Annotated in this window: 55 protein-coding genes and 1 pseudogene (2 of these 56 only partly in view); 22 read left to right on the forward strand and 34 right to left on the reverse strand. The window is 74.8% G+C overall.

The genetic code is table 11. From position 1 onward, the window contains the following. Positions 1 to 267 carry the 5' end (the start) of a hypothetical protein gene (locus tag AB0O19_RS02880; protein WP_363617284.1) on the reverse strand. Its footprint begins 399 nt before the window's first position, so the window shows 267 of its 666 coding nt (coding positions 1-267); the start codon lies at positions 265 to 267; its stop codon lies off the left edge, out of view. Between the two features lie 71 nt (positions 268 to 338). Next, positions 339 to 986: a class I SAM-dependent methyltransferase gene (locus AB0O19_RS02885; protein WP_363587464.1), complete on the reverse strand. Its 648-nt coding sequence runs from the start codon at positions 984 to 986 to the stop codon at positions 339 to 341. Positions 987 to 1270: 284 nt separating this feature from the next. Here AB0O19_RS02885 and AB0O19_RS02890 point away from each other — a divergent pair, with 284 nt between their 5' ends. Continuing rightward, entirely contained in the window at positions 1271 to 3610 is a 2340-nt protein-coding gene (locus AB0O19_RS02890; protein WP_363617285.1) for a glycosyl hydrolase family 18 protein, read from the forward strand. Between the two features lie 75 nt (positions 3611 to 3685). On the opposite strand, the gene AB0O19_RS02895 is transcribed toward AB0O19_RS02890, so the two are convergent. The 6 genes from AB0O19_RS02895 to AB0O19_RS02920 form a co-directional block, all read right to left on the reverse strand. Further along, entirely contained in the window at positions 3686 to 4456 is a 771-nt protein-coding gene (locus tag AB0O19_RS02895) for a DUF4239 domain-containing protein (RefSeq protein ID WP_063350621.1), read from the reverse strand. A gap of 120 nt (positions 4457 to 4576) precedes the next feature. Next, positions 4577 to 5644, reverse strand: coding sequence for a hypothetical protein (locus tag AB0O19_RS02900; protein WP_363617287.1), 1068 nt, complete (start codon positions 5642 to 5644; stop codon positions 4577 to 4579). Positions 5645 to 5849: 205 nt separating this feature from the next. Beyond that, positions 5850 to 7259, reverse strand: a complete 1410-nt coding sequence (locus AB0O19_RS02905) for a family 2B encapsulin nanocompartment shell protein (RefSeq protein WP_363617289.1) — start codon at positions 7257 to 7259, stop codon at positions 5850 to 5852. A 587-nt stretch (positions 7260 to 7846) separates the two neighbouring features. Beyond that, a complete protein-coding gene (locus AB0O19_RS02910) occupies positions 7847 to 8359 on the reverse strand; it encodes a hypothetical protein (RefSeq protein ID WP_363617291.1) in 513 nt (170 codons plus the stop codon). 220 nt (positions 8360 to 8579) lie between these two features. Further along, the gene (locus AB0O19_RS02915) at positions 8580 to 10034 is read right to left on the reverse strand and encodes a PLP-dependent aminotransferase family protein (RefSeq protein WP_363617293.1); all 1455 of its coding nucleotides are present in this window, start codon (positions 10032 to 10034) and stop codon (positions 8580 to 8582) included. Between the two features lie 54 nt (positions 10035 to 10088). Beyond that, the gene (locus AB0O19_RS02920) at positions 10089 to 10610 is read right to left on the reverse strand and encodes a universal stress protein (RefSeq protein WP_363617295.1); all 522 of its coding nucleotides are present in this window, start codon (positions 10608 to 10610) and stop codon (positions 10089 to 10091) included. Positions 10611 to 11084: 474 nt separating this feature from the next. Here AB0O19_RS02920 and AB0O19_RS02925 point away from each other — a divergent pair, with 474 nt between their 5' ends. Beyond that, positions 11085 to 11480 (forward strand): transglycosylase family protein, encoded by a 396-nt coding sequence (locus tag AB0O19_RS02925; protein WP_363617297.1) that lies wholly within the window; start codon positions 11085 to 11087, stop codon positions 11478 to 11480. A 140-nt stretch (positions 11481 to 11620) separates the two neighbouring features. Here AB0O19_RS02925 and AB0O19_RS02930 read toward each other — a convergent pair whose 3' ends face one another. Together AB0O19_RS02930 and AB0O19_RS02935 are read right to left on the reverse strand one after the other, a co-directional pair. After that, positions 11621 to 12571, reverse strand: a complete 951-nt coding sequence (locus AB0O19_RS02930; protein WP_363617299.1) for a hypothetical protein — start codon at positions 12569 to 12571, stop codon at positions 11621 to 11623. 99 nt (positions 12572 to 12670) lie between these two features. Beyond that, positions 12671 to 13261 (reverse strand): pyridoxamine 5'-phosphate oxidase family protein, encoded by a 591-nt coding sequence (locus tag AB0O19_RS02935; RefSeq protein WP_363617301.1) that lies wholly within the window; start codon positions 13259 to 13261, stop codon positions 12671 to 12673. Between the two features lie 187 nt (positions 13262 to 13448). On the opposite strand from AB0O19_RS02935, the gene AB0O19_RS02940 reads away from it, so the two are divergent. The 4 genes and pseudogenes from AB0O19_RS02940 to AB0O19_RS02955 all read left to right on the forward strand — a co-directional run bounded on the left by AB0O19_RS02940 (position 13449) and on the right by AB0O19_RS02955 (position 16772). Beyond that, on the forward strand, positions 13449 to 14408 hold the full coding sequence (locus tag AB0O19_RS02940; RefSeq protein WP_363617303.1) for a helix-turn-helix domain-containing protein: 960 nt from the start codon (positions 13449 to 13451) through the stop codon (positions 14406 to 14408). A gap of 32 nt (positions 14409 to 14440) precedes the next feature. Continuing rightward, a complete protein-coding gene (locus AB0O19_RS02945; RefSeq protein ID WP_363617305.1) occupies positions 14441 to 14872 on the forward strand; it encodes a VOC family protein in 432 nt (143 codons plus the stop codon). A 106-nt stretch (positions 14873 to 14978) separates the two neighbouring features. After that, a pseudogene (ligD, locus tag AB0O19_RS02950) lies at positions 14979 to 15857 on the forward strand (non-homologous end-joining DNA ligase); the annotation flags it as partial. Between the two features lie 60 nt (positions 15858 to 15917). Beyond that, positions 15918 to 16772: a DNA ligase gene (locus tag AB0O19_RS02955; RefSeq protein ID WP_363617609.1), complete on the forward strand. Its 855-nt coding sequence runs from the start codon at positions 15918 to 15920 to the stop codon at positions 16770 to 16772. A gap of 56 nt (positions 16773 to 16828) precedes the next feature. Here the strand turns inward: AB0O19_RS02955 and AB0O19_RS02960 are convergent, their stop codons facing one another. The 10 genes from AB0O19_RS02960 to AB0O19_RS03005 form a co-directional block, all read right to left on the reverse strand. Continuing rightward, entirely contained in the window at positions 16829 to 17413 is a 585-nt protein-coding gene (locus AB0O19_RS02960) for a type 1 glutamine amidotransferase domain-containing protein (protein ID WP_363587443.1), read from the reverse strand. A 3-nt stretch (positions 17414 to 17416) separates the two neighbouring features. Continuing rightward, entirely contained in the window at positions 17417 to 17722 is a 306-nt protein-coding gene (locus tag AB0O19_RS02965) for a PRC-barrel domain containing protein (protein ID WP_363617307.1), read from the reverse strand. Next, complete coding sequence (locus AB0O19_RS02970; RefSeq protein WP_363617309.1) at positions 17722 to 18159, reverse strand: hypothetical protein; 438 nt, start codon at positions 18157 to 18159, stop codon at positions 17722 to 17724. Before AB0O19_RS02970 ends, AB0O19_RS02965 begins: the two co-directional genes overlap by 1 nt. Before the next feature lie 66 nt (positions 18160 to 18225). Continuing rightward, positions 18226 to 18693 carry a hypothetical protein gene (locus AB0O19_RS02975; protein WP_363587437.1) on the reverse strand — a complete coding sequence of 156 codons (468 nt, stop codon included), beginning with the start codon at positions 18691 to 18693 and terminating at the stop codon, positions 18226 to 18228. Positions 18694 to 18833: 140 nt separating this feature from the next. Continuing rightward, the gene (locus AB0O19_RS02980; protein WP_363617311.1) at positions 18834 to 19433 is read right to left on the reverse strand and encodes a GNAT family protein; all 600 of its coding nucleotides are present in this window, start codon (positions 19431 to 19433) and stop codon (positions 18834 to 18836) included. Between the two features lie 167 nt (positions 19434 to 19600). Continuing rightward, positions 19601 to 20284 (reverse strand): TNT domain-containing protein, encoded by a 684-nt coding sequence (locus AB0O19_RS02985; RefSeq protein WP_363617313.1) that lies wholly within the window; start codon positions 20282 to 20284, stop codon positions 19601 to 19603. A 243-nt stretch (positions 20285 to 20527) separates the two neighbouring features. Continuing rightward, positions 20528 to 21850, reverse strand: coding sequence for a geranylgeranyl reductase family protein (locus tag AB0O19_RS02990; RefSeq protein ID WP_363586441.1), 1323 nt, complete (start codon positions 21848 to 21850; stop codon positions 20528 to 20530). Between the two features lie 406 nt (positions 21851 to 22256). Beyond that, positions 22257 to 23357, reverse strand: a complete 1101-nt coding sequence (locus AB0O19_RS02995; RefSeq protein ID WP_363617315.1) for an ionic transporter y4hA — start codon at positions 23355 to 23357, stop codon at positions 22257 to 22259. A gap of 91 nt (positions 23358 to 23448) precedes the next feature. Further along, on the reverse strand, positions 23449 to 25035 hold the full coding sequence (locus AB0O19_RS03000; protein WP_363617317.1) for a serine/threonine-protein kinase: 1587 nt from the start codon (positions 25033 to 25035) through the stop codon (positions 23449 to 23451). Next, positions 25032 to 25793, reverse strand: coding sequence for a serine/threonine protein kinase (locus AB0O19_RS03005; RefSeq protein ID WP_363617319.1), 762 nt, complete (start codon positions 25791 to 25793; stop codon positions 25032 to 25034). The genes AB0O19_RS03000 and AB0O19_RS03005 overlap by 4 nt, the downstream gene beginning before the upstream one ends. A gap of 282 nt (positions 25794 to 26075) precedes the next feature. Between AB0O19_RS03005 and AB0O19_RS03010 the strand changes: the two genes are divergently transcribed. Then, positions 26076 to 26483, forward strand: coding sequence for a hypothetical protein (locus AB0O19_RS03010; RefSeq protein ID WP_363617320.1), 408 nt, complete (start codon positions 26076 to 26078; stop codon positions 26481 to 26483). Positions 26484 to 26758: 275 nt separating this feature from the next. Beyond that, on the forward strand, positions 26759 to 27541 hold the full coding sequence (locus tag AB0O19_RS03015; RefSeq protein WP_363586446.1) for a glucosamine-6-phosphate deaminase: 783 nt from the start codon (positions 26759 to 26761) through the stop codon (positions 27539 to 27541). A 77-nt stretch (positions 27542 to 27618) separates the two neighbouring features. Here the strand turns inward: AB0O19_RS03015 and AB0O19_RS03020 are convergent, their stop codons facing one another. The 3 genes from AB0O19_RS03020 to AB0O19_RS03030 all read right to left on the reverse strand — a co-directional run bounded on the left by AB0O19_RS03020 (position 27619) and on the right by AB0O19_RS03030 (position 31300). Beyond that, complete coding sequence (locus AB0O19_RS03020) at positions 27619 to 28749, reverse strand: aminotransferase class I/II-fold pyridoxal phosphate-dependent enzyme (RefSeq protein ID WP_363617322.1); 1131 nt, start codon at positions 28747 to 28749, stop codon at positions 27619 to 27621. Between the two features lie 7 nt (positions 28750 to 28756). Then, positions 28757 to 29491, reverse strand: a complete 735-nt coding sequence (locus AB0O19_RS03025; protein ID WP_363617324.1) for a PAS domain-containing protein — start codon at positions 29489 to 29491, stop codon at positions 28757 to 28759. 159 nt (positions 29492 to 29650) lie between these two features. Next, positions 29651 to 31300, reverse strand: a complete 1650-nt coding sequence (locus AB0O19_RS03030) for a YncE family protein (RefSeq protein ID WP_363617326.1) — start codon at positions 31298 to 31300, stop codon at positions 29651 to 29653. 325 nt (positions 31301 to 31625) lie between these two features. Here AB0O19_RS03030 and AB0O19_RS03035 point away from each other — a divergent pair, with 325 nt between their 5' ends. The 5 genes from AB0O19_RS03035 (at position 31626) to AB0O19_RS03055 (ending at position 36287) form a co-directional block, all read left to right on the forward strand. Then, positions 31626 to 32069 (forward strand): Rrf2 family transcriptional regulator, encoded by a 444-nt coding sequence (locus AB0O19_RS03035; protein ID WP_363617328.1) that lies wholly within the window; start codon positions 31626 to 31628, stop codon positions 32067 to 32069. A 74-nt stretch (positions 32070 to 32143) separates the two neighbouring features. Beyond that, positions 32144 to 33322 (forward strand): globin domain-containing protein, encoded by a 1179-nt coding sequence (locus AB0O19_RS03040; RefSeq protein ID WP_363617330.1) that lies wholly within the window; start codon positions 32144 to 32146, stop codon positions 33320 to 33322. A 105-nt stretch (positions 33323 to 33427) separates the two neighbouring features. Further along, a complete protein-coding gene (locus tag AB0O19_RS03045; RefSeq protein WP_363617332.1) occupies positions 33428 to 34189 on the forward strand; it encodes a (Fe-S)-binding protein in 762 nt (253 codons plus the stop codon). Further along, complete coding sequence (locus AB0O19_RS03050) at positions 34186 to 35631, forward strand: lactate utilization protein B (protein ID WP_363617334.1); 1446 nt, start codon at positions 34186 to 34188, stop codon at positions 35629 to 35631. Before AB0O19_RS03045 ends, AB0O19_RS03050 begins: the two co-directional genes overlap by 4 nt. Continuing rightward, positions 35628 to 36287: an LUD domain-containing protein gene (locus AB0O19_RS03055; protein WP_363617336.1), complete on the forward strand. Its 660-nt coding sequence runs from the start codon at positions 35628 to 35630 to the stop codon at positions 36285 to 36287. Before AB0O19_RS03050 ends, AB0O19_RS03055 begins: the two co-directional genes overlap by 4 nt. A gap of 25 nt (positions 36288 to 36312) precedes the next feature. On the opposite strand, the gene AB0O19_RS03060 is transcribed toward AB0O19_RS03055, so the two are convergent. The 3 genes from AB0O19_RS03060 to AB0O19_RS03070 all read right to left on the reverse strand — a co-directional run bounded on the left by AB0O19_RS03060 (position 36313) and on the right by AB0O19_RS03070 (position 39253). Then, positions 36313 to 37170: a hypothetical protein gene (locus tag AB0O19_RS03060; protein WP_363617338.1), complete on the reverse strand. Its 858-nt coding sequence runs from the start codon at positions 37168 to 37170 to the stop codon at positions 36313 to 36315. Positions 37171 to 37304: 134 nt separating this feature from the next. Then, on the reverse strand, positions 37305 to 38132 hold the full coding sequence (gene ddaH / locus AB0O19_RS03065; RefSeq protein WP_363617340.1) for a dimethylargininase: 828 nt from the start codon (positions 38130 to 38132) through the stop codon (positions 37305 to 37307). 227 nt (positions 38133 to 38359) lie between these two features. Continuing rightward, complete coding sequence (locus AB0O19_RS03070) at positions 38360 to 39253, reverse strand: MBL fold metallo-hydrolase (RefSeq protein WP_363617342.1); 894 nt, start codon at positions 39251 to 39253, stop codon at positions 38360 to 38362. A 220-nt stretch (positions 39254 to 39473) separates the two neighbouring features. On the opposite strand from AB0O19_RS03070, the gene AB0O19_RS03075 reads away from it, so the two are divergent. Beyond that, positions 39474 to 40256, forward strand: a complete 783-nt coding sequence (locus tag AB0O19_RS03075) for an SGNH/GDSL hydrolase family protein (protein ID WP_363586458.1) — start codon at positions 39474 to 39476, stop codon at positions 40254 to 40256. Between the two features lie 7 nt (positions 40257 to 40263). Here AB0O19_RS03075 and AB0O19_RS03080 read toward each other — a convergent pair whose 3' ends face one another. Beyond that, positions 40264 to 40713 carry a DUF2809 domain-containing protein gene (locus tag AB0O19_RS03080; RefSeq protein ID WP_363617344.1) on the reverse strand — a complete coding sequence of 150 codons (450 nt, stop codon included), beginning with the start codon at positions 40711 to 40713 and terminating at the stop codon, positions 40264 to 40266. 133 nt (positions 40714 to 40846) lie between these two features. On the opposite strand from AB0O19_RS03080, the gene AB0O19_RS03085 reads away from it, so the two are divergent. Next, complete coding sequence (locus AB0O19_RS03085; RefSeq protein WP_363617346.1) at positions 40847 to 41281, forward strand: ribonuclease domain-containing protein; 435 nt, start codon at positions 40847 to 40849, stop codon at positions 41279 to 41281. Between the two features lie 42 nt (positions 41282 to 41323). Here the strand turns inward: AB0O19_RS03085 and AB0O19_RS03090 are convergent, their stop codons facing one another. Both AB0O19_RS03090 and AB0O19_RS03095 read right to left on the reverse strand, forming a co-directional pair. Next, entirely contained in the window at positions 41324 to 41575 is a 252-nt protein-coding gene (locus AB0O19_RS03090) for a hypothetical protein (RefSeq protein ID WP_363617348.1), read from the reverse strand. Positions 41576 to 41646: 71 nt separating this feature from the next. Beyond that, entirely contained in the window at positions 41647 to 42138 is a 492-nt protein-coding gene (locus AB0O19_RS03095; RefSeq protein ID WP_363617350.1) for a DUF5994 family protein, read from the reverse strand. Positions 42139 to 42747: 609 nt separating this feature from the next. Here AB0O19_RS03095 and AB0O19_RS03100 point away from each other — a divergent pair. Then, entirely contained in the window at positions 42748 to 44595 is a 1848-nt protein-coding gene (locus tag AB0O19_RS03100) for an APC family permease (protein ID WP_363617611.1), read from the forward strand. Positions 44596 to 44624: 29 nt separating this feature from the next. Here the strand turns inward: AB0O19_RS03100 and AB0O19_RS03105 are convergent, their stop codons facing one another. Beyond that, on the reverse strand, positions 44625 to 45203 hold the full coding sequence (locus tag AB0O19_RS03105; RefSeq protein ID WP_363617352.1) for a DUF5994 family protein: 579 nt from the start codon (positions 45201 to 45203) through the stop codon (positions 44625 to 44627). Positions 45204 to 45674: 471 nt separating this feature from the next. Here AB0O19_RS03105 and AB0O19_RS03110 point away from each other — a divergent pair, with 471 nt between their 5' ends. Continuing rightward, entirely contained in the window at positions 45675 to 46682 is a 1008-nt protein-coding gene (locus AB0O19_RS03110) for a LysR family transcriptional regulator (protein ID WP_363617354.1), read from the forward strand. A 69-nt stretch (positions 46683 to 46751) separates the two neighbouring features. Then, positions 46752 to 47423, forward strand: coding sequence for a DUF3592 domain-containing protein (locus AB0O19_RS03115; protein ID WP_363617356.1), 672 nt, complete (start codon positions 46752 to 46754; stop codon positions 47421 to 47423). Here the strand turns inward: AB0O19_RS03115 and AB0O19_RS03120 are convergent. Further along, positions 47417 to 47629, reverse strand: a complete 213-nt coding sequence (locus tag AB0O19_RS03120; RefSeq protein WP_363617358.1) for a hypothetical protein — start codon at positions 47627 to 47629, stop codon at positions 47417 to 47419. The genes AB0O19_RS03115 and AB0O19_RS03120 overlap by 7 nt on opposite strands. Further along, a complete protein-coding gene (locus AB0O19_RS03125) occupies positions 47569 to 48075 on the reverse strand; it encodes a hypothetical protein (RefSeq protein WP_363617360.1) in 507 nt (168 codons plus the stop codon). The genes AB0O19_RS03120 and AB0O19_RS03125 overlap by 61 nt, the downstream gene beginning before the upstream one ends. Positions 48076 to 48255: 180 nt before the next feature. Between AB0O19_RS03125 and AB0O19_RS03130 the strand changes: the two genes are divergently transcribed. Continuing rightward, the gene (locus tag AB0O19_RS03130) at positions 48256 to 49320 is read left to right on the forward strand and encodes a substrate-binding domain-containing protein (protein ID WP_363617362.1); all 1065 of its coding nucleotides are present in this window, start codon (positions 48256 to 48258) and stop codon (positions 49318 to 49320) included. A 77-nt stretch (positions 49321 to 49397) separates the two neighbouring features. On the opposite strand, the gene AB0O19_RS03135 is transcribed toward AB0O19_RS03130, so the two are convergent. Both AB0O19_RS03135 and AB0O19_RS03140 read right to left on the reverse strand, forming a co-directional pair. Then, positions 49398 to 50192 carry a TIM barrel protein gene (locus AB0O19_RS03135; protein ID WP_363617364.1) on the reverse strand — a complete coding sequence of 265 codons (795 nt, stop codon included), beginning with the start codon at positions 50190 to 50192 and terminating at the stop codon, positions 49398 to 49400. 9 nt (positions 50193 to 50201) lie between these two features. Then, entirely contained in the window at positions 50202 to 52208 is a 2007-nt protein-coding gene (locus tag AB0O19_RS03140) for a DUF2264 domain-containing protein (protein ID WP_363617366.1), read from the reverse strand. Positions 52209 to 52417: 209 nt separating this feature from the next. Here AB0O19_RS03140 and AB0O19_RS03145 point away from each other — a divergent pair, with 209 nt between their 5' ends. The 3 genes from AB0O19_RS03145 to AB0O19_RS03155 form a co-directional block, all read left to right on the forward strand. After that, positions 52418 to 53755 carry a sugar ABC transporter substrate-binding protein gene (locus AB0O19_RS03145; protein WP_363617368.1) on the forward strand — a complete coding sequence of 446 codons (1338 nt, stop codon included), beginning with the start codon at positions 52418 to 52420 and terminating at the stop codon, positions 53753 to 53755. 83 nt (positions 53756 to 53838) lie between these two features. Further along, positions 53839 to 54702 (forward strand): sugar ABC transporter permease, encoded by an 864-nt coding sequence (locus AB0O19_RS03150; RefSeq protein ID WP_363586496.1) that lies wholly within the window; start codon positions 53839 to 53841, stop codon positions 54700 to 54702. Further along, positions 54699 to 54892, forward strand: partial view of a carbohydrate ABC transporter permease gene (locus AB0O19_RS03155; protein ID WP_363586471.1) — the 5' end (the start) only. Its footprint extends 709 nt past the window's final position; 194 of the gene's 903 nt are visible here — the first part of the coding sequence; its start codon is at positions 54699 to 54701; its stop codon lies off the right edge, out of view. Before AB0O19_RS03150 ends, AB0O19_RS03155 begins: the two co-directional genes overlap by 4 nt.

Genomic DNA, 54892 nt, shown 5'->3' on the forward strand with positions numbered 1-54892 from the left:
GGCGCGGGACCAGCCGCGCTCGGTGAGGGACTTGCCGTCGTGGCCGCCGTTCTCGTCCAGTCCCGGGTGGCCGCCGTCCGGCTTCTCGCCGTGCCGGATGATCATCACCAGGGCCTCGCCGCCCGCGTCGCTCGCCCTGGCCGCGCCGGCCTCCTCGCCCGCCTTCTTGCCGGCCTTGCCGGAGGAGGCCGAGCAGCCCGCCAGCAGCACCGGAGCGGCGATCGCCAGGCCGGCGAGCAGGGTGCGCCGGGCCGGCCGCGCCGCCACTCGGTGCTCCATCTCTCGGCCCCCCGTCACCTGGTCCCCCGCCACTCGGTGCCCCGTCACTCGGTCCCCCGTCACTCGGCACCCCGCTCCAGGCGCACCAGCGCGTCGACCGCGACGCCGTCGCCCTCGCCCTTGTGCCCGGGCTCCGGGCCGACCGTCCGGTGCACCCGTTCGGCCCGGACGGTGCGCAGGCCGCGGTCCGCGAGGTCGGCGAGGACGTCCTCCGGGGTGAACAGCACGGCCGGGTCCTGCGGGCCGCCGACGCCCTCGGTGAGGTTGCTCAGGTCGTGCCCGACCACCAGCAGGGTGCCGCCGGGAGCGAGCGCGGCGGCGGCGCGGCGCAGCGCGGCCCGCCGGTCCCGGGCGGGGACCTGGAGGTAGGCGACCAGGATCAGGTCGTAGCCGGCGGCGGGGGCCTCGAAGGTGCGGGCGTCGCCGTGCCGCCAGGTGAGCCGGTCGGCGACCTCGTCGGGCAGGTCGGCGGTGAGCCGCTCGGCACGTTCCAGGGCGACGGCGGAGTAGTCCAGCCCGGTGACCTCCCAGCCCCGGCCGGCCAGCCAGATGGCGTTGCGGCCTTCGCCGGCGGCCAGGTCGAGGGCGTGGCCGGGGACGTGGGCCGGGGTGAGGCCGGTCAGTTCGCGGACCACCCAGCGGTTGGGCTCGGCGCCCCACACCAGCTCGGTCGCGGCGTAGCGGTCGTCCCAGTCCTGGCTGTCCATCGCGAGTCCTCCGTTCGGCGGGCCTGCTCCGCAGCGGTCAACCTACCGGGCCCGGGCGGCGGCGGCCCGGAACGGTCCAGCGGGCGGACACCCTTGACGGCGAATATTGGTCCAGTCCAATCTGTGATGTCGTGACGCGAGCGGGTCAGCCGGCCCGCCGCGCCCGCCGTCCGTACGTCGGCACGCTCCACCTGCCCGCGCGCCCCCACAGCGCCCGGGCGGCTCCCCCGGCCCACCCCGGGCCACGCACCGCCGGAACCCCCACACATCCGGAGGACAACCGCATGCACGACCGCGTCACGCCCGCACGGCCCGCCCAGGCCGCCGGGCACCGGACCGCCCCGCGCAGACGGGCCATGGCCCTGGCCCTCGCCGCCACGCTCAGCACCAGCGGCGCCGCCCTCGCCCTGACCCTCAGCCCCGCCTCGGCCGCCCCGGTGAACCTGCTGGCCAACGGCGACTTCGAGGCCGGCACCCTGACCGGCTGGACCTGCGCCAACGGCTCCGTCGTCACCACCCCGGTGCACGGCGGGAGTTACGCGCTCAGCGGCGCGGCCTCGGCCTCCGACACCGCGCAGTGCCAGCAGACCGTCACCGTCCAGCCGAACACCACGTACACCCTGTCCGGCTTCGTCCAGGGCAGCTACGTCTACCTCGGCGCCACCGGGACGGGCGTCAACTCCCCGGTCTGGACACCCGGCGGCACCGGCTGGAACCAGCTGAGCACCACCTTCACCACCGGCGCCACCACCACCTCGGTGACGGTCTTCACCCACGGCTGGTACGGCACCGGCGCCTACTACGCCGACGACCTCAGCCTGACCGGCCCGGCCGGGCCCACCTCCACCGGCAGCCCGACGGCCACCAGCAGCCCGACCGCGAGCGGCAGCCCGACGGCCTCCACCAGCCCGACCGCGTCCAGCAGTCCGACCGCGTCCGGCAGCCCCACCGCGAGCGGCAGCCCCACCGCGTCCGGCAGCCCGACCGCGACGGCCACCGCCAGCGGCCCGGCCGGGGACGGCAAGGTCACCACGCCCACCGGCGTCGCCGTCACCAAGGTCACCGCGGGCGCCGTGGTGCTCACCTGGCAGCCCTCCACCCTGACCACCGGCGACGGCCCGATCGCCTACAAGGTGTGGTCCAACGGCCAGCTGGTCGCCACCTCGATGGGCACCTCCGTCGCCGTCAGCTCGCTGCTGCCCGGCAAGGCGTACACCTTCAGCGTCCAGGGCTACTCCGGCTCCCACGCCTCCGCCCAGTCCGCCGCGGTGAGCACCACGACGGCCGCCGCCCCCGCGCAACAGCCCGTCCGCTCGGCCTACTTCGACCAGTGGGGCGTCTACGAGAACGCGTACTACCCGAAGAACGTCGACACCAGCGGCGCCGCTGGCAAGCTGGACGTCATCCACTACGCGTTCGCCAACATCGACCCCACCAAGCTCACCTGCTTCCAGGCGGTGAAGGCCTCCGACTCGACCAACGAGAACAACCCCAACGCCGGTGACGGCGCGGGCGACGCCTACGCCGACTACCAGTCCGACTACAACTCCGGCACCAGCGTGGACGGCAGCAGCGACACCTGGGAGCAGCCGCTCAAGGGCAACTTCAACCAGCTGCGCCAGCTCAAGGCCAAGTACCCGAACCTGCGGTTCACCATCTCGATCGGCGGCTGGACGTACTCCAAGTACTTCTCCGACGCCGCCGCCACCGACGCCTCCCGGAAGACCTTCGTCTCCTCCTGCGTCGACATGTTCCTCAAGGGGAACCTGCCGACCGGCGTCGCGGGCGACGCCTCCGGCGGCGCGGCCACGGCGGCCGGCATCTTCGACGGCGTCGACCTCGACTGGGAGTACCCGGGCTCGGCCGGCGGCCACACCGGCAACCACTACTCCCCCGCCGACAAGCAGAACTTCACCCTCCTGCTCAAGGAGTTCCGCACCCAGCTGGACGCGCTCGGCTCCGCCCAGGGCAAGCGCTACCTGCTGTCCGCCGCCCTGCCCAGCGGCCAGGACAAGATCGCCCAGCTGGAGACCGACAAGATCGGCAACTACCTCGACTACGCCGACGTCATGTCCTACGACATGCACGGCGCCTGGGACGCCAAGGGCCCGACCAACCACCAGGACCCGCTGCACGACAGCCCGGCCGACCCGACCACGCCGATCACCCCCGGCACCCGCAAGTACAACGTCGACACCATGCTCGCCGCGTACACCACCGGCCTGCCCGAGTACGGCATCCCCGGCGGCTTCCCGGCCAACAAGCTGGTGCTCGGCATCCCGTTCTACTGGCGCGGCTGGACGGGCGTCCCGGCCGGCTCCAACTACGGCCTGTACCAGAGCGCGACCGGCCCGACGGCCGCCAAGCCGCTGAGCCAGGAGGCCGGACTGGCCGCCTGGAAGGAGCTCAACCCGACCGCCGCCACCACCCACTGGGACCCGGTCACCGAGAGCAGCTGGGTCTACGACGGCACCAACTTCTGGACCGGCGACACCCCGCAGGCCATCCAGGCGCGCGGGGCCTACACCAAGAGCAAGGGCCTCGGCGGCCTGTTCGCCTTCTCCCTGGAGAACGACGACGCCTCCGGCACGCTGCTCAACTCCATGGACGGCAGCCTGCGCTGACGTCCGGCACGCCGGTGGGCCCGCGCGGATCTCCGCGCGGGCCCACCCGCTTCGGCGAGGTTCGGCGGGCCCTGCTCAGCCCTTGAGCCCGAGGGAGGGGAACAGGTCGACGAACGGCTGGGTGGTCACCGAGACGCTCCGGCCGAACGGATCGTCGAAGTCCCAGATCATGAACAGCAGGAACGCGATCAGCGCGCTGAAGCAGCCCGCCAGGATCAACTCCCTCGGCGTGCGCCGGATCTGCAGCGCGAACAGCATGCCGACGGTCACCACGGCACCGGTGATCAGGCCGAACCAGACGACCCCGGGCATGGTCGGCCCGGCGTTCTGCCCGCGCGAGTTGCGGGCGTCGTCGGCCTGGCTGATCCGGTCCATGATCGGCTGGTAGGACTGCGACTCCAGCTCGGAGGCCGGCGGCCGGGTGGCGACGTCCACCCGCAGCTTGTCCAGCAGTTCGGTGCCCTTGTCGGAGATCTCGCCGTTCTTGCGCATGTAGTCCCACTCGACCTTCACCACGTACGAGACGTAGGCGTCCACGTCGGCCCGGACCTGGTCGCGGAACTCGGCCGGGTAGACCACCGCCCGGTCGCTCACCTCCTGCAACGACTGCGCCTCCCGGAACAGGTCGTCCTGGGCGGCGCCGCGCGCCTCCCAGACACCCGCGAGGGCGAGGCCGAGGACGATCGCGTAGACCACGCCGATCATCATCGTGATGTAGTCGATGACGTCCGGGGTCTCGTCGACGTTCTTCTCGGTGCCCACCCGGCGGTGCCGCAGCACCACCACCGCCACCACGACGGCACAGGCCGCCGCCATCGCGATGGCCAACGCCAACCATTCGGACATGGGAACTCCCTTCTCTGGCTCGGCTTGTGACGGAACAAAGGATCGGGGCCGGCCCCGGGCCGGGCAGGTCGGGCTCCAGGGCCGGACCGGGGGCCGGGGCGGGCCGCCTCGGTGGGGCGGTCAGGACCGCCCGGAACGGCCGCGGCCGCGTCCACGGCCCGGGCGCAGGGCCGCCGCCGCCAGGATGGCGGGCACCGTGACCAGCAGCATGGTGGTCGTCGCCGGGGCGTTGTGGTGGTGCTGCGGCGGGGCCGGCGGCTGCGCCGCCCGCACGTGGTACACGGGCTGCGCCGCCGGGGTCGGCCACAGCGGGCTCGAGCGCACCGGGCTCGGCGCGTCCGGGCTGGGGGCCACCGGGTCCGGTGGGGGCGCCGGTGCTACCGGGACCGGCGCCGGGGGTGCGGGCGGGTTCGGCGCGGGCGGCGGAGGGGGCGCAGGTGCCGTCGGCGGCGGGGTGGGCCCAGGTGTCCTGCTGGGAGCCGGCGTTGTCGGCGCGGGGGTCGGCGACTGCGTGGGGACGGGTGCCGGAGTCGGACTGGGCTTCGACGTCGGCGAAGGCGTCGGCGTGGCACTCGGTGTCGGGGTCGCCGTCGGGCTGGGCGTGTGGGTGGGGCTCGGCGTCGGCGTCGGCGTCGGCGTGGGGCTCGGGCAGGGGTGCGGGTGGTGATGGTGGTGGTGCCACCAGTCCCCGTGCCACCAGTCCCCGTGCCACCAGTCCCCGTCGTGGCCCCCGTACCCCCCGTACCCGCCGTGCTCGTCGTCCGGGCGGCCGGGCTGCCGACGGACCCCCGTGGTGTCCGAGGGCCGTGGTGAGGCCGGTCCGGGCACGGCCTTCGGCGTGCGGCACGGGTGGTGCCGGTGCGGGAGCCCGGGCCCCGGGTGCCGCGCGTCGGCCGTCGGGGCGACGGTGACGCCGACCTGGACGTCCACGTCGACCCCGACGTTCACGTCCCCGCCCGGCCCGACCTGCACCGACACGTCCGTCGCGGTGCAGACGCAGGAGTCGACGATCGTGCCGTGCTGCTGCTCCCCGCCGTGGTGTTCGGTGCCGGACGCCGAGGCGCCGCCGACCAGGGCGCACATCGCGACCACGCCGACCGCGGCGCCGATCAGCCTGGTCCGCCGACCGGAGGCCGCACCCCCACCGCCGTCCAGCGATATCCGTCGGGACTGCCGGCGCTGCGGCATGGGCTCCACTCACCTCTCGGGTCGCCGGGGACGGGATCAGAACAGGACGATCCGCCCGGCCCGCAGGAGGACGCGGGCAGGCGTGATCAGACGTGATGAGGCACGATCAGGCGGACGGCCCGCCTTCCGGGGGCGGGCCGTCCGTCATCAGGTCAAACGATCTTCGGGCCGACCGGTTACGGCCCGGCCCCGTTGTCGGCCGTCCTCAGTGGCGGCGGTGCGCGATCTCGACGTTCTCCAGGACGCCGACCGCGTCCGGCACCAGGATCGCGGCCGAGTAGTAGGCGCTGACCAGGTAGGAGATGATCGCCTTCTCGTCGATGCCCATGAAGCGGACGGACAGCGACGGCTGGTACTCGTCCGGGATGCCGTTCTGGTGCAGGCCGATGACGCCCTGGTTGTCCTCACCGGTACGGATCACCAGGATGGAGCTGGTGTTCTCCTTGGTGATCGGGATCTTGTTGCACGGCAGGATCGGCACCCCGCGCCAGGCCGGCACCTGCTGCCCGCCGAGGTCGACGTGGTGGGGGTACAGGCCGCGGGCGTTGAACTCGCGGCCGATCGCGGCGATCGTCCGCGGGTGGGCGAGCAGGTAGTCGGGGTCGCGGCGGCGGTTGAGCAGCTCGTCCAGGTCGTCCGGAGTGGGCGGGCCGGAGTGGGTCTGGATCCGCTGGTCGAAGTCGGCGTTGTTGAGCAGGCCGAACTCCGGGTTGTTGACCAGCTCGTGCTCCTGGCGCTCGCGCAGCGCCTCGATGGTCAGCCGGAGCTGGTGCTCGATCTGGTTCATCGGCTCGTTGTACAGGTCGGCGACGCGGGTGTGGACCTTGAGGATGGTCTGCGCAACGCTCAGCTCGTACTCGCGGGGCTTGAGCTCGTAGTCCACGAAGGCGCCGGGCAGCTCGAACTCACCGTGGTGGCCGGCCGACATGGCGATCTCGGCCTCGCCGCGCTCGTTCTGGGCCTGCTGCGGCAGGGCCAGGAACCCGAGCAGGTGCTCCTGGAGGCTCGGCGAGTTGTCCCGGATGGCGGCGAAGTCGCGGCGGGTCAGCGTGAGCGCGACGCCGGCGGTGGCGGTCGTGGCGGTGAACTCCCAGACGGCGTCCGGGTTCAGCAGGGCGTCGTCGCCGAAGCGGTCGCCGTCGCCGGCCACGCCGACCACGGTGTCGTCGCCGTACTTGCCGGTGCCGATCTTGTTGACCTTGCCGTGCGCGATCAGGAAGATCCGGTCGGCGGCCCCGCCCTGGGTGGTGAGCACCTCACCGGGGCCGAAGTCGCGCTGCTCGCAGCGGTCGGCGAGGGCGGTCAGCACCTCCTCGTCCTCGAAGCCGCGCAGCAGGGCGAGCTCACCCAGCTCGGCGGGGATCACCCGGACCTGGGAGCCGGTCTTGATGAACTCGACCACACCGTTGCCGACGGTGTAGGTGAGCCGTCGGTTGACACGGTAGGCACCGCCGGCGGCCTGTACCCAGGGAAGCACCTTGAGCAGCCAGCGGGAGGTGATCTCCTGCATCTGCGGTGCGGACTTGGTCGTGGTGGCGAGGTTGCGGGCAGCGGCCGTCGTGAGGCTGGACTGCTGCGGGACCTGCGCTGTCTCCGGGCTCGTGTCCACGGGCATCGGCAGGGGTCTCCATTCATCTGGTCGGATCACGCGGTCGGGGTCGGACGGCGACGGGGTCGCCCCGATCCACCCCGACTGATGCCATGACGGCTCATCAGACACGCGTATCGATGGGGGTGTTGGCGATTCATCGCGATCACGGCCACCGTCTCCCGGCGGCCCATCGGGAACCCTAGATCACCAGCGCCCGACCGGGCCCGCGCGGAGGCCGACTACCCCCCGATAGGGTGAATCTGAAGCAGTCCCATTCCGCTCGGGCCCCGGGTCGCGAGAACATCCGTTCCCCGCCGCGGATCCCGCGCGACCGACCCCCGCGCACGGACAGCGGCAGCGGACAGGCGGCGTACCTCCCGTACGACATCGGCGGGAGCGGGTCGTCAACGGGGGGCCGGCACAACGGGGCCGACGCAACGGGGCCGGTCAGCTGCGCCCCGACCATGGGAGCCGGCCCGCCACCGGGATCCGGGCACGCGAACGGCCCGTCAGGTGCCGGGACGGGGGCGGCCGGCACCTGACGGGGGATCGGGGATGCGCAGTGGGGGTGCGACGGGGAAGCGGCGAGGGAGCGCCGGTCGGGCGATGCGTCAGGCGCAGGCGATCTGGCTGCCGGGGATGCCGACGATGCCGGAGTTCTTGGCCTCGCCCCCCTTGTACTCGTAGTACAGGTAGGAGTAGAAGTCGATCCTGGTCGCCGCGCCGCAGGTCGAGTCCGGCGCCACGGTGTAGGTGACCGTGAAGCTGCTCGTGGCACCGGGGGCGAGCGGCACGTTGTACCGGGCGATCCCGCCGTGGACGTTGTCGCTGCAGCCGTTGGTCTGGGTGCCGCAGGCCGTGGCGGTGAACTTGAGGCCGCTCTCCAGACTGGTCTGGTAGGTCGGCTGAACGCTCTGGTACACGAACTGGATCGGCGTGTCGTACGGGTTGCTGAGCGTCAGGGTCAGGGTGAACTCGCCGCCCCGGACGGTCGTTTGCCGGTCGGAGACGGCCGTGAACGGCAGCGGGGTGTCGGCCTGGGCGGGTGTGGCGGAGAGGAGCAGACCGACGGCGAGGGCCGGGCACGCGGCGAGGGCGACACGGCTCAAATGTGTTCTGCGCATGACCAAGGAGCGTAGGGCGCGGTACCGGTTCCGTTGCCCCGCTCCGCCCCGGTCCGTACCGACGCACGAGTCGGGGGCGGACACCGTGGACCACCCCGGCCGCGTTCCGCCCCCACTCCCCCGCCCGGGGCCCTATGCTTCGCCCGCCGCCCCGGACGTCCACCCGGAGCCGGTCGCCCGGCAGGCCGATGCCGGTCCGGCCGCCCCGGGCCCGGCTGGTTCAGGCGGGCGGCGGCAGGATGTCGCAGAGCGCGGCGAGCGCCGCCGGGTAGGCGTGGTCGGGCGGCGCGGCGTAGCCCACGACCAGGCCGTCCATGGCCGGCATGGCCTCCGGGCCGATCCCCGGGTGCCGGTAGTCGGCGAGCCCGTCCAGGCCCAGGCCCCGGCGGGCGGCGGCCTGGAGCACCGCGTGCTCGGTGCCGGGCTCCAGCCGCAGGACGGCGTGCAGGCCGGCCGCGACGCCGGAGACCCCGATGTGCGGGGCGCTCGCCGCCAGCGCGGCCACCAACTGGTCGCGGCGCTCCCGGTAGCGGCGGCGCATCCGCCGCACGTGCCGGTCGTAGCCGCCGGAGTCGATCAGCTCGGCGAGGGTCAGCTGGTCCAACGCGCTGGCCCAGCCCTCGCGTTCGCCCTTGGCGGCGAGCACCCGGTCGACCAGGTGGTCCGGCAGCACCATCCAGCCGAGCCGCAGCGCCGGTGACAGGCTCTTGCTGACCGAGCCGAGGTAGACCACCCGCTCGGGGTCGAGCCCCTGGACGGCGCCGACCGGCTGGCGGTCGTAGCGGAACTCGCCGTCGTAGTCGTCCTCCAGCAGCAGGCCGCCGCGCCCGCGCGCCCAGTCGACCACGGCGGCGCGGCGGCCGGCGTGCAGCGGTCCGCCGGTCGGGAACTGGTGGGCGGGGGTGAGCAGGGCCGTCCGGACGTCCTGACGGTGCGCCAACCCGCCGATCCTGGCGCCGTGTTCGTCGACCGGAAGGGGCACGGTGGCGACCCCGGCGGCGGCCAGCAGCCCGCGGTGGAACCCCAGCCCGTACGCCTCGACGGCCAGCGGCCCGGTCGACTCGGGCGGCAGGGCGGGTGCCCCGCCGGCGAACAGCAGCCGCAGCGCGTGGGCGAAGCCCGAGCAGACCACGATCCGGTCCGGGTCGGTGCGCACCCCGCGGACGCGGGCCAGGTAGTCGGCGAGGACGGTGCGCAGTTCGCGCCGACCCTGCGGATCGCCGGGCCCGAAGGCCTCGTTGGGCGCCGCGGTCAGGGCCCGGCGGGCGGCGGCCAGCCAGGAGGTGCGCGGGAAGGACGCGGCGTCCGGCCGGCCCTGACGCAGGTCGTGGACGGGCCCCGGCCGCGCGGAGGGTCGGGGGGACGGGCTCGGCGGGACGGGCTCGGCCCGCTCGGCGACGGCGGTGCCGGAACCCTGACGCGCGGTCAGCCAGCCCTCCGCGACGAGTTCGGCGTACGCCTCGGCGGCGGTGTTGCGGGCCAGCCCGAGGTCGGCGGCGAGCGCGCGGTACGGCGGCAGTCGGGTGCCGGGGGCGAGCCGGCCGCTGCGGATCGCCTCGCGCAGGGCCGCCATCAGCGCGGCACGGCGGCCCCCGACGGCGGGGAGGTCGAGGTGCAGGTCGCTGCCGGTCGGGTGGGCGGGCCCGGTGGGGTGCGCGCCCGGCGTTTCCGTCATGGTCACGCACCCTACCCGCCGCCGCCCGGCCCCCTACCGGGCGGCCCGGCCGCGCTACGGCACCACGGTGACCGGCCAGCGGCCCGCCTTCACCAGGCGGACGGCGACCGAGCCGATCACCCGGTGCCCGGCCTGCTCGGAGGCGCCGACCACGACGGCGTCGGCGCGCAGTTCGTCCGCGAGCTTGGCCAGCCCCGTATAGGGGTCGCCGCGCATGGTGAGGAAGCGCCATTCCACCCGCCACACCTCCTTCACGTGGTGCTCGGCCTCGCGCAGTGCGGTCAGCAGCTCGTCGGCGATCTCCTGGGTGGTCTCCTCCACCACGGCCCCGGCCAGCGCGGTGGCCGAGCCCAGGATCGGCTGGACGTACGCGACCGCGAGGGTGGCACCCTGGCGGCGGGCCAGCCCGGCGGCGTAGGCGGTGGCGCGCCAGGAGGAGTCGGAGCCGTCCAGCCCCGCCAGGATCACCTTGGGCCCGTCCGTCCCCAGTTCGAAGCCCGCGGGGGCCGCTGCCGCCCCGGGCTCCCCGGCGCCGCCGACGGCCTCCACGTCCTCTGCATCGCTCTCGTTGCTCATGGCCCCGAGGCTATGCCCGCCACCGTGCGTGAGCGGAGGGGGCCCTCCCGGTGAGGGTTGTGGTGCGGGCCACCCGGGGCGCCGGGCGGGGCGGCGATTTCGACACCGGGGGCTGGTGGTACGTCACGCGCTGTCGACGATGTGGGCGGGCTCACACGGCTTTCGGCGTGACGCAGGCCACTTCGACGGGTGGTTTGATCTTGCAAATGGTGGCAAATCGGGCCAAATCATGTCATTTCCTTGATCCTTACGCCCGGTAACGGCCCCCTGACGTGCCTAAACCTCCAAATCCTTGAAACCGCCTCAAGCGCCCCCGTACCTTCGAATCCGTTGCACCAAGCACTCCGCTCCGGCCGGCTTCACCGCCCCGGAACCGGAACGGTGCCGGACCACGCGAGTGACGTGTCCCCCGAAACCAACGGCCTTCCGAGGGCCTGGTTCCGCGCGCTCGCAGCCTCCTCCGAAAGGAACCGCATGACCTTCCGTAACGAGACTGCCGCTGCCACCACCACCGCCACCCCGAAGCGCCGCAACCGCGTCCGGATGGCTCTGATGGCCGGGGCGATCACCGCCCTGCCGGTCGCCGGCCTCGTCACGGCCACCAGCGCCTCCGCCGCGCCGGCCACCGTCTGGGACAAGGTCGCCTCCTGCGAGGCCACCGGCAACTGGGCCGTCAACTCCGGCAACGGCTTCTTCGGCGGCCTGCAGTTCACCTCCAGCACCTGGGCCGCCTTCGGCGGCACCGCGTACGCCCCGCAGGCCCACCAGGCCACCAAGGAGCAGCAGATCGCCATCGGCGAGAAGGTCCTCGCCGCCCAGGGCCCCGGCGCCTGGCCGATCTGCTCCGTCAAGGCCGGCCTGGGCAAGTAGTCCCCACCCCCCGGCCCGCCTGTCCCGGGCCCCCGACGCCGCCGCACCCTCCCCGGGTGCGGCGGCGTCGTCGCGTTCCCGCCCCCTGCGGCCGACCGCGCGCGCCGGCCTGCGGGCCGCGCCCACGGGCGGCGGTCGGGCTACCGGACCGGGGCCCGTTCCGGGCCGCCGCCGGGCGGGCCGGCCGCCACCGTCACCGTCACCGTCACCGAGAAGTCGGTGTGCCAGTCGGGCGAGGGGCAGTCCTCCTGACCGGACACGTCCAGCGTCCCGCCGGACAGCACCTGGCCGGCGGTCGTCCCCGGATCGATCACCACGGCCGGGTCGATGAAGATCGCGTCCTGGTAGCGCGGCCCGACCCCGTAGTGGCAGGTCAGGGTCCGCGGCCCGGCGGCCGTACAGTCGTACGGCGTCGGGCCGGTCAGCGTGGTGTGCTCCGGCACGGTGATCCGCACGTCGATCGGGTGGGTCGAGTACGACGGACCCGCGTTGTACACCCACAGCGGCAGGTCGATGGTGGCCCCGGGTGCGCCGGTGAGGTCGCCCGGCTGCGGCACCGGGTGCCCGGCCTGCCAGGCGGAGGAGGCGCCGACCATGAAGTGGGCCCGGGTGTCGGCGGTGGTGAGGCTGTACGGCGTGGTGTGGCCTGACTGGTCCGGGTCGCCCGGGTAGAAGGCCTGCACGTCACCGCCGATGGTGGTGAACGGCGGGGTGATCGGCGCGACGTACAGCGACAGCCGCTCCACGGACGTGGCCCCCGGCGCCAGGCCGGCCGGGACGGAATAGGAGCTGCCCGTCCCGAAGTACGTCAGCTCCACCGGCGGGTCGGCCGACTTCACCACGGCGGGCGGGGGCAGGTGGACGACCACCAGGGTCGGATCGGTGGTCGCCGCCGGGCCCTGGTTGGTGACGCGCACCTCCAGGGTCCCGCTCTCGCCCGGGACCACCGGGCCCCGGGGCGGGCAGAGCTCGACGGACAGCCGCGCGGTCGCCGACCGCTCCGCGCGCGGGGCGGTGACGGCCTGGGCCGGCCAGGCCACGAGTACTAGGGAGAGCGCGGCCAGGGCGGCGGCACGCAGGGTTCGTATCATGACCATCACGCTCCCCCCGTCCGACACCCAGGGCAACCGGATGGCTGCCGTCCGTAGCGCGGCCGGCGGCGCCGTTCCGCTCCGGCACGAGACGGCCCGCTACGGCGTGCCCGGCCGGGGCGGGAGCGGCAGCGGGAGAGCGGGGAGGCCGTCGATGCTGGTGCCGACGTACTGCTTGCCCTCGCAGTAGGTGCTGAACTCCTCCTCGTCCTTGCGGCCGAAGAACTGCGCGTGCAGCTCGCGGTCGGCGCGGTAGTCCATCAGCGGGACGGCGAACCCGCAGGAGTCGCTGACCCGTTCGGCCCGCACCAGCACGATCGCACGCAGCCCTGAGCCGTCGACGGCCGGGTCGAAGCGGCCCAACAGCCCGGCGAAGCGCGGGTCGTCACGGAACACCGGCTCGCCCCGGCCGTGCACCCGCACCACGGTCGGCGGGCCGTCGAAGGCGCACCACATCAGCGTGATCCGGCCGTTCTCCCGCAGGTGGGCGATCGTCTCGGCGGTGGATCCGCCGAAGTCCAGGTAGGCGAGGGTGAGTTCGTCGATCACCACGAGCGTGCCGGAGCGGCCCTTGGGCGAGACGTTGACGTGCCCGTCGGTGGAGAGGGGCGCGGTCGCGACGAAGTAGAGGGGCTGCCGTTCGATGAACTCCCGCAGCCTGCCGTCGATGCTCTCGTACTGCTTTCCCATGCCCGCCAGTGTGCGCCCATCTCGCCTGGCAAGAAAGGATGATCCACTGGGCGAGACGGCCGCCTCGCCGGGGGCGCCACCGGGACGCCCGCAGGGCGACCGAACTCGGCGGCCCCGGTGCGCATTTGTCCAAGACGCCCGCCCCCGCCGCGCGGCACGCGCGCCACCGGCCGCCGATACTGGGAACGTGACGACGGAAACCCCCGAGACGTCCGCAGCCGGCGCAACCGGGCCCGCGGCCGCAGCCGACGAGGCCGCGGACACGGCCGCCGACACCGCCGCCGGCCTGGTCGACGAAGCCGTCCGCGCCCGGCCCGCGCCCGCGCTGCGCCCGTACGTGGCCTGGTACTCCGGGTACCGCCAGCGCGGCATCCCGCCCGCCCTGCACCGCGGCCTGCCGTCCCCGTACCTGACGTTCATCCTCACCCTGGACGAGCCGCTGGTGATCGCCGGGCACCCCGACCCGGCGCAGCCGCCCGGCAGTTACCCGACGCTGCTCGGCGGCCTGCACACCGGCCCGGCGCTGATCACCCACGACGGCCGGCAGTCCGGCGTGCAGATCGCCGTGCACCCGCTGGCCGCCCGGGCGCTGTTCGGGCTGCCCGCCGGCGAGCTGGCCGGGATCGACCTCCCGGCGGAAGAGGTGCTGGGGCGGCTCGGCCCGCGCCTCCAGGAGCAGTTGCAGTCCGCGCGCACCTGGTCCGAGCGCTTCGCCGTGCTGGACGGGACGCTGCTGCGGGCCGCCCGCCCGTCCGGGCAGGTGCCGCCGGAGGTCGGCTGGGCATGGCGGGCGCTGCGGCGCAGCAACGGCGCCCTGCCGGTGGCGGCGCTGGCCCGGGAGACCGGCTGGAGCACCCGGCACCTCCAGGAGCGGTTCCGCCGGGAGACCGGTCTGACGCCGAAGGCCGCCGCCCGGGTGATCCGCTTCGACCGGGCCCGCCATCTGCTGGCCGCCTCGCCGCCGCCCCGGCTCGGCGACCTGGCCGTCCGCTGCGGGTACTTCGACCAGGCGCACCTGGCCCGGGAGTTCCGCGCCCTGGCCGGGGCCGCGCCGAGCGCGTGGCTGGCGGCGGAGGGGCCGGAGGAGGCGAAGTTCCGAAACGTCCAAGGCGGGGCGGGTGCGGCGGCCGCAGAGTGGGAGGCGTAAGCAACCCGAGCCCCCCCCCCGAGGAGACAGCCATGGACGGCACCGCCCCCGCCCCGCAGGTCTGGCCCAGCCTGCGCGCCACCGACGCCCGGGCCCTGATCCGCTTCCTGGTCGACGCCTTCGGCTTCCAGGAGGTCGTCGCCTACGGTGAGGGCGGGTTCGTCGCCCACGCCGAACTGGCCTGGCCGGAGGGCGGCGGCGTGATGCTCGGCTCGGACCGGGAGACGCCCGAGGGCGTTGCGCCCTGCCCGGGCCGGCCTGGCGGTTTCACCGCGTACGTGGTCACCGCGGACCCGGACGGCGTGCACGACCGCGCCGTCGCCGCCGGGGCCCGGATCACCACCGCGCTCACCGAGACGGACTACGGTTCGCGCGACTTCGCCGCCGCCGACCCGGAGGGCAACCAGTGGTACTTCGGCACCTACCGGGGTGCGCCGCGGCCCGCCGCCCCCGCGCGGGGCTGAGCGGGCCCGTCTCCGACGCCGGTGGACCGGCTGCGCCCCCGCCGCCGCCCGGGCAGACTGGCTGCGGGGGCCACGCACAGGCCCACCCAGGCTCCGGGGAGCACCCATGCCGCAGCTCACGGTGGACGGGCGCACCCTCGCGCTCTCCCACCTCGACAAGGTGTACTACCCGCGCACCGGCACCCTCAAGGGCGAGGTGCTGCGCTACTACGCCGCCGTGCACGGCGCCCTGCTCCCCCACCTGCGCGACCGCCCGGTCTCCTTCCTGCGCTGCCCGGACGGCGTGGAGGCCGAGGTGTTCATCGCCAAGAACCCGCCGGCCGGCACCCCGCGCTGGGTGCGCACCGTCGAGGTGCCGAGCAGCGGCGGCGACCTGCGCCAGGTGGTCCTCGACGACGGCGCCGCGCTGCTCTGGGCCGCCAACCTGGGCTGTCTGGAACTGCACGTCCCGCAGTGGCACGCGGCCGCGCCCGGGCTCGCCGACCGCCTCGTCCTGGACCTCGACCCCGGTGCGGGCGCGTCCGTCCTCACCTGCCGCACCGTCGCCGTCCTGCTGCGCGAGCGGCTCGCGGCGGACGGCCTGGCGGCGTGGGTGAAGACCTCCGGCTCCAAGGGCCTGCACCTGCTGGTCCCGATCGAGCCCACCCCCAGCACCCGGGTCTCGGCGTACGCGAAGGCGCTCGCCGCCGCCTTGGAGGGCGACCGCCCGGAGCTGGTGGTGCACACCATGGCGAAGGCCCGGCGGGCCGGCCGGGTGCTGGTCGACTGGTCGCAGAACAGCGCCAGGAAGACCACCGCCGCGCCGTACACCCTCCGGGCCCGGCCGCTGCCGACCGTCTCCACCCCGCTGACCTGGGCCGAGCTGGAGCGCGCCGGCACGGCGGACGACCTGGTGTTCACCCTCGCCGAGGTGCCGGATCGCCTCGCCGCCCACGGCGACCTGTTCGCGCCGCTGCTGGACCCGGAGCGGGCCCGGCCGCTCCCCGCCGGCCCGGCGACCCGGCAGGAGCAGCCCCGCCAGGTGCTCCACCCGCCCGTCGAGGTGATGCGCCCCACCACCGTCACCGCCGTCCCGCCCGCCGACGGCCTGGGCGGCGCGGGCGTGCAGTACGAGCTGAAGCTGGACGGCTTCCGCTGCGTCGCCTTCGCCCGCGGCGCCCGCCCGCCCGTCCTGCAGTCCCGCACCGGCCGCGACCTCGCCCCCGAGTTCCCGCCGATCGCCGCCGCCGTCGCCCGGCTGCCCGAAGGGCTGGTGCTGGACGCCGAACTCGTCGCCTGGCGGGCCGGCCGGTTCGCCTTCGGGGAACTGCTGCGCACCCGCCGGGCCCGGGCCGCCGCCCCGGACGTCGTCCTCGGCCTGATCGCCTTCGACCTGCTCGCCCTACCGGGCCGCGACCTGCGCCGGCTGCCGCTCACCGACCGTCGCCGACTGCTGCTCGCCGCGCTGGCCGACGTCCCTCCGCCGATCCAGCCGGTACTGGCCACCACCGACCGCACGGAGGCGCTGGACTGGATGGCCCGCCTCGCCGACACCGGCGTCGAGGGCCTGGTCTGCAAGGCCGCCGGCTCCCCCTACCACCCGCGCGGCGCCGGCCGCGCCTGGGTCAAGTACCGCCGCAGCGACACCCTCGACGCCACCGTCCGCGCCTTCACCGGTCCGACCTCCCGTCCGCACGCCCTCGTCCTCGAACTCGACGACGGCCGGGTGCTCCTCAGCGCTCCCCGGCTCACCCCGGTCCAGGCCCGCGAGGTCGCCGAGGCCGTCGGTCCCCTCGCCGGCCCGCCCGTCACCGACCCCGAGCACGGCCCGGTCCACCCCCTCACCGGACCGCTGCGCGCCGAACTGACCCTCACCGGCCGCCCACCCGTCGCCGCCTTCGTCCGGCTGCGCGGCGACTGACCCCCTGCGCGGCTCGCGCCGGGCACGCCGGGAACTCCCCGGGGCGGGAAGCGGGTTCACCCCTTCCGCCGCTTCGCCGCGTGGACGAACTCGGTGACCAGGGTGTCGTTGAAGACCGGCAGGTCGGCGGGTCGGCGGCTGGTGACGAGGGGGCCGGGGCCGGCGCGGCAGACGTGAACCTCCTCATCCACCCAGTGGGCTCCGGCGTTGCGCAGGTCGGTGCGCAGGCTCGGCCAGGAGGTGAGGGTGCGGCCGCGGACGGCGTCGGCCTCGATCAGGGTCCAGGCGGCGTGGCAGATCGCGGCGACCGGGCGGCCGGAGGCGCAGTAGGCGCGGACGAAGACCACCGCGGCCTCGTCCAGCCGTAGCGCGTCGGGGCTCGCGACGCCGCCGGGCAGGACCAGGCCGTCGAAGGCGGACGGCCGCGCCCCGGCGACGAGGAGGTCGACGGCGAAGGTGTCGCCCGGGGCTCGGTGCCGGACGGCCTGGACGCGGCCGGGCCCGGTGGACAGCAACCGCGGGGTGCCGCCGGACTCGGCCACCGCCTGCCACGGCGAGGTCAGCTCGACCTGCTCCGCCCCGTACGGCGCGACCAGGAAGGCGATCGTCCGGCCGGTGAGCGTGGTGGACGGCCAGCCCATGGCTCAGCGCCGGTGCGGGTCGCAGGCGGAACCCAGGTGGACGGCGGCGGACGGGGCGGGGCTGAGCCGGGCGCGCGGGCAGTCCAGGTGGACGGTCAGCTCCAGGTGGTCGATCCGCGACACCAGACCGACCGGAACGGACAGCCGGGTGCCCGCCACCCAGGGCCCGGCGTCGATCAACAGGTGGTCCCCGGTGTCCTGTTCGACCCGGCCGAGCGGGCCGTCGGTGGCCTGCACCTCGTACCCGGTCAGGTTCAGGTCGGCAGCGTGGTGGGGGCCCGGACGGTACTCCCACAGGTCGGTGGTCATCAGGCCTCCGGTTGGTCCCAGGGGCGGCGTTCGCGGCGCTCGTCCCGGTCGGGGGGTGCGGCACGGCGTTCGCCCCGGTCCCGGCCCGCAGCCTGGTCCCGGCCCTCACCCCGGCCCGCGGCCCGGCGGCGCAGCAGCGCCGAGGTGGCGACCGCCGCCGCCACCGAGGCCGCCCACACCAGCCCGAGGGCGGTCAGCACCGCGGTGGTCGGGGTCCGCACGCCGATGCTGAGGCAGATCGCGGACATCACCAGGGCGGTCAGCACCACCCCGGCGGACAGGCGGCGCCCGACGCCGCGCAGCACGCGCCGGGCCCGGCTCGGCGGCTTGGCGCCCATCGTGCTCAACTTCCGGTCGAGGCGCGTGTCCTGGCGCAGATCGGACTCGATCTCCTCAAGGAGCCGTCGCTCCCATCCGCTCAACGCGGGTCCGTCCATCTCGGTCACCTCCGACACTTCCGGTGACGTGCTCGCACCCGGGCGGTTGCCCGGTACGGGCAGGCGCTAACCGCTCAGGGGGCCGCCGGTTGCGGCGTGTGGTGCGGCGCCGGCGGCGGCGCCCACGGGGCCGAAGGCCCGGGGCCGGGCCAGCAGGCTGTCGTCCAGGACGCGCAGCAGGGCGTCGGCGTCGCGGTGGACCTCGACCGCGCCCGCCGCCCGCAGCTCGGGGCCGGCGTCCGCACCGGCCGCCAGGGCGACGCACGGCACCCCGGCCCGCCGCGCCGCCAGCACCTCGCGCACGCTGCCGGCCACCGCCACGGCGTGCGGCGGTGTGCCGCCGACCAGTTCCAGCGCGGCCCGCACCGGGTCACGCCCGGGGGCGGTCACGGTCAGGGCCGGTGCCCCTCCCGGCCCGGGCCCGGTCAGCACGACCGTCCAGCCCCGGGCGGCGCACTCGCGCAGCAGTTCGGCGGAACCGGGCGGCGCAGGGCGCCAATCGGTACCGAAGAGAGCCGCCGAGATCACCGTCATGGCCGACCGTTTCCCTTCCCGGGCCACGCACCGTACGCGCTCTTCCAGGTTAGGCCGCTCCCCCGCCGTGCGCGCAGCCTGCGGCCCACCGGTTTCCCGGCACCGGGAGGACCCGCGCGGCGGCCGGTCGGCGAACCCGGCTACCCGGCGTCCGGGTCGGTGGCGAGGCGGGCGTGGAGGTGTTCGTCGACGTAGTCGCCGTCGCCGTAGCGGTAGGAGGCCCGGGTGGTGCCCTCGTGGCGGAAGCCGCCGCGGTCGGCGACGCGGCAGGAGGCCTCGTTGCCGACCGCGTGCCAGAGCTCGATGCGGCGGGCGTCGGCGGTGGCGACGGCCCAGCGGGTGACGGCGGTGACGGCGCGGGTGGCGAGGCCCCGGCCGCGGACGGTGGGGAGCAGCCAGTAGCCGACCGTGGCGATGCCGTCCGGCTGGTCGGTCCAGCCCAGGAAGGCGTTGCCGTGGAGGGTCCCGTCGAGGGCGTCGGTGATCGCGAAGGCGGCCGCGCGTCCCTCGGCCCAGCCGGTGTCACAGCGGTCGAGGTAGGCCTCGGCGCCGGCCGGGTCGGCGATGCGCAGCGGGTTCCAGCGGGCGATCTCCGGGTCGGCCGCGGCCGCCACCAGGGCGGGGACGGTGCCGCCGGGCACGTCGAGGGCCCTGCCCCAGGGGCGCAGCGCGATGTCGCCCAGGTCGAGGGTGGCGGGCCGCAGGACGCGCCGCTCGGCGGAGGTCTCGGTGGTGCTCATCCGGCCTTCCTATCCCGCCCGCTCCGGTGCCCGCCAGCGAATTTTCCCGGCCGGCAATCCGCCCCCGCCCGGCCGGCGGGGGCGTGCGGACCGGCGGTGACGCCCGGGACGTCCGGTGAGCGGGGCGGCGCACGGCGGGCCCGCCGTGCGCCGCCCGGACGGCCGGGTCAGACGATCCGGGACAGGTACCCGTTGTCGACCAGCCAGAGCACGTTCAGCTTGGCCGGGCCGCCGGGCACCAGGCTCGCGTCGAGCTGGTACTGCAGGCCCCAGCCGGGCTGGCCGAACCACGGGGCGATCGGGCCGGCGTGCACCTTGAAGGGCTTGACCACCTTGTAGTCGTGGTAGTTGCAGCCCGCCGGCGGGGTGCCGTCGAGGCTCTGCGGCGGGATGGAGCGGGTGGAGTAGGGCAGTCCCTCGGGGGCGAGGAAGGCGCCGTACTCGCTGCCGTAGCGGTCGATGTTCTGGTTCGGGTAGAGCGTGAGATCGAACTCGACCGGGGTGCCGTCGGGCAGGGTGACGTAGCCGTCGGACGGCGGGTAGATCCAGCCGCCGGCGCCGTTGTTGCCGGCCGGGTCGTAGTAGGTGGTGAGGAACTGCTGCTCGCTCAGGGAGCCGGTGCGCTGGTACCCGACGAGTTCCCTGCCGACCCGGCCGGTGGTGGGCAGGCCGGCGGGGCCGAGCCGCTTGTCACCCTGGTAGAAGTCGGCGGAGCACTCGTCGGAGGGCGTGGCGGCCCTGGCGGAGGTGCCCGCGGTGGCGGTGTCGGCCGCGGCGGCCGGGATGCTCGGGGCGATCAGGGCGGCGGCCGCGGCGAGTGGCGCGACGAGCAGGCGAAGGCGAAGGCGCACGGTGTCTCCGTCGTGAGGGGGGTCGCACGGAGGGGGCGTCCTGCTCACCCTCCGTGTCCGTTTCGGCACCAGGCAAGCGGATCAGCTGATCATCCGTCAACACGACTTGGCCGAAGGCGCACCGAATTCCCCGGTTCCGGCCAACCCCCGGACGCCGGACCGGTTCACCCGAAAGAATGAACGGTTCGGCACCGGCCGGACACTCCGGACGGCCGGCCCCGTCAGCGCCCCGTCAGCGCCCCGTCAGCGCCCCGGCGCGACCCGCCCGACCAGGTGGAGCAGCCGGTCGAGGGCGTCCTTGGAATTGGGCTCGGTGAGGTTGACCATGAGCCGGAACGCCACCTTCAGCAGCGCCGGGTGGCCGAGCCCGGCGGCGCCGGCCGCGCCGAGCAGCCTGGGCCGGCCGAGCAGGTCGGCGGCGAGGCGGCCGAGCGCGAAGTAGCCGGCGTAGGCGGAGCGCAGCGCCTGCGGGTAGGCGCGCAGGGCCAGTTCGCGGCCGCGGTCGGTGCGCCGGGCGAGGGCCTGGACGATGGTCTCGGCGGCGTAGCGGCCGGATTCCATCGCGTAGGCGATGCCTTCGCCGGTACCGGGGCTGACCGTTCCGCCGGCGTCACCGATGAGCAACAGGCCGTCGGCGTAGTGGGGTTGGCGGTTGAGGCCCATCGGGAGGGCGGAGCCGCGGACGGGCTCGGTGACGGCGTCGGGGGTGTAGCCGTACGCGGGCGGCAGGTTGTCGCACCAGCGGCGGAGCAGGTCGCGCCAGTCGAGGTCGACGTGGGCGGTGTCGAGGACCCCGAGGCCGACGTTGGCGGTGCCGTCGCCCATGCCGAACACCCAGGCGTAGCCGGGCAGCAGGCGGCGGGCGGGGTCGCCCGGGTCGCGCAGGTCGAGCCAGGCCTCCAGGTAGCGGTCCTGGTGGCGGGGGGTGGTGAAGTAGGTGCGGTAGGCGACGCCCATGGCGCGGTCGGTGCGGCGGTAGCGCTTCATCGCGACGGAGAGGCGGGTGGAGTTGCCGTCGGCGGCGACCACGACCGGCGCCTGGTAGCTGACGGGCCGGCGCTCGTCGCCGAGCTTCGCGGTGACGCCGGTGATCCGGCCGCTCCGCTCGTCCACCAACGGGCCCGCCACGTTGGCCCGTTCGATCAGCCGGGCGCCGGCCGAGGCGGCCCGGCGGGCGAGCAGTTCGTCGAAGTCGGCGCGCCGGCGGACGAGCCCGTGGCCGGGGTAGGCGGACAGCTCGGGCCAGTCGAACTCCAGCGCGCGCCGGCCCGAGATCAGCCGCAGGCCCTGGTTGTGCAGCCAGCCGGCCTGCTCGGAGACGTCGATGCCGAGGTCGGTCAACTGCTTGACGGCGCGCGGGGTGAGGCCGTCGCCGCAGACCTTCTCGCGCGGGAACGCGGACTTCTCCAGCAGCAGGACGTCCAGGCCGGTGCGGGCGAGGTGGTAGGCGGCGGTGGAGCCGGCCGGGCCTGCGCCGACCACGATGACGTCGGCGTTCTCCTCGGTCCGGGCGGGCCGGGGGGCCCGGCCGCCGTCTGCGGGCACCTGCTGCTCTGGGCCGGGCATCACGCACTCCCACGGGGTCGGATCGACTGCGGGCCCGACGGGGCCGCAGGGCTGCCCGGACGGACTCGGACAGGGCCATTCGGACAGGTTGTTCGGACGGGGCCGTTCGGACGGGGCCATTCGGACGCGGCCGGACTCGGCGGTCCGAGACGGACGATAGAGAACCACGGCACCCGCCCGCCGCCCCGACACGCGGGCCCGCCCCGATGACCGGTCAATACCGGCCACGGGGGCGGCTGCGCGGCCACCCGCCGGGTCGGGGCCCGCCGTTGACCACCGCGCCGGAGACGGGGCCCGGCCCGTCGGCGGGCCGCCGTCCGGCACGCCCCCCCGGGAGACCACGGAGCCCCTGCCTCCGACGGCGGTGTCGGACGGCAGGGGCTCCGTGGAACTGCCACCGGCGGCGTCAGGGGTTGAGCGCCAGCACCACGTAGGCGGCCAGCACGGCGAGGTGCACGGCGCCCTGGAGCGGGGTGGCCCGGCGCGGGATGACCGTCAGGGTGCCGAGCACGACGGTCAGGGTCAGCAGCACCATGTGCGCCGGGCCGAGGCCGAGGACGAGCGGGCCGGAGAGCCAGGAGGAGGCGATCGCGACGGCCGGGATGGTCAGGCCGATGCTGGCGAGCGCCGAGCCGAGGGCCAGGTTGAGGCTGGTCTGCAACCGGTTGCGCAGGGCCGCGCGCAGCGCCGCGATGGTCTCCGGCAGCAGGACGAGCAGGGCGATCACGACGCCGACGACGGAGTGCGGCAGTCCGGCGTCGTCCACGGCGGACTCGATGGTCGGCGAGACGCCCTTGGCGAGGCCGACCACGGAGACCAGGGCCACGCCGAGCAGCAGCAGGCTGATCCAGGCGGCCCTGGCGGTCGGCGGCGCGGCGTGGTCCTCCTCGTCGAGCACCCGGCCCTCGGGGGTGACCGGCAGGAAGTAGTCCCGGTGCCGGAAGGTCAGGGTGGTCACGAACAGCCCGTACAGCACGATCGAGGCGGTGGCCGCGAAGACCAACTGGGTGGTGGAGAACTGCGGGCCCGGGGAACTGGTGGTGAAGGTCGGCAGCACCAGGCTGAGGGTCGCCAGGGTGCCGATGCAGGCGAGCGCGGCGCCGGTGCCCTCGGCGTTGAAGACGGCGGTCCGGTACTTGATCGCGGCGACCAGGATGGACAGGCCGAGGATGCCGTTGCAGGTGATCATCACGGCGGCGAACACGGTGTCCCGGGCCAGGGTGGCGGACTTGGAGCCGCCGTCGGCCATCAGCGTCACGATCAGCGCGACCTCGATCACGGTGACCGCCACCGCGAGCACGAGCGATCCGAAGGGTTCCCCGACCCGGTGCGCGATCACCTCGGCGTGGTGCACGGCGGCGAGCACGGCGCCGGCCAGGAAGCAGGCGACGACGCCCACCACCCAACCGGGCAGGTCCCGGTGCCAGGTCAGGACGAGGACGACGAACGACACCACCGGAACGACGACGGTCCATTGCGCGGCGGCCACGCGGAGCTTCGTGATCATGCCGCCGAGCATCCCAGACCGGGGGACGCCCACCCGGTTGCCCGCGCCGGGATACGTAGGGATGTGGTACAACTCATCCCGTTTTGCCCGCTCACCCGCCGTAGTCGGCGAGGTACCGGAGCACCTTGTCGACGTGCGGGCGGACCCGTTCCGGGACGCCTCCGGCGGTCGCCACGGTCTTGTCGCTGGTCCGGTAGGCGGCGGTCACCAGGGCCGGCAGGTCGCGGGTGAGGCCCCGGTGCTTGAGCTGCTGGTCCAGCCAGCAGACGTAGTTGCCCATCGCGGCGATCGCGTCGCCCGGATCCAGGTAGGACTTGGGGCCGTCGTGGGCCGCGGCCTTCGCCCAGGCGTCGAAGACGGCGGGCGTCCACATGGCGATGCCGTACTCGCCGGTCTCGGGGCGGGCCGCGTTCGGGTCGAAGCCGCTCTCGGCCTTGAGCATCGCGGCCAGCAGCGCCGGGGTGATCTCGGGCTCGGGGCAGCGCCGGGCGGCGACCTCGATCATGCCGCGGTAGGCCACCGGGACGTCGGAGCCGGCCGGGATCGCGCCGGGCGGCGGGGGCGCGGCCGGGTGGGTGGCCGACCCCACGGCGGGTACTGCCGCGCCGTGCTCCGCGGCCTCCGGCTCGGGGGCCCCGGTCAGGGCGAGGACGGTGACGGCGCAGGCCAGCAGGCCGGTGGCGGCCCGCAGGGCGCCGCCGCGGCGGCAGGCCGGACGCGCGCCGGCCCGGGCGACCAGCGCGGCGAGGTCGGCGCGGGCCCGCTCCTCCCGCCCGGGGGCCAGGCAGGCGGTGACCACGGCCCGCCAGGGCCCGGGCAGCGCCTCGTCCAGCCGCAGCGGCGCCGCGCCGCGCGCGTACGCCTGGGCGGCCAGCGAGCGGGCCCGGGCGGTGGCGCCGAGGAACGGGTGCAGGCCGCCGGTGAGCACCTGGTGGGCGATCACCCCGAAGGCCCAGATGTCGGCGCTGGGGCGCACCGCGACGCCGCGCGCGCCGGTGCGCTCGGACCACCACTCGGGCGGGACGTGGTCGGGCGAGCCGAGCGGCGGCGTGTAGGCGTGGGTGCCCTCCAGTTCGGCGGTGAGGCCGAAGTCCGCGATCTTGGCGGTGCCGTCGGGCATCAGCAGGATGTTGGCCGGTTTGAGATCCCCGTGCACCCAGCCGCCCCGGTGCATGTGGGTGAGCCCGGCGCAGACCTCGGTGAGGACGCGTCCGGCGCCGGGCACCGGGGTGCCGGGGCGGGCGGCGGCGAGGACGTCCTGGAGGCTGCGGGCGGCGCGTTCCATCACCAGGGCGACGGCGCCGTCCAGGCCGGGGTGGGCCGGGTCGTCGACGACCGTCACGGCGAGGGTGCGGATCAGGTGGGGGTGGTCCGCGCGGCGGCTGAAGCGCATCTCGCTGCGGGCGACCTCCGTCATGGTCCGTCGCTGGCCGGGGCTGAGCCGGGCGGGGCTGAGCAGTTTGACGGCGGCCGGGGTGCCGTCGGGGCCTTCGGCCGCGTACACGCTGCCCCAGGCGCCGGCCCCGAGGTAGGCGCCGGTGCGGTAGCCCGCGAGCCGGTAGCCGGCCGGTACCTCGGACTGCTGGTCCGGCGGGGGCTGGTCCTTCTCCTGCACCCGCTGCTCGGACGCCGGCTCGTCGGACGCCGGCTCGTCGGGCGGCTGGCCGGCGGGCCTCACGGTCGGGCGGCCGGGCGCCGGGGCGGGAGCAGGGCCAGGTGCTCCTCCCGGACGAGATCGAACTTCAGTGCCAGGGCCGCGAGTTCCTCGCGCTTGCCGCCGCCGGGGCCGTCCTCGTAGGGCTCGCGCAGCCGCAGCTTCGTCCACACCAGGTAGTCGATGTGGTAGTTGACCGCCGAGCGGGTCAGCCCGTGGCAGGAGGGCAGGGCGCGCAGCCGGGCCAGCACCTCCGTCACACCGGGGACGACGGCGGCGGAGGGCGAGCGCAGCCGGGGCTCGCAGAGCGCGAGCAGCACCAGGAAGTACTTGGCGGTCGGGTCGAGGGCGAACGGGCTGACGGTGAGTTCGCCGCCGACGCCGCCGGGCCGGCCCTCCAGGTAGGCGTGCTGCGGGGCGAAGACCTTGAACGAGGCGGGTTCGCCGAGCGCGGGCAGCAGCACCCTGGAGAACTCGAACGGCACGGGCGCGCCGAGCCGGCCGGGCGCCACCTTGACGTGCTCGCCCGCGCCCTCCAGGTTTTCCACCACGTAGGTGGCGGAGGTGCTGAAGTTGGACAGCCGCCAGTAGTCCTCGGCGGCGGTGACCTCCCCCGCGCGCCGGGAGACGCCCTGGTCGGGCAGGGGGATGGGGGCCGGACGGCCGGGCTCGCCGCGCCCGAACGCCGCGGCCTCGCCGGGGCCCATCCGCAGCAGGCCGGGCGGTTCGCCGGGTGCCATCACGGGCTCCCGGTCGGGCAGTTGCACGATGACCGTGTCCACGCCGACACCTCCGTGGTTCGGGTCGATGCTAACGGCCCGATTCGCCCCGACGGCAGTTCGCCACTCGGACGAGTGAAGGGACACCGCCAACCCGGCCCGGGCGTCGCCGAGTTGCCCCCGGGCCTCTCACCTGCCGGTCCGTCGACCGTTCGACGGGCGGTTGCAGCACGTAGTTGAATGGTCACCTTGAGTGTGACGCAACACACACACGGCATGTCCACGTTCTGTGCAAGACTCATCTCAAGGAGTGAGATCCCCTTAATTTCCAAGGAGGTTCATATCATGCGCGCTCGGATCGCAGCTGTGACGATGATGGTGGCAGGGATAGCAGGCCTGGCGGCCGGACCGGCCACCGCGGCCCCGGCGACGACCGAGAACGAAGCGGTGGCCTGCGCCTCCGTGCTCAACAAGCCCTGCATCTCGCACCAGCACGACGGTGAGGGCTTCTTCGGCGTCGCCCAGGTCTCCGCCGACCCGCGCCAGTTGACGATGGTTCAGGTCGAGGTGCGGACCCAGAAGGCCTGGGGCAGCCCGTGGGAGACGATCGCCTCCGCGACCACCGTGCGCCTGGGCTCCGCGAAGGCGGTCACCCCGCGCGTCGTCACCACCGACCTGCGGATCATCTGCGCCACCGCCGGCCCGGCGCTGGAGGCGACCCAGCAGGTCACCACCTGCACCAACCCGTTCTGACGGACCCCGCCGCTCCACCAGCACCGGGGCCCTCGATCGACCCGATCCACCCCACCCGCCGGGGCGCCCGCGCCCCGGCTCCAGGGCCGGCCGCCAGCGCACCCGGCGGCCGGCCCGTCGGCATGCGGCGCCCTCGCAGGCCGGCTCCCGGCGGTCCGGGGCCGGCGGAGCGGCTCCGACCAGGGCCCGAGTGGACCTGGGGCACCCGTTCACGGCAAACTGGTCTAGACCTCAAGGGTCTAGACCAAGCACCCGGCTCAGAACGGTGGACCAGTATGGAAATCGTGATCGTCCCTGACGCCTCAGCGGCCGGCGAACTCATCGCCGCGGCGATCACCGATCTGCTGACCGGCAAGCCCGAGGCCCTGCTCGGCGTGGCGACCGGCTCGACGCCGCTGCCGATCTACCAGGCCCTCGCCGAGCGGGTCCGCGACGGCCGGCTCGACGCCTCCCGGGCGCGCATCTGCCAGCTCGACGAGTACGTCGGCCTGCCCGCCGGCCACCCCGAGTCCTACCGTTCGGTGGTGCTGCGCGAGGTCGTCGAGCCGCTGGGCCTGACCGAGGACTCCTTCCTCGGCCCGGACGGCAACGCGACGGACATCGCCGCGGCGGCCACCGCCTACGACCGCGCGCTGGCCGCGGCCGGCGGCGTGGACCTCCAGCTGCTCGGCATCGGCACCGACGGCCACATCGGCTTCAACGAGCCCTGCTCCTCGCTGGCCTCCCGGACCCGGATCAAGACGCTCACCCGGCAGACCCGGGAGGACAACGCCCGGTTCTTCGACAGCCTCGACGAGGTCCCGCACCACGTCATCACCCAGGGCATCGGGACCATCCTGGAGGCGCGCCACCTCGTCCTGCTCGCCACCGGCGAGGCCAAGGCCGAGGCCGTCGCCCTCTCCGTCGAGGGCCCGCTGTCCGCCGCCGTCCCCGCCTCGGCGCTGCAGCTCCACCCGCACGCCACCGTGGTGGTCGACGAGGCCGCCGCCTCCGGCCTCAAGCTCGCCGACTACTTCCGCGACACCTACGCCGCCAAGCCGGCCTGGCAGAAGCTCTGAGGTCGGCGGGCCCGTGCGGGAGGCAGTCGCCTCCCGCACGGGCCCGACCCACGTTCCTTCCCGGCAGCGCCCGGCGGTCAGCGCGTGCGGAGCCAGTCGCCGAAGGCCGCCAGGGCAGGGCCCGGATCGCGGCGCCCCAGGCCGATCCGGAAGCGGTCGGCGGGAGCGGGCGTCAGGTCGGAGTGGAACATGCTCGCGGGCAGCAGCAGGACGCCCGCCTGCTCGACCAGCGCGGTGCAGAAGTCCTCGACCCCGTCCGCCCCGAGGTAGCGCGGGTAGGCGACGCAGCCGCCGTCCGGGGCGCGCCACTCGAAGAGGTCGCCGAACTCGGCGAAGAACGCGTCGAACCGCGGCAGGTTCTCCGCGATGATCGCGCGGTTGCGCGCCAGGATCTGCTCGCGGGCGTTGATCGCGATGCGGGCCAGCACCTCGCTCGGCGCCGAGTTGCAGATCGTGGTGTAGTGCTTGGCCCGCTCCAGCCGGGAGCGCAACTCCTGGTCGCGGCAGGCGATCCAGCCGATCCGCAGGCCGGGCAGGCCGAGCGACTTCGAGGTGACGTTGAGCGAGAGGGCGCGCGCGGAGAGGTCGGCGGCCTGCGGCAGCGCCCGGGCCGGGTCGCGCTCCAGACCGCGGTAGACCTCGTCGGAGAAGAGCCGGATGCCGCGCTCGTCGCACAGTTCCACCAGACGCGTGAAGTCGGCCGCGTCGATGACCTTGCCGGTCGGGTTGTGCGGGAAGTTCACCGACAGCACCCGGGTGTTCGGGCGCAGTGCGGCCGTGACCGCGTCGAGGTCGAGCGCCCAGTCGTCCTTCTCGTCCAGGGCGACGCCGGTGACCTCGCAGAGGGAGAGCGGGATGGTCTCGGCGGACTGGTAGTTGGGGGTCACCACCACGGCGTGGTCGCCCCGGTCGAGGAGCACCTGCATGGCGAGGTTGAGCCCCTCCTGCGCGCCGCCGAAGCAGAGCACGTCGTCGGCGTCGACCTCCTGGTACATCCCGGCGATGGCGCGGCGCAGCTCCGGATCGCCGTAGGTCTCGGTGTAGCCGAGGGCGAGGCCGTCCCAGGCCCGGCGGTCCTCGGGGCCGGCCAGGGCGAGGAGTTCGGCCATCGTCATGGTCTGGGCGTCGGAGGCGGCGAGGTGGTGGCGGGCGCTGAACTCCCAGCGCGAGAAGTAGGTTTCGAGTCGGAAGTCGGGGAGCCTGGTCATCTCTCTGTCACTCGCTCTCGTCGGCGCCGGCGCCGGCGCCGGGGTGCCGGTGCCGGGACTCGGGGGCCTGCTGGTTCTCAGGGGCCTGCCAGGGCTCAGGGGCCTGCCGGGGCTCGGGGGCCTGCTTGAGCTCGGCGAGCAGGGTGTAGGCGGTCGAACGGGAGACCCGCAGTGCGGTGGCGACGGCCGGGACCGCGCGGCGGACCGCGAACACCCCGGCCTGGTCGAGCTCGCGCAGGACGGCGAGCCGGTCCTCGCGGCCGAAGCGTTCGAGCGGGCGGCCGTGCGCGCGGACGTAGCCGCCGATCACGTCGTTCATCCGCTCCGTCCAGTCGCGCTCGAAGAGCGGTTCGGGGCGGGGCGCGGTGGGCGCGGCGAAACCCGCCAGCAGGGCGGCGGCGTGCTCCAGCGGGCCCCGGTCGAGGTTGACGCAGAGCACCGCCGAGGGCCGTCCGGCGTCGTCGCGCAGCACCGCGCTGACGGAGGAGAGCCGGCGCCCGTCGGGCAGCAGCTTCTCGTAGGGCCCGTAGACGTCCGGGGCGGACGGGTCGAGGGTGTCCAGTTCGCCGAGCAGCGACGGGTCGCCGGGGGTGCGGGGGGTCATCGGGTTCCAGATGGCCAGCACCCGGTCGGCGGTGGCGTCGTGCAGCACCACCTCGGCGTACGGCCCGAGCAGCAGGGCCACGGCGCGGCAGACCGGTGTCCAGGTCCGGACGCGCGGGTCGGGGGTTTCGGTGGTCATGTTCGGACTGTACGTCCAGGCCAGACGTTTAGTCCAGACGATTCACCCGCGACGTTTCGTTCAGGCGTTTCGTTCAGCCGTTTCGTCCGGACATCCGGCACCTGCGGCGACGACGAAGGCCCCGCCGACGCAGGCGGGGCCTTCGGTGCTCGGGGAGGGTCAGTGGCAGGTGATCAGCAGTCCGAGGACGGCGGTGCAGCTGCGGGTGTCCCGGCTGGTGGCCGGGGTCGGGTCGGCGGGCACGCCGGCGGTGCGGGCCACCGTGACGTCGAAGCTGCGGATCAGGCTGAGCAGGCCGACCGAGATCGAGAAGTGCCGGGTGGTGCTCGCCCCCTTGGCGAGCGGCCCGGTGAGCTTGCAGGTGAGCTTGGTGCCCGCGATGGTGCAGTCGCCGGAGGTCGCCGCGAGGCCGGCCGGGAGGTCGGCGGAGACGGTGCCCGAGGTCAGCGTGTCGGGGCCCTGGCCGGTCAGCGTGACGGTGTAGTCGACCCGGCCGCTCAGCAGGTTGGACACCGGCGTGGCGGTCAGGGCGACCCCGAGGTGGGCACTGGGCGCCGTGTAGCTGAAGCGGTCGGCGGCGACGGCGGCGCTGGTGCCGCCGGGCGTGGTGACCCGGACGTCCACCGGCCCGGTCACCGCGGTGGCGGGGGCGGTGGCGGTGCAGCTGGTCCTGGTGCAGTTGAAGGCGGTGGCGGCGCCCGCCGCGCCGAAGGTCACGGCGGTGGCGCCGTTCAGGTCGGTGCCGGTGACGGTCACCGTCGTGCCGCCGACCCCCGAGCCGCCGGACGGGCTGATCCCGGTGACGGCCGGGACGGGCAGCGGGAAGTCGAGCACGTCGACGGCGCCGCCGGTGAAGTCGGTGAGGTAGCCGCGCCGGCCGTCGCCGGTGATCGCCAGGCTGTACGGGCTCGCGCCGACCGGGACGGTCGCGGTGACCGTCCGGCTGGTGGTGTCCACGACGCTGACCGTGTTGTCGGCGTAGTTGGAGACGTACGCGGCGCTGCCGTCCGGGGCGAGCGAGACGGCGTACGGGCCGGCGCCGACGGCGACGGTGCCGACGAGCGTGTTGCCGGTGGTGTCGAGGACGCTGGCGGTGGCGTCGTCGGCGTCGGCGGCCCACAGCCGGGTGCCGTCCGGGCTGAGCGCGAGGCCGAAGACGCTGTGGCCGACGGGAACGGTGGCGCTCACCGTGCTGCTCGCGGTGTCGATCACGTTCACCGCCTTCGCGCCGGAGGCGGCGACGTAGAGCCGCTTGCCGTCCGCCGAGACGGCCAGCCCGTGCGGCTCGGCGCCGACCGGGACGGTGGCGGTGACCGCGTTGGTGGTGGTGTCCAGCACGCTCACGGTGTCGGCCCCGGCGTTGCCGACGTAGGCGCGCGAGCCGTCCGCGGAGAGCGCGAGGCCCCACGGCTGGGCGCCGACCGGGACGGTGGCCGTCACGGTGTTGCTCGTGGTGTCCACGACGCTGACGGTGCCGTCGAGGTGGTGGGTCAGGTACGCCCGGTGCCCGTCGGGGGACAGGGCGACCGCGTAGGAGCCGGTGCCGGCGGTGAAGGTGGCGGCCACCGTGTTGCTCGCGGTGTCCAGCACGCTCACGGCGCCGCTGCTCTGGCTCGTCACGTAGGCGTGGCCGCCGTCCGGCGTGAGCGCCACGCCCGCCGGGTAGGGCGCCACCGGCACGTGCGCCTTGACGGTCGGCGGCGGTGTGGCGGCCTCGGCGGTGGCGGGCTGCGACAGCAGTGCGGCCGTGGCCGCGGCTATCGCGGTCACGGCCGTCCAGGTGCGCCCGGGTGCGCGACGTGTTCTCACGAGTCTCTCCAGCATGGTCGGTCAAGGGATGCAACGCCGGTCGCTCCAGCCCCCTGCGGATCCGGAGCCGCACGAAGCGTAGAAGCCGGTATGACCATCCGTCAGGGGCTGATCGGTAATGTCGCCAACTGTTCAGATTCGACCGAGATTCGGACAGCAGCCACCCCGCCGGCCGCGCCCCGCCGCAACCAGGGACCGGCCGGGAGCGGGGCGCGGGCCGGTCGTGGACGGGTCATGGGTCGGTCGGGGGCCGGTCGGGAGCCGGTCGGGACGGGGGCGTGCAGGAAATTGGAGTTGTGGAGTCGCATTCGATAGCGTTTCGAACGTGAGGCTGACCAAGAGCACCGACATCGCCCTGCGGATCGCCATGCGGCTGGCCGTCCTGAGCGAGGACGCCAACCCGACCACCCGCGAGGTGGCCGAGGCGGTCGGCGTGCCGTACACCCACGCGGCGAAGGTGGTCAGCCGCCTGCAGCACCTCGGCGTGGTGGAGGCCCGGCGCGGGCGCGGCGGCGGACTGCTGCTCACCTTCGCCGGGCGGACCGGCTCACTCGGGCTGCTCCTGCGCGAGCTGGAGGGGGTCGGCGACGTGGTCGGCTGCGAGGACGACCCGCCGTGCCCGCTGCGGGCCGCGTGCCGTCTGCGCGGTGCGCTGCGGACCGCCCAGGAGGCGTTCTTCGCCGCACTCGACCCGCTCAGCATCGACGACCTGGTGGCCGCGCCCACCGGCCCGGTGCTGCTCGGCCTCACCGCCAGACCCACCGGCTGATCCCCCACCCCCCGGGGCCGGGCTCACGCACGGCCTTTAATGCGAATCTCATATACAAGTTAGGAGCCGGACTGATGCTGTCCGCCAAGTCCGCCGAGGTCATCGAGGCCACCCTGCCCGTCGTGGGCGGCGCCATCGGGGACATCACCCCGCTCTTCTACGACCGCATGTTCGCCGCCCACCCGGAGCTGCTGCGCGACCTGTTCAACCGCGGCAACCAGGCCAACGGCACCCAGCGCCAGGCGCTCGCCGGGTCGATAGCCGCCTTCGCCGGCGCGCTGGTCGCCCACCCCGACCAGCGGCCGGACGCGATGCTCGCCCGGATCGCCCACAAGCACGTCTCCGTCGGAATCGACAGCAGCCAGTACCGGATCGTCCACGAGCACCTCTTCGCCGCCATCGTCGAGGTGCTCGGCGAAGCCGTCACGCCCGAGGTCGCCGCCGCCTGGGACGAGGTGTACTGGCTGATGGCCAACGCCCTCGTCGCCGTCGAGGACCGGCTGCGCGCCGAGGTCGCCGCCGGCGGCGACCAGGCCGACCTCTGGCGCCCCTACACCGTCGTCGCCCGCCACCAGGAGACCGACACCGTCACCACCTTCCTGGTGCGCCCCGCCGACGGCCGCCCCGTCCCCGCCGCCCGGCCCGGCCAGTACGTCTCGGTGCGCACCGAACTGCCCGACGGCGCCAGGCAGATCCGCCAGTACAGCCTCTCCGGCACCGCCGACGGCGCGCTGCGCTTCACCGTCAAGCGCGAGCCCGGCGGCGAGGTCTCCGCCCACCTGCACGACCACCTGCGCACCGGCGGCCTCGTCCACCTCGCGCCCCCGCTCGGCGACATCTCCCTCGCCGACGGCGACGGGCCGGTGCTGCTCGCCTCCGCCGGCATCGGCAACACCCCGATGACCGCCATGCTCGACCACCTCGCCGCCACCGGCTCCACCCGGCAGGTCGTCTCGGTGCACGGCGACCGCGACCAGCTCACCCACGCCTTCCGCGCCGACCTCGCCCAGCTCACCGCCAAGCTGCCGAACGCCACCGCCCACGTCTTCTACGAACGGCCGCTCGGCGACTGGCCCGCCGAGCGCACCGGCCTGGTCGACCTCTCCACCGTCGACGTCCCGGCCGGCACCACCGCCTACCTGTGCGGCCCGCTGCCCTTCCTGCGCGCCGTCCGCGAGCAGCTCCTCGCGGCGGGCGTCCCGGCCGCGGACATCCACTACGAGGTGTTCGGCCCCGACCTCTGGCTCGCCTGAGATCCCCTGGGACCCCACGAGGTCCCCGAGGTCCCCCGCCCCGGCCGGCCCGCTCGGTACGATCGCGAGCGGGCCGGCCGGTGTCGCCGGACGAAGGGAGGGCCGATGCGGGTCGCACTGTTCGCCACCTGCGTCAACGACGCGCTGTTCCCCGCCACGGCGGTCGCCACCGTCCGGCTGCTCGAACGCCTCGGCGTGACCGTGGACTTCCCCGCCGGGCAGACCTGCTGCGGGCAGCCGCAGTACAACACCGGCTACCGGCGGGCGTGCGAGCCGCTGCTGCGGCGCACCGCACGGGCCTTCGCCGGGTACGAGCACGTGGTGACGCCCTCCGGATCGTGCGTGGCCATGGTCCGGGACAACTATCCGCGGATCGGATCCCGGGCCGCCGCCGACGGCCGAAGCGGCGAACTCGACTCCATGGCCGCCGCGTTGACGCCCCGGGTGTACGAGCTGACCGAGTTCCTCACCGATGTGCTCGGCGTCGAGGACGTCGGCGCGCACTTCCCGCACACCGTCACCTACCACCCCTCCTGCCACGGCCTGCGGGTGCTCGGTCTCGGCGAACGGCCGCTGCGGCTGCTGCGCGCCGTCCGGGGACTGGAACTGGTCGAACTGCCCGGCGCCGAGGAGTGCTGCGGCTTCGGCGGCACCTTCGCGGTCAAGAACGCGGCCGTCTCGGCGGCCATGGCCGAGGACAAGATCGCCCACGCGCTCGGCACCGGCGCCCAAGTCCTGTGCGGCGCCGACAACTCCTGTCTGCTGCACCTCGGCGGCACGCTGCGCCGCCGGGGCGCGGCCCTGCGCCCGCTGCACCTGGCGGAGATCCTCGCCAGCACCGAGGAACACCCGTGGAGGCCCGCATGACCGGCACCTTCCTCGGCATGCCCGCCTTCCGGCAGGCGGCCTCCCCGCAGGCGACCTTCCCGCAGGCCGCAGCGGCGGCCGTCCGGGACGAGCGGCTGCGCGCCAACCTGCGGCACGCCACCCACACCATCCGGGACAAACGGGCCCGCGCCGTCGCCGAACTCGACGACTGGGCCGAACTGCGCGCGGCCGGCAAGGCGATCAAGGACCACACGCTGCGCCATCTCGACCGCTACCTCGTCCAGTTGGAGGAGGCCGTCACCACGGCCGGCGGCATCGTGCACTGGGCGGCCGACGCCGAGGAGGCCAACCGGATCGTCGCCGACCTGGTCCGCGCCACGGGAGAGACCGAGGTCGTCAAGGTCAAGTCGATGGCCACCCAGGAGATCGGGCTCAACGAGGCGCTCGCCGCCGAGGGGATCACCGCGTACGAGACCGATCTCGCCGAGCTCATCGTGCAGTTGGGCGAGGACCGGCCCTCGCACATCCTGGTGCCCGCGATCCACCGCAACCGCGCCGAGATCCGGGAGATCTTCGCCGAACGGATGGCCGCCTGGGGCCGCCCCGCACCCGAGGGACTGACCGACTCCCCCGCCGAACTCGCCGAAGCGGCCCGGCTGCACCTGCGGGAGAAGTTCCTGCGCGCCCGGGTCGCCGTCTCCGGCGCCAACTTCATGGTCGCCGAGACCGGCACCCTGGTGGTCGTCGAGTCCGAGGGCAACGGCCGGATGTGCCTCACCCTGCCGCGCACGCTGATCTCCGTGGTCGGGATCGAGAAGGTCGTGCCGACCTGGCAGGACCTGGAGGTCTTCCTGCAACTGCTCCCCCGCTCCTCCACCGCCGAGCGGATGAACCCGTACACCTCGCTCTGGACCGGCACCACGGAAGGCGACGGCCCGTCCGCCTTCCACCTCGTGCTGCTCGACAACGGGCGCACCGCCGCGCTCGCCGACCAGGTCGGCCGCCAGGCGCTGCGCTGCATCCGCTGCTCGGCCTGCCTCAACGTCTGCCCGGTGTACGAGCGGGCCGGCGGCCACGCCTACGGCTCGGTCTACCCCGGCCCGATCGGCGCCATCCTGACACCCCAACTACGCGGCACCACCAGCCCCTTGGACGCCTCACTGCCGTACGCCTCCTCACTCTGCGGGGCCTGCTACCAGGTCTGCCCGGTGGCGATCGACATCCCCGAGGTGCTGGTGCACCTGCGCGAGCGGGTCGCCGAGCAGGGCGGGCACCCGCTGGAGCGGGCCGCGATCGCGGCCGCCGGGTACGTGCTCGACCACCCGGCGGCGCTCGCGGCCGCCGAGCGACTCGCCGGGCGCACCCGCGCGCTGCACCCCCGCCGACTGCCCGGCCCGGGCCGGGCCTGGACCGACACCCGGGACCTCCCGGAGCTGCCCGCCGAACCGTTCCGCGACTGGTGGCGGAGGAACCGCTCATGACCTCACGGGAGTTGATCCTCGCCCGGATCCGCGCCGCGCTCGCCGACCCCGCCCCAGACCGGGACCCCGACCGGGACCGGGCAGCGGAGGAGCCGGTCGCCCGGGACTACCTGCGCACGCACGGTCCGGACGATCCGGCGGCCCTGCTCGACCTGCTGCACCACAACCTGGCCGACTACCGCGCCCGGGTGCACAGCTGCACCGAGTCCGAACTGCCCGCCGTGCTGGCCCGGTTGCTGGCCGAACGGGGCAGCCGCACGGTCGCCGTGCCGCCCGGCCTGCCGCCCGCCTGGCTCAGCGCCACCGCCGTCACGGCCGTCCCCGACGACGGCACGCTCACCGCCGCCCGGCTCGACGCCGTGGACAGCGTCGTCACCGGCTGCGCGCTCGCGATCGCCGAGACCGGGACGATCGTGCTGGACGCCGGGCCGGGCCAGGGGCGGCGGCTGCTCACCCTCGTCCCGGACCACCACCTGTGCGTCGTCCGGGCACCCGGGCAGGTCGTCGCCTCCGTGCCGCTCGCACTGCCCCGGCTCGACCCGGCCCGCCCGCAGACCTGGATCTCCGGGCCGTCCGCGACCAGCGACATCGAGCTCGACCGGGTCGAGGGCGTGCACGGCCCGCGCACCCTGGAGGTGCTGCTGGTCGAGAGCTGACCGCGCCGACCGGGGCCGCGGCGACTCAGCTCATCGTCACCTCGCTGTACCGGTCGCCCTGGGAGCTGTCCCAGGCCACCTGCACCCGGCAGTCGACCGGCCGCCCGGAAGCGGCCAGTCCCTGCCCCGCGATGGCCGCCGACGGGTCGGCCAGCGTGCTGAACAGGCCGCCCGCCGGCGGGGCGCCGCCAGGTGTGAAGCCAAGGTCCGCGGGCGCGACGGCCGTGGGGTAGAACACCGCCCGGCCCGTGATCGTGTACGTCCCCCGCGTGGTGTCCTTGCGCTTGCGGCCGGGGATGACCGAGCACAGCGAGAAGGTGTCCTCGGCGCCGTCCGAGACGTTGCCCGCCGCGTCGACCGTCCACAGCTCCCAGTAGCGGGCGACCGTGGCGTGGGCGCTCGACCCCTTCGCGGTGATGTACGAGTCGATCCGGCTGCCCGACATCGCGTTCCAGTCCGTGCCGTCCCATTCCTCCACGGCGAAGACGCGGTTGATCTCCTGGATGATGACGCCCTGCTGGGGCGCGGCGACGCTCAACTGCCGCCTGCGCTCGAAGTAGCCGCACTCGCCTTCCAGGTCGTCGGCCGTCAGATGGGTGAGCGCGATCTGCGTAGCCGGCCCGGCTCCGGGCGTGGGGGCCCGCTGGACCGACACCCCCGCGCCGCCGGAGGCGTCGTGGCCGTGTCGCTGCTGCTCGACCAGCCGGGCCACCGCGGCGTTGCCGAGGGTGCGTTGCAGGGGCAGCGCCGTCGAAGGGGACAGCGGGCCGACGGCCGCGGCCTCCCGGGCGCCCTCGGCCGGGAGGTCCGTGCTCCGGCGCCCGGGCGCGGCCCTGCGCCGCCGCGCCGCCTCGTCCTCGGATGCGGAAGCCTGATCGCGCATGTGGCCCTCCTGTCGGCACGGCACCGCCCCGGATGCCCTGGCCAACCTCTACCGGACGGCGGGGCGGCCGGGAAGGTCCGCGAGGGCAGCGCGAAGGGCAGTGCGGACGGCAGTGCGGACGGCAGGTTCCGGATTCAGGCGGGCCGCAGCTCCAGCGTGCAGCACTTGGCTCCCCCGCCGCCCTTCAGCAGCTCCGAGACGTCCACCGGGACCGGCTGGTAGCCGTGCTCCACGAGCCGCCCGGCCAGGTGTTTCGCCGCCTCGGGCAGCAGCACCCGGCGCCCGTCCGAGACCGCGTTGAGGCCGAACACCTCGGCGTCGGCCCGGTCGGCGAGGATCGCGTCCGGGTACAGGGTGCGCAGCACGGCCCGGCTGTCGGCGTCGAAGGCCTCCGGGTAGTACATGACGTGGTCGTCGGCGAGCACGGCGAGCGCCGTGTCCAGGTGGTAGAAGCGCGGGTCGACCAGGGTCAGGCCGACCACCGGGACGCCGAAGAACCCGCCCGCCTCGGCGTGCGCGGCCCGGGAGGTGCGAAAGCCCGTCCCGGCGAGCACCCGGTCGCCGGCCACCAGGTGGTCGCCCTCGCCCTCGTTGACGTGTCCGGCGCGGTGCACCTCGCGGTAGCCGTGCGAGCGGAACCAGGCCTGGTAGGCCTCGGACTCGGCGGCCCGCTCCGGGTAGCGGAAGGTCGCGACCAGCGCCCGGCCGTCCAGCACGGTCGCGCCGTTGGCGGCGTAGACCATGTCGGGCAGGCCGGGCACCGGGTCGATCAGCTCGACGGTGTGGCCGAGGCGGCGGTACAGCCAGTACAGCCGCTCCCACTGGCGGACGGCGAGCGCGGTGTCGGTGGGCTGCGCCGGGTCCATCCAGGGGTTGATCGCGTAGTCGACGGTGAAGTACGTCGGCCGGCACATCAGGTAGCGCCGCGGCCTGGCAGTGCGCTCCGGGGTCTGCGTGGGCATTCCTCAACCGTCCTCGGGTGCAGGGGAGTTCGGGGATTCCGTTCCCCAGGCCGCTGCCCCGGCGGGGCTGTTCGCACACCCGCGCGGGCGCCCCCGGCGGGCGCAGGCCCCCGCGCACCCGGCGCGGGCTCCGGCGCACGCGCGGCCGATCGCCACGGGACGGACCGCACCGAGCGTCACGGGGACGCGCCGCGCCGAACGTCACGAGGACGGGCCCCGCCGAGGTGTCACCAGCGGACCGCGCCGAAGTCCACCGGTGCGGGCCGCAGGCCCCGGCAGCGGCCGGCGAGCGCCCGCAGCCGGGCCGCCGCCTCCTCGGCGGGCATCCGGTGCCGCTGGCCGTGGCCGGGCAGCAGCCACTCGAAGCGCAGCGCGTCCAGGCTGCGGTCCAGCGAGGCGGAGAGCTCCTCGATCGAGTACCAGGTCACGGTGTCGTACACCTCCAGGTCACCGGTGGTGCGGGACCAGTACAGGGTGTCGCCGGTGAAGCAGTACCGCTCGTCGACCAGGTACAGCACGCTGCCGCGGGTGTGGCCCGGGAAGGGGTGGGCGGTGACGCCGGGGGCGACCTCCACCGGTTCGACGCCGCGCAGCACCCGGTCGGCGTCGGGCGCGGCGTCCAGGTCGCCCTCGTGGATCCAGAGCCGGGCGCCGAGCCGGTCGGCGTACGCCCGGCCGTGCGCCGCGTGGTCGCGGTGCGTCAACAGGATGTCGGTGACCGGGCCGAGGGCCTCGTACCGGGCCGCGAGCGGCTCGGCGTAGCGGGGCGTGTCGACCATCAGCCAGCCCGCGGGGCGGCGGCAGAGGTAGGAGTTGGCCCCGGCGTTGCGGCGGGAGTTGTGGCCGAGCAGCAGCAGGCCGTCGTCGAGGGCCAGCGGGAAGGGGTCGGTGGCCGGGTCGAGCGGGCCGGTGCCCGGCCGGATGGAGCGGGTCGGGCAGGCGTGGGCGGCGGCGAGCAGCTGGCGGTGCTCGGCCTCGTCGTGCGGCTGGCGGACCAGCTCGGAGCGGCCGGCGCGCTCACGGATCAGTCCTGGCGCGAGCTGCCGGGCCACGTCGCAGTTGGTGCAGCGGTCGTCGACGGACCACTGCCCGGACAGACCGGAGGTCGGATTCAGAGCCATGGATGTTTTCCCCCTGGAAGGACGGCGGCCGGGCCGGCCGCGCTCTTCGAGCATCGTCCGGGCGGGCCCAAAAGCGGAAGGGGGGCGGGATCTTGCGGTTTCCGGGGGCCGCCGCTCTGCACTCCGGTTGTATTCCGGGTGGGGCACGTGGCCCATCTCACGTGCCGGCGGGGTCACCTACGGTGGCGTAGGTCACTTGAATGGGTGAACTATCTCCTTCATGCCGAACCTCCAGGAGACCCTTGACCTCAGTTCGTATGCCGCCCTCGGCGACAGCTTCACCGAGGGCCTGAACGACCCCGGTGCCGACGGCGCCTTCGCCGGCTGGGCCGACCGCCTGGCCGGGTTGCTCGCCGACGGACGGCCGCCGGGCGGGTTCCGCTACGCCAACCTGGCGGTGCGCGGCCGGCTGCTGGACCAGATCACGGCCGAGCAGGTGCCGCAGGTCCGCCGGCTCCAGCCCGACCTGGCCACCTTCTGCGCCGGCGGCAACGACATCCTGCGGCCCGGCAGCGACCCGGACGAGGTCGCCGAGCGCTTCGAGGCGGCCATCGTCCAACTCACCGCCTCCGCCGGGACGGTGCTGATCTGCACCGGCTTCGACACCCGGGACGTACCGCTGTTCAAGCACCTGCGCGGCAAGATCGCCACGTACAACGGGCACATGCGGGCGGTCGCCGACCGCAACGGCTGCAAGGTGGCCGACCTGTGGTCGCTGCGCGCCGTCCAGGACCGCCGGGCCTGGAGCGAGGACCGGCTGCACCTCTCCCCCGAAGGCCACCAGCGGGTCGCCCTGCTGGCCGCCCGCTCCCTGGGGCTGCGCACCGAGCAGGACCCGGAGGCGCCCTGGCCGGCCACCCCGGAGCCGTCCGCCGCCGACCAGCGGCGCGAGAACCTCCAGTGGGCCCGCGAGTACCTGCTGCCCTGGGTCGGTCGACGGCTGCGCGGGGAGTCCTCGGGGGACCACGTCGAGGCCAAGCGGCCCGACCTGCTTCCGCTCTGACGCAACGTCAGGCGGCACCGGGTGCTGCGGTCGTCCTCGCAGCCCTTGCGGTCCTCGCGGTCCGTGCGGCCTTCGCGGTCCGCAGCACCCGGTGCGCCAGCGCGGCGAACGCGGCACCGACCAGGTACCAGAACAGGTCCGGCAGATTGAACGTCGACCCCAGCACCAGCCGGGCCAGCCCGCTGCGCCGCCCCAACTCGTCGGGCACCCCGGTGATCTGGAACAGCTCCACCGCCCAGCTCAGCCCCGCCGCCACCACCGCCGCCCGCCCCGGCCGAACACGGGGCGCGACCAGCACCACCAGCGCGTACACCAGCACCGTGTAGAGCGCGTCCCCGGCGCACTTCGCGACGTCCCCGCCGAGCACGGCCCGCACGCCCAGCCCAGCCGCCACCGTCGCCCCGGCCGCCAGCAGCGGCACCACCCGCACCCGCAGGCGCCCCCAGAGATCATCCACCCGCCCACCCTACGGCCCGGCCGGCGGCCACCGGCGTCCGGTGCCGGGGCTGGTCCGGACGGGTGACCTCCCGCATCCGTGACGCCCGGGCGTCGTTGGCCGCTGCGTGACCGCACACCGAAGCCTGCTCCGGGTGGCCGCCGCCGCACTGTTCCTGACGGCCGTCACCGTTCCCTCCGCCGCCCCGGCCGGCGCCGCCGCCGCGGCCCACCCCGCGCCGCGGATCGTCCGCGGCATCCTCGAACCCCCGCTGCCCGTCGACCAGTTCCCGCCCCAGGTCGAGGAGGCGTGCCACATCTGGCACGACCTGCAGTGGCCGACCGCGAACGCCCCCCGGGACTACCCCGTGGCCGGCTCCCCCTTCGTGATCCGCGGCAGCAACGTCTACGGAAACCGCAGCGGCGACCTCCCCCAGGACGGCCACTACCGCGAGTACGACGTCAACCCGCGCCAGCCCGGCCAGCACCGCGACGCCGAACGCCTGGTCCGCGACCCCGCCACCGACCACGTCTGGTACAGCGACGACCACTACGCCAACTTCCGCGAGATCAGCTCGGGATGCTCCTGATCCGACCCCACGGACACCGCCCGCAGGCCGGGACCGGGCACGTCACTCGCGTGACCACTCGGTCTCGGCCTCGGGCTCGCCGACGGCGTCGGACCCGCCCCAGACCCGGACCCTGACCGCCCGGGGCCCCGGGGCCGGTCGGGAGAGCGTGCGCACGAACACCTCCCGGACGTGGTTGGCGGCCTGCTGGGGCGGCCCGTCGTACTCCAGGGGGTTCGGCATGGGCACGCCGCCCTGCCGGGCCCAGTGGCCGTCGTCGTCCTGGGTCTCCAGGACCCATCGGTAGTGCCGCATCCTGACCTCCTCCGGCCCGGGGCCGCTCCTCGGTGCTGTCCGGTCTGTGCTGTCAGGTCTGTGCTGTCCGGTCAGTGCGGTTCGGTCGTGGGCTCGGAGCCGATGCCGGTGGCCAGGAGGATCTGCCGCGCCGAGTCGGTGCCGCCGGCCCGGACCGCGCGGGCCATCGAGGCCAGGGCCGCTTCCCGGCCCGCCCGCGGCGGAACCACGAGCAGACTGAAGTGATCGCGGTCGCCCCGCGTGACGATCACCGTGTCGTCGCCGACCGGATACCGGTCGATGCGCACCGACCGGCCGTCGACGACAATCCGGGCCGGCACCTCGTCCCAGGCGTCCGCGTCCAGGCCCACGCTCACCACGGGGCCGAGGTGCTCGGTCAACGCGCCGACCAGGCCGGGCAGTTCGGCGCCAATGTTCCGTGACCGCGGCCACCAGGCGCCATCGAGTGCGCCCTCGCGGGACCGCGTGGTCTCCAGGCGCAGCAGGACCGTCCCCGGTTTCACCGCCTGCCGGAAGCGATCCGGCAGAAGCCCGGGGTGCGGGGCACCGGCATCGTCCGACATGGCTCGCCACCTCTCCGCGGGCGCGGATCGGGCCCGCCGAACGGGGCCGGCCCCTCGGTTCCAGCAACTGGGCCGCCCCGCCCTCCCACGGTACTCCGACCGCACCGGGGCCGAACGGGCGCGAACGGGCGCCGGCGGACGCCTGCGCGGCAAGGGGCGGCCCCGCTCGACGACCCGGGGTCGGCCCCGCGTCACCGGGAGCCACGATGCGTAACACTGTGTGCTGTGTCGAATGCGAAGAATGACGGCGGTGGCGCGGGGGCGGGCGGTGCGCCCAGTCCCGACGCCCCGCTGCCGGCCCTCGACCGGGAACAGGTCGGGGTACTGCGCCGGGTGGGCCGGGAATGGGGCCGGGCGGCCGGGGATCCGCAGGCGTGGCGCCGGGCACTGCCGGTGGACCCGGAGCTCGGCCGCTTTCCGGCCTCCTCCGAGATCCGGCCGGTGCGCTTCGGCCGCTTCGTGCGGGTGGCCACGGTCGGCGGGCAGCCGCCGCCCGTCGAGGCGGGCGGCGAGGACACCCGGACCTCCCGACTCGGCCGGGCGAGCGCCGGGGTCAGGCACGTGCTGCTCGGGGCCCCGCTGCGCAGTACCGCGATCGCGCACGAGCGGATGCGCAAGCTGGTGGCGCTGCCGGTGCTCTCCGCCGACGCGCTCTCGTCCGTCGCCTACGGGCCCGAGGCGATGCTGGCCGTCCTGGTCCTGGCCGGCACCGCCGGTCTGCGCTACTCGGTGCCCATCGCCGCGACGATCGCGTTCCTGATGCTGGCGGTCGGGGTGTCCTACCGTCAGACGATCCGCGCCTACCCGCACGGCGGCGGCTCGTACATCGTCGCCACCGCGAACCTCGGCCGCCTCCCCGGGCTGGCGGCGGCCGCCGGTCTGATGACCGACTACATCCTCACGGTCGCGGTCTCGATCGCCTCCGGCATGGAGGCCGTCACCTCGGCGGTCCCCTCACTGCGGGGCGACGCCGTGCCGATCGGCCTCGCCGTGATCGGCGTGCTGCTCGCCGGGAACCTGCGCGGCGTACGGCAGGCGGGCGTCCTGTTCGCCGCACCGACCTACGCCTTCGTCCTCGCCGTCCTCGCCCTCATCGCCTTCGGCCTGTACGACGCGGCCGGCCACGGCTTCCAGCCCACCGCGGCTCCGCAGTCGACCGCGACCGAGGGGGTCGGCGTGCTCCTGGTCCTGCGCGCCTTCGCCTCCGGTTCGACGGCGATGACCGGCATCGAGGCGATCTCCAACGCCGTCCCGGCCTTCCAGCCCACCGAGTGGCGCAACGCCCGTACCACCCTGACCTGGATGGTCGGCCTGCTGATCGTGCTCTTCGCCGGCACGGTCGCGCTGGTCCACCTCGACGGCGTCGTCCCCGACGCCCAGGAGACGGTACTGTCGCAGCTCGCCCACCGCGCCTTCGGCCCGGGCTTCGGCTACGTCTTCACCCAGGCCGCCACGGCCGCGATCCTGCTCCTGGCGGCCAACACCGCCTACAACGACTTCCCCCGCGTCCTCTACCTCCTGGCACGCGACAACCAGGCGCCGCGGATCTTCCTACGGCTGGGCGACCGGCTGGCCTTCAGCAACGGCATCGTCGTGCTCTCGGTCGCCGCGGCCGCGATCTACGCGGCGTTCGACGGCATGACGGCGCCGCTGATCCCGCTGTACGCGGTCGGCGTCTTCCTCGCCTTCACGCTGTCGCAGACCGGCATGGTCGTGCACTGGTGGCGCCTGCGCGACCGCCACTGGCGCAAGAGCCTGATCTTCAACGCCGTCGGCGCGCTGCTCTCGGCGATCGTGCTCGTCACCGCCGCGATCACCAAGTTCACCTCGGGAGCCTGGTTCGCCGCGCTCGTGGTGGGCCTGTTCATCCTGGTGGCCACCAGGATCCGGCACCACTACGAGCAGGTCGCCGCGGCGCTCGCCCTGCACCCGCACGCCGTCGAGGTCCCCGGCCGCGCCCTCACCCGGCCGCGCCCACGGGACGGCGCACCCGCGCCCTCCGCAGAGGCGGAAGCGGAGTGTGAGCGCGAGGCTGAGAGCGAGGAGACTCCCGAGGAGATCCACCCCCTGCTGATCGTGCCGATCGCCGCACTGGACCTGGCCGGCATGCGCGCCCTCGCCTACGCCGCCTCGCTCCGCCAGCCCGTCCTCGCCCTGCACATCAGCGCCAGCGAGGAGGAGGCCCGGCGCTTCCGCGCGTACTGGAACCTGTGGGGCGACCACGTGCCCCTGAAGATCCTCCTCTCCCCCTACCGCACGATCGTCGCGCCCCTGGTCAACTACATCGAGGCCCTGCACGACCAGCGCCCGGACCTCACCCTGACCGTCGTCCTCCCGGAGATCGTCGTACGGCACCGGCGCCACCGCCTCCTGCACAACCGACTCGCCCCCCGCCTGCGCAGGGCGCTCCGCCCACTGCCGAAGATCGTCGTCACCACCGTCCCGTTCCACGTCTGAGGACTGTCCAGGTGTCCGCACCCGGACCGCTACGCGCCAGCGGGCCAGGAGGCGGCGCGGCTTCGGGCGACGTCCGCCCGCCGGCCGGCCTCGCCCGCGCCGGTGGCGGGCACGAGTGCCGAGGGCAGGACGTCGGTACCGGGTTCCGGCCCGTCCGCGCCGCGGCCCGGCTCCGAGGCGAGCAGTTCGCTCGCGGTCCGGCTGTCGGCGGGGTCGGCCGCCCGGGCCATCAGCCGCTCGGCGGTGACGGCGTCCGTCTCCGGCGGCACGACCAGCAGGTTCAGCCGCAGCGGGGCGTACGAGCAGACCACGATCAGGTGCTCGTCCTGCTCGACGGTGAACCAGCCCACGTGGACGGTGTGCCCGGCGACCGGGGCCCGGTGCGGGACGGTCGGCCACTGCGCGGGGTTCACGGTGGCCCGGGTGACCCGCCCCCACGGACCGTCCAACGCGGCGGCGAGGGAGGGGAGTTCGAGGAGAAGGTCACGCGAGCGGGGCCACCAGGCGCCGTCCAACCGACCGGGCCGGGTGCCCTCGGGCACCCGGGAGAGTCGTGCCGCGGGTTCCGGGGCGGTGGGCGTCATCGCGCGGTCGAGGGTCGTGGTCATGGTCGAAGACCTGTCCCCGGACCCGGCCTCGGGCCGGATCCGGCATCGCCGTTCACCGGAGACGACGCCAGTTGTCTTGCCCGGCATGCGAGGTGCCTTCGGTGATGTCCAGGCTACTCTCCGCCAGGCGCGGACCTCGCATGGCGGCCGCAGCAGCGCTTTCCCGACGATTCGTCGGCCGCGAGCCGGCACCCGGCTTCGATCGGATGGTTCCGGTGGTACGCCGGTGACCGTCTGCGCACGCGGCGCGTGGGAGGACCCGCTGGAGTTCCGCCCCTCGCGCCGGAAGCGGCCGACCGACGGGCAGCGGCGCGCCCGCCTGCCCCTCGGGAAGGACGAGGAGATGTGCCCGGCGAACGGCTTCGCCCTCGAACCGACCGGCAGGCCCGCCGCCCGGCCCGGGCCGCCGCGTCCGGCCTCTGCCAGGATGGGCGTCCTCGACCCCGGGCGCGGCGAAAGGGCGGCACAGTGGTGGAACTCGACCCGAAGAGGCTGCTGATCCTGCGCCAGATCGCCGACGCCGGCAGCGTGGCGGGTGCCTCGCGCGCGCTGGGCCACACCCCCTCCGCGGTGTCCCAGCAACTGGGCCGGCTGGAACGCGAGGTCGGCGTCCCCCTGGTGGACCGCACCGGTGGACGGGCCGAACTGACCGCCGCCGGCCGCCTGTTGGCGGGCTACGGCGACCGGATCGGCCAGGCCCTCCAGGACGCAGCCCGCGACCTGCGCGCACTCGGCGCCGCCGCCGCCGGCCCGGTCGCCATCGGCGTGCCGCCACCCGCCATCACGTTCTTCGCCACCACCGCCGTCCACCTGCTCGCCCGCACCCACCCCGACCTGGCCCCCCGCCTGGTGGAGACCGGACGGCAGGAGGGCCTGCGCGCGCTGCGCCTGGGCGAACTGGACGTCCTGGTCATCGAGGACGACCGGCAGGAACCCACCCCGCTGCCGCCCGGCGTCGAGGCGAGCGTCATGTTCGAGGACGCCTACCGCCTGGTCGTCCCCTCCGACTGGCCCCCGCTCACCGACCCCGCCCAGCTGACCGGCCGCCCCTGGATCGCCGCCCCGACCGGCTCACCCCGGCAGCTGGCCTTCCGACGCCTGGCAGCCCGGCACGACATCGTGCCCCTGGTCGAGCACACCGCCCACTACCGCTTCGCCGTCTACACCATGCTCGCCGCCCGTCTGGGCGCGGCGATCCTGCCCGCGAACGCCGCCGCCCTGATCGGACCGGGCGCCGGCACCGTCACCGCGCTGCCGGTGCCGGGCGCCTACCTGGTGCGCCTGCTGCGCCGCACCGGACCGTGGGGGGCGCCGCCGGCGGTGCGGGCGGCGGCCGAGGCGCTGCAGAGCGCGCTGCTGGCGGCGAGCGAGCGGCTGGCGGCCCAGGGCCTGACCGAGAGTGAGCCGCGCGTGAACGGCCACCTGGTCGACCCCAGCGAGCCGAACACACCCGCCGGCCCGCCCGTCGCGACACCGTAAGCGCTGCTGAACGCCGGGGGTGAGCGCCGCTTGCTGGTGCCCGGCCCGGCCCTCTGCCAGCGTGGCCGGGTGACCACCATCGCGGACGAGCGACCCCCCGCCCCTCCTCCTGCCCCCTCCGGCGGGCTGCGCCGCCGGGCGCGCGCCGCCACGCGTCTGATCCAACAGGCGGCCTGGGCCACCACGCTGGCCGGCGCGGTGACGACGGCCTGCACGCCGTGGGGATCCACGCCCTGGTACGCCGGCTGGATCGGCGCGGCCGGTGCGGCGGCACTCGCGGCGCTGGCCTCACCGGTGCGGCCGGCCCTGGGCGAGAGCCCGCGCACCGGCTCCGTCGCCGCCCTGTTCCACAGCGCCATGCTCGCCCTGATGCTCTGCACCTTCGCCGGCTGCTTCGCCTTCTCCCTCAGCGGCTGGTTCCACGAGCACGACCGCGACCTGCACGCCACGCTGCGGGTGTCCGCCACCGTCACCGGCTGCCACAACAGCGGTGACACCAGTACCGAGTGCACCTTCCTCTGGACGGCGGACGGGCACGAGTACCGCGCCGCCGAGGGCACGGACGTGCAGTGGCCCGACGGGCACCGGGTCGACGTGCGGATCGATCCCGTCCACCCGCAGCGGGATCCCGTCACCGACGGCGGCTACTGGCCGCTGTGGATCGCGGTCGTCGTGGGCGGGCTCGGCACCCCGTTCAGCCTGTGGGTCTGGTGGGTCCTGGAGGAGTCCGCGAACTACTGACGCCGCGCCGGGCCCCTGCGGGTGCGGGTGCCAACCAATGGTCTCCGGATCAACACCGAACTCGGCGTGACCAGCAGGCTCCAGGCCGCCCTGCTGCTCCAGCGGGTGGCCTCGGCGAGTTCGGGCAGGCCGGTGGCGGCGCCCTTCACGTACGGGTCGAGGCGGCGGATGAGCTCGTAGTTGCTCTCCACGTCGAGCTGGCGCATGGCCTTCTCCAGCGGCGGCACCCCGGCCGGCGGGACTGCGGGCAGCACCCGGCTGACGAAGGTGACCCGGTGCAGCACCCGCCAGCGAAGACGTCGGCGGTCTGGGACTGCACGACGGCGAAGCCGGTGTTGGCCGGGACGTAGCGGCGGCCGGTGGCGGGGTTGAGCAGGCGGCCCGGGTCCTCCCAGTGGCCGGTGAGGGAGACCTTGGTGGTGCGGGCGGTGTTCTCGCCCTGGGAGACGGAGGTCTCCTCCGCCCAGCTGTTGGAGAACTCCAGGTTGCCGCGCACGCCAGCGGAGACGCCGCCCTTGGCGATGGCCTTGGCGATGCCGGAGCCGAGCGGGGCGGTGATCATCCAGACGTCGACGTCCACCTCGTTGGACAGGGCGAACCCGAAGGCGGCGTCGACGCTGCGCTCCTTGGCGGAGGACAGCGAGCGCACCACCTGCTCGGCCTCGGCGAGTTGGACGGAGGAGGCGCCCTCGAAGGTGTCGCTGCCGGGGTCGGTGAGCCCGGCGGTGAGGTTCTCCGAGGTGCGGCATCACGGTCATACTTGATCGGAAGTCGATCGAAAGATATGGTCCGATCAACCAGCGGCGGTTCGGAGCAGTACGGGGGACAGGCGATGACCATCTCGGCCGAGGAACGTCGGGACCTGATCCTCAAGGCCGTCGGCGAGGCGAGCGGGCCCCTGCGGCTCGCCGACCTGGCGGCGCGGCTCGCCATTCCGGCGGTGACCGTGCGGCGGGACGTCGCCGCGCTGGCCGAGGCCGGCCGGGTGGGGCGCTCACACGGATTCGTCGTACGGCGCACACCGGAGAAGCCGACGGACGGCGAGGGCGGGACCCGCACCCTCGGGCTGCTCGTGCCCTCCGTCGGGTCGTACTTCGACGAGCTGATCAACGGAGCCCGGGCCGCCGCGACGGCGGCGGGCGCCCGGCTGGTCCTCGGCATCGCCCCGTACGAGGCCCGCGACGACCGCACGCAGGCCGAACGGCTGCTGGAGTCCGGCCTGGACGGGCTGCTGCTCGCGCCCAACCTCCTGCCGGGCCGGCCCGCGCAGGCCCACGACTGGCTGGACGACCTGCCGGTGCCCGCCGTCCTGGTCGAACGCGGCGCCCCCGAGTACGGGGGCCCCGGCGCCGGCCTGGACTCCGTCGGCTCGGACCACCGGCAGGGCGTCCTCCTCGCGCTGCGCCACTTCGCCGACCTCGGCCACGACCGGGTCCTGCTCGCGGCCCGCGGCGACTCCTGGACGGCCCGGGAGGTCCGGGCCGGCTACCAGCACGGCACCCGGCTGCTCGGACTGGCCGCCCTGCCCGTCCTGGACACCCTCGGTGACGACGGCCGCCCCGCCGACTCCGACCGGCTCGCCGGGCTGATCGCCGACGCCGTGTCCGACGGCGTCCGCGCCGCCCTCATCCACAACGACCAGGACGCGATCCAGCTGCTCCCGCTGCTCCGCGCCCGCGGCCTCGCGGTGCCCGACGACCTCGCGCTGATCGCCTACGACGACGTGTTCGCCGCCCTGGCGGCCCCGCCGCTGACCGCCGTCGCCCCGCCGACCCGCGCGGTCGGCGAGACCGCCGTCGGCCTCCTGCTGCGCCGCCTCACCGCCGGGCCCGACCTGCCGGTGCACCGGATCTCCCTGCTCCCGGCCCTGCGCATCCGCACCTCCTGCGGCGGCTGAACCCCCAGCCCCCGGCCGGGGGCCGTCCAGCTGCCACCTTCGCAGGGCGGTCCGCCCATGGGCCGGGCCGGGGAGCGCTACCGCCGCAGTCCCGCCAGCCAGGCGGCGGCCGCGCCGAGCAGCGGAGCCAGCGGGGCGGCCTCGGGGTACCACGGCGCCTCGTACTCCCAGCAGACCCAGGCGTCGGCCGGCAGCAGGGCGAGGCAGGCGGCGATCGGCAGGGTGCCGGCGCCGAGCGGCAGCGGCGTGCGGTCGGCGGCCGAGGCGACGTCCTTGACCTGGACGTGGCCCAGCCGGCCGGCCAGCGCCCGGTGGGTGGCCTGCGGCGGCTCCCCGCCGAGGACGGTGTGCTGGAGGTCCCACAGGGCGCCGACGGCCGGGTGGTCGACGGGGGCGAGCAGCCGGGCGAGGTCGCGGCCGGTCGGGTGCGAGTCGTGCGTCTCGACCAGGACCCGGACGCCGAGCGCGGCCGCGCGGCCGGCGACGGCGGCCAGCCGCCGGGCGGCGCGCTCATCAGCCCGTTCGTCGGCCGCCGCCGGTCCGGGCGCGGCGCCGCCGCGCGGGAAGACCCGGACGGCCGGGCAGCCCAGGTCTGCGGCGAGTTCCAGGTGTCCGCCGAGGTCGGCGAGCAGCGGGGCGTCCGCGCCCGGGGCGGCGATGCCGAGGTAGGAGGCCAGCGCGAGCGGAACCGTCCCGGTGGACGCCAGTGCGCGCACCGCGGCGCGCCGCTCGTCGGCGGTCAGGCCGGGGTGGACCGGCTGGCCCGGGGCGCAGCGCAGTTCCAGCCCGTGCCAGCCGTGGTCGGCGGCGAGGCGCGCGGCGGCGGCGAGCGGCAGATCGGGCAGGCCGAGGGTGGACAGGGCGAGCGGCACGGGTGCTCCTCAGGTTCGGTCGCCGGGCGGAAGTCGGCGGGCGAAGGCCGCTCCCGGCGACAGCTCCGCCTCGTGGACGGTGCCGTCGGCCCACCGCACCCGCAGCCGGTAGGCCTCGTCGGGAGCGGCCGCCACGTCCGCCGTCGGGCCACCGAGCGGCGGGAGCTCGCCTGCGGCGGCGGTGAGGCGGGCAGCGGTGAGGCGGGCGGCGGTGAGGCGGGCTGCGCACACCAGCAGGTGGACGGCCCCGCCGGTGGCGCCCGTCAGGACCGGCAGGGCGGCGGCCGCCCCGAAGGCCGTGCCGTCCGGGACGGGGCTGGTGCGGGCGGCGGTGTAACCGTGCAGGGCGCGCAGTTCGCTGGTCAGCAGACGGCCGTCCAGCGTGCGGACGGTGGCGGTGGCAGCGGCGGTGGCGGTGCCGGGCCGGGCGGGTGGCAGGTGGTCTCCGGCGACGGCCCAGCCGCCCTCGCGCAGCGGGGTGCCGGGCGGGGCGCCGACGACCAGGTGGGCGCGGACCTCGTCGGCGCCGTGGGCGAGGGTCAGCGAGGTGACGGTGACGCCGGGCAGGGGGTGTCCGGCGGCCCGGGGGCGGTGGGTGGAGGCCGCCCAGCCGTCGCCGGTGGCGAGCGGGGTGATCGGGCCGCGTTCGGTGGGTTCGCCGTCGACCAGCAGGGCGAGGTGGTTGTCGGCCGGACCGGTGTGGACGGGGCCGGTGGCGGTGGAGTGGGCGAGCCGCGCGTAGTGCGGGTCGTCGGGGTGGACTCGGTCGGCGGGCTGGTCGTCGCTGCCGTGGTTGTGGAGGCGGACCAGGCCGTCGGCCGCGGTGGACTGGACCAGCCAGCCGGGGCCGGGCAGCGCGCGGACGGTGTCGCGGCGTTCGGCGGGCGCGGGCTCCTCGCGGTCGGTCCAGGCGGGGTGGCCGGCGGGCAGCAGCAGGCCGAGGAAGCCGGAGGCCGCCCAGTAGGGCGAGGAGGGGCCGGAGTAGGGCTGGACGAGCGGGGGGTGGGGGCCGTACCAGCCGAGGGTGAGCAGGCCGTCGGGGCCGGTGGCGCCGCGGTCGAGGAAGTGGCGCAGGGCGCCGGAGGCGAGTCGGCGGGTGGTGCCGGGGGTGAGCGGGGTGTGGCCGGTGAGCGTGCCGGCCCAGAGCGGGGCGGCGGCGGCGAACCGGTAGATCAGCGAGCGGCCCTGGTGCACCGGCGCGCCGTCGCCGCCGAACAGGTGGGCGTGGTCGGCGAGGTGGGCGGCGAGCCGGGGGCCGTACTCGGCGAGCAGGGCGCGGTCGTCGGCGAGGTGGGCGTGCAGCACGGGGTAGAGGTGCAGGGCCCAGCCGTTGTAGTGGTCGAAGGCGCGGGGGCGGCCGTCGGTGTACCAGCCGTCACCGAGGTAGAAGCGGTCGACGCGGTCCAGTCCGCGCCGGACGGCGGCGCGGGCGGCGTGCTCCTCGATGCCGGCCTCGGCGAGGAAGCCGCCGACGGCGAGCGGGAAGAGCCACCAGTTGTTGTCGTTGGGCGTGCGGTGGAGGGTCTCGGCGAGCCACCGGGCAGTCCTGGTCCGGACGTCGGCGGGGAGGCGGTCCCAGAGCCAGGGGCGGGTCAGCCGCAGGGCGAACGCGATGGCCGCGGCCTCGACCATGGCCTGGCCGCGGTCGGTGACGACGGGCCAGGACGCCGGGTCGTCGTCGGTGAGGTCGCGAGCGGTGGTGGGGTGGCGGGTGCCGGCGTCGAGTCCGGCGGCGTAGCGGTCGAGCAGGCCGTGGGGGTCGGCGCCGCCGGCGCCGGCGATCCGCAGGGCGGCGAGGAGGAAGGTGCGGGCGAAGCCTTCGAGGGCGTCGGAGCGGCGGCCGGACCAGCTCGGCCGGGGGCCGGGGAGGTCGATCAGCGCGTGTCCGGGGCCGGCCCAGGGGAGGACGGCGTCGAGCAGCCCGTCGGCGGCGGCCTCCCAGTGGGCTCTGGTCCAGCCGGTGCGGGGGCTGAGGGCGTGGTCTTCCGGGGGCAGCAGCACGGCGGTGTCCTCCATGGCCCGGGGCTCGGGAGTCGCGCCCCGTGCGGGGAATCTAGAAAGCGGTTGATCGTTCGTCAAGGCTTTTGATCGCAACGGATCATTTGATCCAGATCTCTTGACTTCGATCGATCGCCCGCCCAGGATGGCGACCACTTGCCCGCCCGGTCGCGGCCACCGGCAGCCCCCCTGACCCCCGGCCGCGCCCCCCTCTCCCGGAGTCGTGCATGCCCTCACTCCCGCTCCCCCTCCCCCACCCCCGGCGCAGACTCCTCCGCGCGGCCGCCGGCGGCCTGCTGTCCACCGTCCTCCTCGCCGCCTGCGCCGGCAGCGGCGGCGGGGCCCCGAAGGCCGACGACGGCAAGCCGGTCACGCTGACCTTCTGGGCCTGGTCCAAGGGGACGAAGGAGGTCGTCGCCGCCTTCAACGCCTCCCACCCCGACGTCAACGTGGTCTACGAGGAGATACCCTCCGGCACGGCCGGCGGGTACGCCAAGATCTCCAACGCGGTGAAGGCCGGCAACGCCCCCGACGTGTTCAACGTCGAGTACGCCCAACTGCCGGACTTCGTCAGCCAGGGCGCCGTCCAGGACATCTCCAAGCTCGTCCCCGGCGAGCTCAGGGCGAAGTACCTGCCGCAGACCATGGACCTGACCACCCTCGGCGGCCGCACCTGGGCGCTGCCGCTGGACGCCTCGCCGCAGGCCTTCTACTACCGCAAGGACCTCTTCGACCGGGCCGGCCTCACCCCGCCGAAGACCTGGGACGAATTCCGCACCGCCGCGCAGAAACTGAAGCAGGCCCAGCCGGACACCCGGATCGCCACCTTCTTCCCCGACGACCCGGCCACCTTCGAGGCGATGGCCTGGCAGGCCGGCGCCCACTGGTTCACCGGCCGCGACGACGCCTGGAGCGTCGACCTCAACGGCGCCGGGACCAAACCGACCGCGGACTACTGGCAGCAGCTGATCGCCGAGGACCTGGTCCGCGTCCAGCCCTCGTTCAGCCAGCCGTGGACGGCCTCGCTGCAGAAGGGCGAGACCGCCGGCTACCTCGGCGCCTCCTGGGGCGGCGGGGTGCTGAAGGGCACCCTGCCCGACGCGGCCGGCACGTGGGCCGTCGCCCCGGTGCCCAGCTGGGACGGCACCCCGGCCAGCGGCATGGTCGGCGGCACCACCTTCGCCGTCTCCAAGGACAGCAGGAAGGCCGGGGCCGCCGTCGAGTTCGCCACCTGGGCGACCACCACGCCGGAGGGCATCAAGGCCCGGATCGCCTCCGGCACCTCCTCCGCCTTCCCGGCCGCGCCCGCCCTCGTCCCGGTGGCCGAGGAGGCCTTCAAGGCCGACTTCTACGGCGGCCAGGACGTGTACGCGCTCTACACGGACGCCGCGAAGTCGATCAAGCCGAACTGGCAGTGGGGCCCGACGATGAACGCGACCAACAACGCGCTCAAGGACGCGTTCGGCAAGCTCACCCAGGGCGGCACCGTGCAGGCGGCCCTCGACGCCGCGCAGCAGTCCACCCAGGCCGAGCTGAAGAACCGCGGCCTCAAGGTCAAGCAGTGACCGCCCACCCGCCCCGCACCGGGCCCGGGCCCGCCGTCGCCGCCCGCGCCCGCCGGCGCGGGCGGTACGGAGCCCCGGCCGTCCTGCTCGCCCCGTTCGTGCTCCTGTTCACCGCCTGCACGCTCGTCCCGATCGGCTACGCCGTCCACCTCAGCCTGTACACCGAGCACCGGTCCGGGCTCGGCTTCGGCGGCGGCGAGACGGTCTTCACCGGCCTCGGCAACTACGCCCGGGCGCTCGGCGACCAGGCGTTCCGCTCGGGCTTCTGGACCACCGCGCAGTACTGCCTGCTCTACATCCCGCTGATGACGGGGCTGGCGCTGCTCCTCGCGCTGCTGCTGGACTCGGCGCTGGCCCGCGCCCGCCGCTTCTTCCAGCTGGCGCTGTTCCTGCCGCACGCGGTGCCCGGCATCATCGCCGCGCTGATCTGGGTCTACCTGTACACGCCCGGCATCAGCCCGGTCATCGACGTGCTGAACGCCGGCGGCGCCCACCCCGACCCGTTCGGCGCGCCACTGCCCGCCGTGGTCAACATCGCGCTCTGGGAGTGGACCGGCTACAACATGGTCATCTTCTACGCCGCGCTCCAGGCCGTCCCGCGCGAAGTCCTCGAAGCGGCCGTCGTCGACGGCGCCGGACCGCTGCGGACCGCCGTCAGCGTCAAGATCCCGCTCATCCGCGCCTCGATCGTGCTGGTCGGCCTGTTCACCCTGATCGGCTCGCTCCAGCTCTTCACCGAACCGATGATCCTGCACGGCGCCTCCCCCGGCGTCGTCTCCACCTGGACGCCCAGCATGTACGCCTACACCGCCGCCTTCGACCGGGGCGACTACGGCCTGGCCGCCGCCGCCTCGGTGCTGCTCGCGCTCGCCGCCGCCGCGCTGTCCTTCCTCGTCACCCGGGCCACCCGCCCGCGCCCGGACCGGCGGACGGAGGCCACCGGATGACCACGCTCGCCCCCGGACGCCGCCCCCGGCAGCGCTCCGCCGCCCGCAGCCACCCGCCCCGCCGGCCGTGGACGCTCTCCAAGGCCGCCGTCAACGGCGCCCTCGTCCTCGCCACCGCCTACACCCTGCTGCCGCTGCTGTGGCTGGTGACCGCCGCCGCCAAGAACACCGGCGACCTGCTCGGCGGGCG

It is taken from the genome of Kitasatospora sp. NPDC091276 (assembly GCF_040684355.1).
GTDB lineage: Bacteria > Actinomycetota > Actinomycetes > Streptomycetales > Streptomycetaceae > Kitasatospora.

Excerpts from the sequence above, each read along its gene's own strand:
- AB0O19_RS02885 (WP_363587464.1), bottom strand. The coding sequence starts at position 986 with ATGGACAGCCAGGACTGGGACGACCGCTACGCCGCGACCGAGCTGGTG.
- AB0O19_RS02890 (WP_363617285.1), top strand. The coding sequence starts at position 1,271 with ATGCACGACCGCGTCACGCCCGCACGGCCCGCCCAGGCCGCCGGGCAC.
- AB0O19_RS02895 (WP_063350621.1), bottom strand. The coding sequence starts at position 4,456 with ATGTCCGAATGGTTGGCGTTGGCCATCGCGATGGCGGCGGCCTGTGCC.
- AB0O19_RS02900 (WP_363617287.1), bottom strand. The coding sequence starts at position 5,644 with ATGCCGCAGCGCCGGCAGTCCCGACGGATATCGCTGGACGGCGGTGGG.
- AB0O19_RS02905 (WP_363617289.1), bottom strand. The coding sequence starts at position 7,259 with ATGCCCGTGGACACGAGCCCGGAGACAGCGCAGGTCCCGCAGCAGTCC.
- AB0O19_RS02910 (WP_363617291.1), bottom strand. The coding sequence starts at position 8,359 with ATGCGCAGAACACATTTGAGCCGTGTCGCCCTCGCCGCGTGCCCGGCC.
- AB0O19_RS02915 (WP_363617293.1), bottom strand. The coding sequence starts at position 10,034 with ATGACGGAAACGCCGGGCGCGCACCCCACCGGGCCCGCCCACCCGACC.
- AB0O19_RS02920 (WP_363617295.1), bottom strand. The coding sequence starts at position 10,610 with ATGAGCAACGAGAGCGATGCAGAGGACGTGGAGGCCGTCGGCGGCGCC.
- AB0O19_RS02925 (WP_363617297.1), top strand. The coding sequence starts at position 11,085 with ATGACCTTCCGTAACGAGACTGCCGCTGCCACCACCACCGCCACCCCG.
- AB0O19_RS02930 (WP_363617299.1), bottom strand. The coding sequence starts at position 12,571 with ATGATACGAACCCTGCGTGCCGCCGCCCTGGCCGCGCTCTCCCTAGTA.
- AB0O19_RS02935 (WP_363617301.1), bottom strand. The coding sequence starts at position 13,261 with ATGGGAAAGCAGTACGAGAGCATCGACGGCAGGCTGCGGGAGTTCATC.
- AB0O19_RS02945 (WP_363617305.1), top strand. The coding sequence starts at position 14,441 with ATGGACGGCACCGCCCCCGCCCCGCAGGTCTGGCCCAGCCTGCGCGCC.
- AB0O19_RS02955 (WP_363617609.1), top strand. The coding sequence starts at position 15,918 with ATGCGCCCCACCACCGTCACCGCCGTCCCGCCCGCCGACGGCCTGGGC.
- AB0O19_RS02960 (WP_363587443.1), bottom strand. The coding sequence starts at position 17,413 with ATGGGCTGGCCGTCCACCACGCTCACCGGCCGGACGATCGCCTTCCTG.
- AB0O19_RS02965 (WP_363617307.1), bottom strand. The coding sequence starts at position 17,722 with ATGACCACCGACCTGTGGGAGTACCGTCCGGGCCCCCACCACGCTGCC.
- AB0O19_RS02970 (WP_363617309.1), bottom strand. The coding sequence starts at position 18,159 with ATGGACGGACCCGCGTTGAGCGGATGGGAGCGACGGCTCCTTGAGGAG.
- AB0O19_RS02975 (WP_363587437.1), bottom strand. The coding sequence starts at position 18,693 with ATGACGGTGATCTCGGCGGCTCTCTTCGGTACCGATTGGCGCCCTGCG.
- AB0O19_RS02980 (WP_363617311.1), bottom strand. The coding sequence starts at position 19,433 with ATGAGCACCACCGAGACCTCCGCCGAGCGGCGCGTCCTGCGGCCCGCC.
- AB0O19_RS02990 (WP_363586441.1), bottom strand. The coding sequence starts at position 21,850 with ATGCCCGGCCCAGAGCAGCAGGTGCCCGCAGACGGCGGCCGGGCCCCC.
- AB0O19_RS02995 (WP_363617315.1), bottom strand. The coding sequence starts at position 23,357 with ATGATCACGAAGCTCCGCGTGGCCGCCGCGCAATGGACCGTCGTCGTT.
- AB0O19_RS03010 (WP_363617320.1), top strand. The coding sequence starts at position 26,076 with ATGCGCGCTCGGATCGCAGCTGTGACGATGATGGTGGCAGGGATAGCA.
- AB0O19_RS03015 (WP_363586446.1), top strand. The coding sequence starts at position 26,759 with ATGGAAATCGTGATCGTCCCTGACGCCTCAGCGGCCGGCGAACTCATC.
- AB0O19_RS03020 (WP_363617322.1), bottom strand. The coding sequence starts at position 28,749 with ATGACCAGGCTCCCCGACTTCCGACTCGAAACCTACTTCTCGCGCTGG.
- AB0O19_RS03025 (WP_363617324.1), bottom strand. The coding sequence starts at position 29,491 with ATGACCACCGAAACCCCCGACCCGCGCGTCCGGACCTGGACACCGGTC.
- AB0O19_RS03040 (WP_363617330.1), top strand. The coding sequence starts at position 32,144 with ATGCTGTCCGCCAAGTCCGCCGAGGTCATCGAGGCCACCCTGCCCGTC.
- AB0O19_RS03045 (WP_363617332.1), top strand. The coding sequence starts at position 33,428 with ATGCGGGTCGCACTGTTCGCCACCTGCGTCAACGACGCGCTGTTCCCC.
- AB0O19_RS03050 (WP_363617334.1), top strand. The coding sequence starts at position 34,186 with ATGACCGGCACCTTCCTCGGCATGCCCGCCTTCCGGCAGGCGGCCTCC.
- AB0O19_RS03055 (WP_363617336.1), top strand. The coding sequence starts at position 35,628 with ATGACCTCACGGGAGTTGATCCTCGCCCGGATCCGCGCCGCGCTCGCC.
- AB0O19_RS03060 (WP_363617338.1), bottom strand. The coding sequence starts at position 37,170 with ATGCGCGATCAGGCTTCCGCATCCGAGGACGAGGCGGCGCGGCGGCGC.
- ddaH (WP_363617340.1), bottom strand. The coding sequence starts at position 38,132 with ATGCCCACGCAGACCCCGGAGCGCACTGCCAGGCCGCGGCGCTACCTG.
- AB0O19_RS03070 (WP_363617342.1), bottom strand. The coding sequence starts at position 39,253 with ATGGCTCTGAATCCGACCTCCGGTCTGTCCGGGCAGTGGTCCGTCGAC.
- AB0O19_RS03075 (WP_363586458.1), top strand. The coding sequence starts at position 39,474 with ATGCCGAACCTCCAGGAGACCCTTGACCTCAGTTCGTATGCCGCCCTC.
- AB0O19_RS03090 (WP_363617348.1), bottom strand. The coding sequence starts at position 41,575 with ATGCGGCACTACCGATGGGTCCTGGAGACCCAGGACGACGACGGCCAC.
- AB0O19_RS03095 (WP_363617350.1), bottom strand. The coding sequence starts at position 42,138 with ATGTCGGACGATGCCGGTGCCCCGCACCCCGGGCTTCTGCCGGATCGC.
- AB0O19_RS03100 (WP_363617611.1), top strand. The coding sequence starts at position 42,748 with ATGCGCAAGCTGGTGGCGCTGCCGGTGCTCTCCGCCGACGCGCTCTCG.
- AB0O19_RS03105 (WP_363617352.1), bottom strand. The coding sequence starts at position 45,203 with ATGACCACGACCCTCGACCGCGCGATGACGCCCACCGCCCCGGAACCC.
- AB0O19_RS03120 (WP_363617358.1), bottom strand. The coding sequence starts at position 47,629 with ATGCGCCAGCTCGACGTGGAGAGCAACTACGAGCTCATCCGCCGCCTC.
- AB0O19_RS03130 (WP_363617362.1), top strand. The coding sequence starts at position 48,256 with ATGACCATCTCGGCCGAGGAACGTCGGGACCTGATCCTCAAGGCCGTC.
- AB0O19_RS03140 (WP_363617366.1), bottom strand. The coding sequence starts at position 52,208 with ATGGAGGACACCGCCGTGCTGCTGCCCCCGGAAGACCACGCCCTCAGC.
- AB0O19_RS03145 (WP_363617368.1), top strand. The coding sequence starts at position 52,418 with ATGCCCTCACTCCCGCTCCCCCTCCCCCACCCCCGGCGCAGACTCCTC.